39 protein-coding genes and 3 pseudogenes (1 of these 42 running past the window's edge) are annotated in these 57,671 nt (G+C 72.0%); 21 read left to right on the top strand and 21 right to left on the bottom strand.

Features of this window, described 5'->3' with window-relative positions:
- On the bottom strand, positions 1 to 1,422 hold the 5' portion of the coding sequence (gene katG / locus NMK44_RS35440; protein WP_254750973.1) for a catalase/peroxidase HPI. 792 nt of this gene lie to the left of the window's left edge; only the first 1,422 of its 2,214 coding nucleotides appear in the window; it begins with the start codon at positions 1,420 to 1,422; its stop codon lies off the left edge, out of view.
- 433 nt (positions 1,423 to 1,855) lie between these two features.
- Between katG and NMK44_RS35435 the strand changes: the two genes are divergently transcribed.
- A complete protein-coding gene (locus NMK44_RS35435; protein WP_254750971.1) occupies positions 1,856 to 2,266 on the top strand; it encodes a Fur family transcriptional regulator in 411 nt (136 codons plus the stop codon).
- A 164-nt stretch (positions 2,267 to 2,430) separates the two neighbouring features.
- A complete protein-coding gene (locus NMK44_RS35430; RefSeq protein WP_254750969.1) occupies positions 2,431 to 3,642 on the top strand; it encodes a glycosyltransferase in 1,212 nt (403 codons plus the stop codon).
- Here the strand turns inward: NMK44_RS35430 and NMK44_RS35425 are convergent.
- Positions 3,639 to 4,469: an ABC transporter permease gene (locus tag NMK44_RS35425; RefSeq protein WP_254750967.1), complete on the bottom strand. Its 831-nt coding sequence runs from the start codon at positions 4,467 to 4,469 to the stop codon at positions 3,639 to 3,641. The genes NMK44_RS35430 and NMK44_RS35425 overlap by 4 nt on opposite strands.
- Positions 4,466 to 5,440, bottom strand: coding sequence for an ABC transporter ATP-binding protein (locus tag NMK44_RS35420; RefSeq protein WP_254750965.1), 975 nt, complete (start codon positions 5,438 to 5,440; stop codon positions 4,466 to 4,468). Before NMK44_RS35420 ends, NMK44_RS35425 begins: the two co-directional genes overlap by 4 nt.
- Positions 5,441 to 5,738: 298 nt before the next feature.
- Here NMK44_RS35420 and NMK44_RS35415 point away from each other — a divergent pair, with 298 nt between their 5' ends.
- Complete coding sequence (locus NMK44_RS35415; protein WP_254750963.1) at positions 5,739 to 6,488, top strand: hypothetical protein; 750 nt, start codon at positions 5,739 to 5,741, stop codon at positions 6,486 to 6,488.
- Positions 6,489 to 6,696: 208 nt separating this feature from the next.
- Positions 6,697 to 8,142 carry a glyceraldehyde-3-phosphate dehydrogenase gene (locus tag NMK44_RS35410; protein ID WP_254750961.1) on the top strand — a complete coding sequence of 482 codons (1,446 nt, stop codon included), beginning with the start codon at positions 6,697 to 6,699 and terminating at the stop codon, positions 8,140 to 8,142.
- Between the two features lie 110 nt (positions 8,143 to 8,252).
- On the opposite strand, the gene NMK44_RS35405 is transcribed toward NMK44_RS35410, so the two are convergent.
- From NMK44_RS35405 to NMK44_RS35370, 8 genes are all read right to left on the bottom strand, one after another.
- Complete coding sequence (locus tag NMK44_RS35405) at positions 8,253 to 8,873, bottom strand: LysE family translocator (protein WP_254750959.1); 621 nt, start codon at positions 8,871 to 8,873, stop codon at positions 8,253 to 8,255.
- Positions 8,874 to 8,927: 54 nt separating this feature from the next.
- Positions 8,928 to 9,419, bottom strand: coding sequence for an ATP-binding protein (locus tag NMK44_RS35400; RefSeq protein ID WP_254750957.1), 492 nt, complete (start codon positions 9,417 to 9,419; stop codon positions 8,928 to 8,930).
- Positions 9,420 to 9,630: 211 nt separating this feature from the next.
- Complete coding sequence (locus tag NMK44_RS35395; protein WP_308358706.1) at positions 9,631 to 11,130, bottom strand: FGGY-family carbohydrate kinase; 1,500 nt, start codon at positions 11,128 to 11,130, stop codon at positions 9,631 to 9,633.
- Between the two features lie 6 nt (positions 11,131 to 11,136).
- The gene (locus NMK44_RS35390) at positions 11,137 to 12,216 is read right to left on the bottom strand and encodes an NAD(P)-dependent oxidoreductase (protein WP_254750955.1); all 1,080 of its coding nucleotides are present in this window, start codon (positions 12,214 to 12,216) and stop codon (positions 11,137 to 11,139) included.
- Between the two features lie 73 nt (positions 12,217 to 12,289).
- On the bottom strand, positions 12,290 to 13,135 hold the full coding sequence (locus tag NMK44_RS35385) for a carbohydrate ABC transporter permease (RefSeq protein ID WP_254750953.1): 846 nt from the start codon (positions 13,133 to 13,135) through the stop codon (positions 12,290 to 12,292).
- Positions 13,132 to 14,085 carry a carbohydrate ABC transporter permease gene (locus NMK44_RS35380; protein ID WP_254750951.1) on the bottom strand — a complete coding sequence of 318 codons (954 nt, stop codon included), beginning with the start codon at positions 14,083 to 14,085 and terminating at the stop codon, positions 13,132 to 13,134. Before NMK44_RS35380 ends, NMK44_RS35385 begins: the two co-directional genes overlap by 4 nt.
- 8 nt (positions 14,086 to 14,093) lie before the next feature.
- Positions 14,094 to 15,464: an ABC transporter substrate-binding protein gene (locus NMK44_RS35375; protein ID WP_254750949.1), complete on the bottom strand. Its 1,371-nt coding sequence runs from the start codon at positions 15,462 to 15,464 to the stop codon at positions 14,094 to 14,096.
- A 250-nt stretch (positions 15,465 to 15,714) separates the two neighbouring features.
- Complete coding sequence (locus NMK44_RS35370; RefSeq protein WP_254750947.1) at positions 15,715 to 16,518, bottom strand: DeoR/GlpR family DNA-binding transcription regulator; 804 nt, start codon at positions 16,516 to 16,518, stop codon at positions 15,715 to 15,717.
- Between the two features lie 290 nt (positions 16,519 to 16,808).
- Between NMK44_RS35370 and NMK44_RS35365 the strand changes: the two genes are divergently transcribed.
- On the top strand, positions 16,809 to 17,825 hold the full coding sequence (locus NMK44_RS35365) for a zinc-dependent alcohol dehydrogenase family protein (protein WP_254750945.1): 1,017 nt from the start codon (positions 16,809 to 16,811) through the stop codon (positions 17,823 to 17,825).
- A gap of 19 nt (positions 17,826 to 17,844) precedes the next feature.
- On the opposite strand, the gene NMK44_RS42515 is transcribed toward NMK44_RS35365, so the two are convergent.
- Both NMK44_RS42515 and NMK44_RS35355 read right to left on the bottom strand, forming a co-directional pair.
- Positions 17,845 to 19,794: a LamG-like jellyroll fold domain-containing protein gene (locus NMK44_RS42515; RefSeq protein WP_254750943.1), complete on the bottom strand. Its 1,950-nt coding sequence runs from the start codon at positions 19,792 to 19,794 to the stop codon at positions 17,845 to 17,847.
- A 195-nt stretch (positions 19,795 to 19,989) separates the two neighbouring features.
- Positions 19,990 to 21,012 carry a 1-aminocyclopropane-1-carboxylate deaminase/D-cysteine desulfhydrase gene (locus NMK44_RS35355; RefSeq protein ID WP_254750941.1) on the bottom strand — a complete coding sequence of 341 codons (1,023 nt, stop codon included), beginning with the start codon at positions 21,010 to 21,012 and terminating at the stop codon, positions 19,990 to 19,992.
- Between the two features lie 143 nt (positions 21,013 to 21,155).
- On the opposite strand from NMK44_RS35355, the gene NMK44_RS35350 reads away from it, so the two are divergent.
- Together NMK44_RS35350 and NMK44_RS35345 are read left to right on the top strand one after the other, a co-directional pair.
- Positions 21,156 to 21,785, top strand: coding sequence for a carbonic anhydrase (locus tag NMK44_RS35350; protein ID WP_254750939.1), 630 nt, complete (start codon positions 21,156 to 21,158; stop codon positions 21,783 to 21,785).
- Complete coding sequence (locus tag NMK44_RS35345) at positions 21,782 to 23,521, top strand: SulP family inorganic anion transporter (protein ID WP_254750937.1); 1,740 nt, start codon at positions 21,782 to 21,784, stop codon at positions 23,519 to 23,521. Before NMK44_RS35350 ends, NMK44_RS35345 begins: the two co-directional genes overlap by 4 nt.
- 26 nt (positions 23,522 to 23,547) lie before the next feature.
- Here NMK44_RS35345 and NMK44_RS35340 read toward each other — a convergent pair.
- The 5 genes and pseudogenes from NMK44_RS35340 to NMK44_RS35320 form a co-directional block, all read right to left on the bottom strand.
- Positions 23,548 to 24,397 (bottom strand): annotated as a pseudogene (locus NMK44_RS35340) (DUF7134 domain-containing protein).
- A gap of 17 nt (positions 24,398 to 24,414) precedes the next feature.
- Positions 24,415 to 24,567: a hypothetical protein gene (locus NMK44_RS35335; RefSeq protein WP_254750935.1), complete on the bottom strand. Its 153-nt coding sequence runs from the start codon at positions 24,565 to 24,567 to the stop codon at positions 24,415 to 24,417.
- Positions 24,568 to 24,617: 50 nt separating this feature from the next.
- Positions 24,618 to 25,106 (bottom strand): SRPBCC family protein, encoded by a 489-nt coding sequence (locus NMK44_RS35330; RefSeq protein ID WP_254750933.1) that lies wholly within the window; start codon positions 25,104 to 25,106, stop codon positions 24,618 to 24,620.
- Between the two features lie 99 nt (positions 25,107 to 25,205).
- Complete coding sequence (locus tag NMK44_RS35325) at positions 25,206 to 26,084, bottom strand: diacylglycerol/lipid kinase family protein (RefSeq protein WP_254750931.1); 879 nt, start codon at positions 26,082 to 26,084, stop codon at positions 25,206 to 25,208.
- Positions 26,085 to 26,086: 2 nt separating this feature from the next.
- Positions 26,087 to 27,685, bottom strand: coding sequence for an FAD-binding oxidoreductase (locus NMK44_RS35320; protein WP_254751005.1), 1,599 nt, complete (start codon positions 27,683 to 27,685; stop codon positions 26,087 to 26,089).
- A 138-nt stretch (positions 27,686 to 27,823) separates the two neighbouring features.
- Here NMK44_RS35320 and NMK44_RS35315 point away from each other — a divergent pair, with 138 nt between their 5' ends.
- The 4 genes from NMK44_RS35315 (at position 27,824) to NMK44_RS35300 (ending at position 33,869) form a co-directional block, all read left to right on the top strand.
- Positions 27,824 to 28,423 (top strand): TetR/AcrR family transcriptional regulator, encoded by a 600-nt coding sequence (locus tag NMK44_RS35315; RefSeq protein WP_254750929.1) that lies wholly within the window; start codon positions 27,824 to 27,826, stop codon positions 28,421 to 28,423.
- Positions 28,420 to 29,994: a glycerol-3-phosphate dehydrogenase/oxidase gene (locus tag NMK44_RS35310; protein ID WP_254750927.1), complete on the top strand. Its 1,575-nt coding sequence runs from the start codon at positions 28,420 to 28,422 to the stop codon at positions 29,992 to 29,994. Before NMK44_RS35315 ends, NMK44_RS35310 begins: the two co-directional genes overlap by 4 nt.
- Positions 29,995 to 30,425: 431 nt before the next feature.
- Complete coding sequence (locus NMK44_RS35305) at positions 30,426 to 32,327, top strand: glycoside hydrolase family 9 protein (RefSeq protein WP_374215389.1); 1,902 nt, start codon at positions 30,426 to 30,428, stop codon at positions 32,325 to 32,327.
- Positions 32,328 to 32,621: 294 nt separating this feature from the next.
- Entirely contained in the window at positions 32,622 to 33,869 is a 1,248-nt protein-coding gene (locus tag NMK44_RS35300; protein ID WP_254751003.1) for an NAD(P)/FAD-dependent oxidoreductase, read from the top strand.
- Positions 33,870 to 33,889: 20 nt separating this feature from the next.
- Here NMK44_RS35300 and NMK44_RS35295 read toward each other — a convergent pair whose 3' ends face one another.
- Positions 33,890 to 34,066 carry a hypothetical protein gene (locus NMK44_RS35295; protein WP_254750925.1) on the bottom strand — a complete coding sequence of 59 codons (177 nt, stop codon included), beginning with the start codon at positions 34,064 to 34,066 and terminating at the stop codon, positions 33,890 to 33,892.
- Between the two features lie 467 nt (positions 34,067 to 34,533).
- Here NMK44_RS35295 and NMK44_RS35290 point away from each other — a divergent pair, with 467 nt between their 5' ends.
- From NMK44_RS35290 to NMK44_RS35245, 10 genes and pseudogenes are all read left to right on the top strand, one after another.
- Positions 34,534 to 35,400 (top strand): alpha/beta fold hydrolase, encoded by an 867-nt coding sequence (locus NMK44_RS35290; protein WP_254750923.1) that lies wholly within the window; start codon positions 34,534 to 34,536, stop codon positions 35,398 to 35,400.
- A gap of 229 nt (positions 35,401 to 35,629) precedes the next feature.
- Positions 35,630 to 41,371: pseudogene (locus NMK44_RS35285) on the top strand (type I polyketide synthase); the annotation flags it as partial.
- Positions 41,372 to 41,374: 3 nt separating this feature from the next.
- Positions 41,375 to 45,361 (top strand): type I polyketide synthase, encoded by a 3,987-nt coding sequence (locus NMK44_RS35280; protein ID WP_254750919.1) that lies wholly within the window; start codon positions 41,375 to 41,377, stop codon positions 45,359 to 45,361.
- A gap of 11 nt (positions 45,362 to 45,372) precedes the next feature.
- Positions 45,373 to 46,395, top strand: a complete 1,023-nt coding sequence (locus NMK44_RS35275) for a 3-oxoacyl-ACP synthase III family protein (RefSeq protein ID WP_254750917.1) — start codon at positions 45,373 to 45,375, stop codon at positions 46,393 to 46,395.
- Entirely contained in the window at positions 46,392 to 47,825 is a 1,434-nt protein-coding gene (locus NMK44_RS35270; RefSeq protein WP_254750915.1) for an NAD(P)/FAD-dependent oxidoreductase, read from the top strand. Before NMK44_RS35275 ends, NMK44_RS35270 begins: the two co-directional genes overlap by 4 nt.
- Positions 47,822 to 48,883: an AfsA-related hotdog domain-containing protein gene (locus tag NMK44_RS35265; RefSeq protein ID WP_254750913.1), complete on the top strand. Its 1,062-nt coding sequence runs from the start codon at positions 47,822 to 47,824 to the stop codon at positions 48,881 to 48,883. The genes NMK44_RS35270 and NMK44_RS35265 overlap by 4 nt, the downstream gene beginning before the upstream one ends.
- Positions 48,884 to 48,885: 2 nt before the next feature.
- The gene (locus NMK44_RS35260) at positions 48,886 to 50,220 is read left to right on the top strand and encodes a protoporphyrinogen/coproporphyrinogen oxidase (protein WP_254750911.1); all 1,335 of its coding nucleotides are present in this window, start codon (positions 48,886 to 48,888) and stop codon (positions 50,218 to 50,220) included.
- A complete protein-coding gene (locus NMK44_RS35255) occupies positions 50,217 to 51,053 on the top strand; it encodes an SDR family NAD(P)-dependent oxidoreductase (RefSeq protein WP_254750909.1) in 837 nt (278 codons plus the stop codon). Before NMK44_RS35260 ends, NMK44_RS35255 begins: the two co-directional genes overlap by 4 nt.
- 7 nt (positions 51,054 to 51,060) lie before the next feature.
- Positions 51,061 to 52,068, top strand: a complete 1,008-nt coding sequence (locus NMK44_RS35250; protein ID WP_254750908.1) for an acyl-CoA desaturase — start codon at positions 51,061 to 51,063, stop codon at positions 52,066 to 52,068.
- A 6-nt stretch (positions 52,069 to 52,074) separates the two neighbouring features.
- Positions 52,075 to 53,901: an acyl-CoA dehydrogenase gene (locus NMK44_RS35245; RefSeq protein WP_254750906.1), complete on the top strand. Its 1,827-nt coding sequence runs from the start codon at positions 52,075 to 52,077 to the stop codon at positions 53,899 to 53,901.
- Between the two features lie 84 nt (positions 53,902 to 53,985).
- On the opposite strand, the gene NMK44_RS35240 is transcribed toward NMK44_RS35245, so the two are convergent.
- Both NMK44_RS35240 and NMK44_RS35235 read right to left on the bottom strand, forming a co-directional pair.
- Complete coding sequence (locus tag NMK44_RS35240; RefSeq protein ID WP_254750904.1) at positions 53,986 to 54,303, bottom strand: hypothetical protein; 318 nt, start codon at positions 54,301 to 54,303, stop codon at positions 53,986 to 53,988.
- A gap of 293 nt (positions 54,304 to 54,596) precedes the next feature.
- A pseudogene (locus NMK44_RS35235) lies at positions 54,597 to 57,671 on the bottom strand (DUF6531 domain-containing protein); the annotation flags it as partial.

Below are 57,671 nucleotides of genomic sequence, written 5' to 3'. Positions count from 1 at the left end.
GCCGACGAGCTGCGAGACGGTCAGACCGGAGGCGAGGACCTGCTCCTTGAGCGCGGCGGCGTCGGCGGCGTCGATGGCCTCACCGGTGCGCGCGGGCAGCGGGTCCTGCCAGAGCAGCTCCTCGGAGGGCACCTCGGCGCCGAGGTAGCGCACGACCGGGCCCATGTCGCGGTGGGTCAGCTTGTACCAGGCGCGGGCGAAGGCGTCCGCGAACTGCTCGGGGTTCTCGTAGAAGCGGCGCGAGATCTGCTCGTAGACCGGGTCGAAACGCAGCGACAGGTCGGTGGTGAGCATCATCGGGAGACGCTTCTTCGACGCGTCGTGCGCGTCGGGGATGATGGCCTCGGCGTTCTTCGCCACCCACTGGTTGGCACCGGCCGGGCTCTGGGTGAGCTCGTACTCGTACTCGAAGAGGTTCTTGAAGAACTCGTGGCCCCACCGGGTCGGGGTGCTGGTCCAGGTCACCTCGAGGCCACTGGTGATGGCGTCGCCGCCCTTACCGGTCCCGTAGGTGCTGCGCCAGCCCAGGCCCTGCTCCTCGATGCCCGCGGCCTCGGGGTCGTCGCCGACATGGTCGGCCGGACCGGCGCCGTGGGTCTTGCCGAAGGTGTGGCCACCGGCGATCAGCGCGACGGTCTCCTCGTCGTTCATCGCCATCCGGCGGAACGTCTCACGGATGTCCCGGGCCGCGGCGATCGGGTCCGGGTTGCCGTTGGGGCCCTCGGGGTTCACATAGATGAGGCCCATCTGGACCGCGCCGAGCGGGCTCTCCAGCTCACGGTCGCCGGAGTAGCGGGCATCGCCGAGCCACTCGGTCTCGGGGCCCCAGTAGACGTCCTCCTCCGACTCCCAGACGTCCTCACGGCCACCGGCGAAGCCGAAGGTCTCGAAGCCCATCGACTCCAGGGCGACGTTACCGGTGAGGATCATGAGGTCGGCCCAGGAGATGGCCTGGCCGTACTTCTTCTTGACCGGCCAGAGCAGACGGCGGGCCTTGTCCAGGTTGCCGTTGTCCGGCCAGCTGTTCAGCGGGGCGAAGCGCTGCTGACCGGCGCCCGCGCCACCGCGGCCGTCGCTGATGCGGTACGTGCCCGCGCTGTGCCAGGCCATGCGGATCATCAGCGGGCCGTAGTTGCCGAAGTCGGCCGGCCACCAGTCCTGCGAGGTGGTGAGCACCTCGGCGATGTCCCGCTTCACGGCGGCGAGGTCGAGGCCCTGGAACGCCTCGGCGTAGTCGAACTCCTCGCCGAGCGGGTTCGCCACGGCCGGGTTCTTGGCAAGGATCTTCAGGTTCAGCCGGTCGGGCCACCACTGGCGGTTTCCGCCGCCCTGTGTCGGGTGCGGTGCGCGTCCGTGGGCGACCGGGCAGCCTCCGCCTTCCGTCTTCGCGTCGACGACGACTGCGTCATGGTTCTCAGACATGGGAATCCTTCCGGACCAGGCGGATCACGGTGCTCATGAACTGCGGATGGTGGAACGGTCGGGGCGCTGCCCCGGCAGGTGACTCCGGCGTCCTCGGTCGGGAAGACGACCGGGAGGCTGGTGTCGTCGGACGCGGTGAGGCGGATGTCCTCGCGCATGACGGGGGAAGGAGGCAGGGGGCCACGTGCTCGGACCGCGCGACGCGGGAGGCCGTCACCCGAGGGCCTGCACCGCGGAGCTGTCCGGCGGTGGTCCCGTCACGTCTCTTTCTCCTGTCGTACTGGAGGCTTCCTGTCTCTTGGCTCTCGCCGGAACCGATCCTACGATGGACAGAATCTAAGTCAAGAAGTGCGCCAAACCCATATCCGATCGGATCCCGGATGCCCATTGGTAAACTTCGGGAGTCCCACCGAACCTGAATAGGTGAACCGATATGAGTGACCTGCTGGAGCGACTGCGAGGGCGCGGCTGGCGGATGACGTCCCAGCGGCGTGTCGTTGCGGAGGTCCTCGACGGCGATCATGTGCATCTCACCGCCGACGAGGTGCACGCCCGCGCGGCCCGGCGGCTGCCCGAGATCTCCCGGGCGACCGTCTACAACACCCTCGGAGAGATGGTCTCCCTCGGTGAGGTCATAGAGGTCTCCACCGACGGCCGCGCCAAGCGCTACGACCCCAACGCGCACCATCCGCACCAGCACCTGGTGTGCTCCGGCTGCGGCACCATCCGCGATGTGCATCCGACCGGCGACCTGTTGGCCGGTCTTCCCGCGGAGGAACGGTTCGGCTTCACGGTGTCCGCGGTCGAGGTCACCTACCAGGGACTCTGCCCCTCCTGCGCCTGAGCTCCTGCGCCTGAGCGGCAGACTGGCCGCAGGCAGGCGCCACGCCGGTCGATGATCCCCCGCATTTACACCGTATAGCAGACGGGGGGTCTTGCCGCAAGGCCCCCATACCGGGTGAAAATCGCTGCTCGCGCTCCGAGGGCCGGACGCGAGACGGGAGCGGCATGCGGGTTCTGCTGTCCACGATCGGGTCACGTGGCGAGGTCCAGCCGGTGGTGGCACTGGCCGTCCGGCTGATGGCGATGGGGCAGGAGGCCGTGGTGTGCGCGCCGCCCGACTTCCGGGAGTGGGCGGAGTCCCTGGGCGTCACCTATGTGTCCGTGGGCCCCGAGCTGCGGGGGACGGCGCGACGGAGCACCACCGCCGTTCCTTCGCCGGAACAGCGTCGGCAGATGATCGAGGGCACGGTCGCGGCGCAGTTCGACGCGGTCGGCGCGGCCGCTGATGGCTGTGACGTCATCGTGGCCGGGGGAGCGCTCGCCATCGCGGCGCACTCGGTGGCCGAGCGGCGCGGCACCGGTTACGTCTACGCGGCGTTCGCCCCGGTCACCCTGCCCTCGGTCCACCATGCGCCCCCAGTCTTCGGGATGCTCGGGCAGTGGCCCCCGGACGGGACGGTGGACCACCGCACCCTCTGGGCCGAGGACGCCGCACGCTGGAACACCCAGTGGGGCGCGGCCCTCACCGCGCGGCGCGCGGCCGTCGGACTGCCTCCGGTCGAGGAGGTGCGCGACCACCTGTTCACCCGGACCCCGTGGCTGGCCGCGGACCCGGTACTGGCTCCGTGGCCGGAGCCGTCCGGGCTGGATGTGATCCAGACCGGCGCCTGGACACTCCCGGACCACCGGCCGCTCCCCGCCGGACTGGAGAAGTTCCTGGACGCCGGGGAGCCACCCGTCTACTGCGGGTTCGGCAGCGTCCGCGCCCCCGAGGGCGTCACCGGGGCGGTGATCGACGCGGCTCGCGCGCTCGGCCGCCGGGTGGTCCTGTCGCGGGGCTGGGCCGGGCTGTCGCCCGTGGACGGCCACCCCGACTGCACGGTGATCGACGAGGTCAACCAGCAGGCCCTGTTCCGGCGGGTGGCGGCGGTGGTGCACCACGGTGGGGCCGGTACGACCACGGCCGCCGCGATGGCGGGCGCGCCACAGGTGGTCGTTCCGCAGATGTTCGACCAGTTCTTCTTCGCCGGGCGCGTCGAGGGGCTGGGCATCGGCAGTGCACATCCCTCCAGTGGTCCCACCGCCGACTCACTGCGCGCGGCGCTCCACCAGGCGCTCGCGCCCACGGTGGCGGACCGGGCGCGCGCCGTCGCGGGCGAGATGCGCACCGACGGGGCGCTGACCGCCGCCCAACGGCTGATCGAGGAACACGGCTAGGCATCGCGCCGGTTGGTCAGGACCATGGCGCAGGCCAGGGCGAGGACCGTGGCCACGGCGAAGTAGCCGAGTCCCGGTACCGGCGCCAGATCGGTCGAGGACGGGGTCACCTTGAGGATCTGCTGTCCGGCCTCGGTCGGCCACCACTTGCGGAGGGTCTCGCCGTCCTGGCCGAGCATCTGGAACACCGTGGGCAGGATGAACGTGATGCTGACCGCGGCCGTGATCCCGCCCGCGGAGGCGCGCAGCACCAGGCCCAGGGCCAGCGAGAACACCCCGAGCAGGGCCAGATAGCAGCCCCCGCCCACCAGCGCCCGCAGCACCGCCCCGTCCGACAGCGACGGGACCTCGACCCCCGGGTTCAGCGCCAGCGTTCCGGCGGCGAAGGTGGCGAAGACGATGGCGGTGCCCGCCACCAGGGAGACGGTGAAGACCACCAGGGCCTTGGCGGCCAGCAGCCGCATCCGGTCCGGTACCGCCGTGAACGTGCTGCGGATCGAGCCGGTGCCGTACTCGGACGTGGCGGTGAGCACCCCGAAGAGGCACACCGCCACCTGTCCGAGCGAGAGGCCGATGAGGATCTTGCCCAGCACGTTCGCCGTGTCGTCGGCCGGGAGCGCCTTGTCGCCACCGAGCACGCCGATACCGATGGTGATGCAGGCGGCGGCCGCCAGCGTCCACCACGTCGAACGGATCGACCGGGCCTTGATCCATTCGAAGGCGACCGCGTCGGCGAACCGCGGTGACGGTCCGCCGTCGCCACGGGGCGGGGCGGGGGAGTCCACGAGGGGCTCCGGCCTGGCGTACTGCGTCCGTACCGTGTTCATGCGGCACCTCCGATGTGCTCGGCCGTCCGGCGCTGTCCCACCCGGTACTCCACGGCGTCCGCGGTGAGTTCCATGAACGCCTCCTGGAGCGACACCCGCTGGGGTGCCAGTTCGTGCAGCCACAGGCCGTTCTGTCCGGCCAGCTCCCCGATCCGCCGGGCGTCGAGCCCCTTCACGATCAGTGGCGGGTCCTCCGCCCGGTCCTGCTCACCGGCGCGGTCGCGGTCCACGAGGGCGTCGACCGTGGCTCCGTCGCCGCGCAGCACGGGGACCAGACGCGCCGTGTGCGGTGACCGCACCACCACCCCGTTGTGCGAACTGCGCGCCAGGAAATCGGCCATCGAGCTGTCGGCCGCCAGCCGGCCGCGTCCGATGACGATGAGGTGGTCCGCGGTGTCCTGCATCTCGCTCATCAGATGGGAGGAGACCAGGACGGTACGGCCTTCGTCGGCCATCCCGCGCATGAACTCGCGCACCCACTGGATGCCTTCCGGGTCCAGGCCGTTGACCGGTTCGTCGAGGATGATGACCTCGGGATCCCCGAGCAGCGCGGCCGCGATGCCCAGCCGCTGGCCCATGCCGAGCGAGAAGCCACCGACGCGCCGCCGCGCGGTGGCGGTCAGGCCGACCTGTTCCAACACCTCGTCAACTCGCCGTTTGGGAAGGCGGTTGGAGGCGGCGAGCCCCCGGAGGTGCTCACGCGCGGTGCGTCCGCTGTGCACGGCCTTGGCCTCCAGCAGGGCACCGGCGGTGCACAGCGGCCGGGCGAGCTCCCGGTAGGGGCGGCCGCACACCGTCGCCGTACCGGAGGTCGGCTGGTCCAGGCCGACGATCATCCGCAACGTGGTGGATTTCCCCGCCCCGTTGGGCCCGAGGAAGCCGGTGACGAGTCCGGGCCGGACCGTGAAACTCAGGTCGTCCACGGCGACCTTGTCGCCGTAGCGCTTGGACAGTCCTCTTGCTTCGATCATGCGGGTTCCTTTCGCGGCGCCCTTCTGGGGACGAAAAACACGCTAAGTCGCCCTGTATCGGGGACGCGTCAGCCGGAAGCGCCGCTCTCCGTACACCGCGGGTATCAACGCCGCTGTCCACCGTGCGACCTGAGAGGTAGCGAGGGAGCGGTGTCCGTGGGCGACCGCGCCCCGGGGAGGTGGCGGAGAGGTGGCAGGGAGGGGGAGTAGGAATTACTCACCGGGCCCCGCGGGAGGGAGGGATAGCGTCACGGTAAAGCGCAAAGGTGAACTCTATCCTGTTTTGAGGAGATATGCCGTGGCCGCAGACCAAGAACCTTCCGCCGGGGCGGGCGAGGCGACCGAGGCGAACGGGGCGACCGGGGTGCCCTCCCGCCGTACCGCCCTGACCGGACTGGCCGTGACCGCGCTGGCCGCCTCCGCCGCCACCGCCGGTCCCGCCTGGGCGCACTCCGCACCCTTTGTCCACGGGCGGGGGCACGGCAGGCACGGCTGGATCGAGGAGTCGTTCTTCTGCGAAACCCCGAAGGACGTCATCGTGAACACCCACGGCGGACTCACCCCGGCGGCGCCGTTCCCGCCCGGTGTCGCCCGGTTCACCGACGCCCGGCTCAAGCGGACACTCGCCTTCGGCGGGCTGCTGCGTGACGCGGAGGGCACCGTCGTGGGGTACGGCACGGAGTTGGAGACCCTGCTGCCCGAAAGCACCCCCGAGTCGGGCATCATGCGCTCCCGCAGTGCCTGGCTGCTGCATCTCCCGGGCCGCGGGACGATCTTCTATGACGAGGTCGAGGACAAGACCGACGTCGCCGCCACCATCTTCCAGCCCGCCCTGGAGTCCGGGAAGCCCTGGGTCGGCGACCGGACCGTCGTGTCCACCGTCGGCCCGGGCAAGGACGGGCGCGGTGTCATCAGTGGCGGCACCGAGGAGTTCGAGGGCATCCGGGGCAGTGGTGTCGAACGCGCGCGGGTGCGTCGTTTCGACCCCGTCGCCCTGGTGATGGAGGCCACCTTCGAACTGCGCTTCCGCTACCGGCTGCCCCGCTAGGTCCCCGCCGTACGCGGGCTCCGGCCCCCGCGTACGGCCGCCCCGCCAAGGGATCCGCGCGATGATCGAGATCGGACATCATGGGGCAAAATGGTATCCGGGTGTGGTGATGAGTCCCGTCACAGAATGCGGCCCCAGGGGGGCGTTTGAAGGATCATCGTGCTGGCAGGGGTAGCATATGAGCACCGCCTAGCTCGAAAGATGCACTGTGACTGTCAACGAGGACTCGTTCACAAACTGGAAGAACCGCGAGGAGATCGCGGAGTCGATGATCCCGATCATCGGGAAGCTGCATCGGGAGCGGGACGTGACCGTCCTGCTTCACAGCCGCTCCCTGGTGAACAAGTCGGTGGTCAGCATCCTCAAGACCCACCGGTTCGCCCGGCAGATCGCGGGTGTTGAACTCTCGGTCACCGACACCCTTCCTTTCCTTCAGGCTCTGACCACACTCGATCTCGGCCCGTCCCAGATCGACCTCGGTCTGCTCGCCGAGAGCTACCGCGCCGATGACCGCGGTCTGTCGGTGGAGGAGTTCACCGCCGAGGCCGTATCGGGTGCCACCGGGGATAACAAGATCGAGCGCCGTGAGCCGCGCGATGTCGTCCTCTACGGTTTCGGCCGTATCGGCCGCCTCGTGGCCCGGCTGCTCATCGAGAAGGCCGGGTCCGGCAACGGTCTGCGGCTGCGTGCCATCGTCGTCCGCCGGGGCGGTGACCAGGACATCGTCAAGCGCGCCTCGCTGCTGCGCCGTGACTCCATCCACGGCCAGTTCCAGGGCACGATCACCGTTGACGAGGCGAACAGCACGATCGTCGCCAACGGCAACGAGATCAAGGTGATCTACGCGAGCGACCCGTCCGAGGTCGACTACACGGCGTACGGAATCAAGGACGCCATCCTCATCGACAACACGGGCAAGTGGCGGGACCGCGAGGGCCTGTCGAAGCACCTGCGCCCCGGGGTCGAGAAGGTCGTGCTGACCGCGCCGGGCAAGGGCGACGTCCCCAACATCGTGCACGGGGTCAACCACGACACGATCAAGCCGGATGAGCAGATCCTGTCCTGCGCGTCCTGCACCACCAACGCGATCGTCCCGCCGCTGAAGGCGATGGCGGACGAGTACGGTGTGCTCCGCGGCCACGTGGAGACCGTCCACTCGTTCACCAACGACCAGAACCTGCTGGACAACTACCACAAGGCCGACCGTCGCGGCCGGTCCGCGCCGCTCAACATGGTCATCACCGAGACCGGTGCCGCCTCGGCCGTGGCCAAGGCGCTGCCGGACCTCAAGGCGCCGATCACCGGCAGCTCCATCCGGGTCCCGGTGCCGGACGTGTCCATCGCCATCCTCAGCCTGCGGCTCGGTCGCGAGACCACCCGCGAGGAGGTCGTCGACTACCTCCGCGATGTGTCGCTCACCTCGCCGCTGAAGCGCCAGATCGACTTCACCAGCGCGCCCGACGCGGTCTCCAACGACTTCATCGGCTCGCGCCACGCCTCGATCGTCGACGCCGGCGCCACCAAGGTCGACGGTGACAACGCGATCCTCTACCTCTGGTACGACAACGAGTTCGGCTACTCGTGCCAGGTCATCCGCGTGGTCCAGCACGTCTCCGGGGTGGAGTACCCGACGTACCCGGCTCCGGTGGGCTGACCCCACCCGGGCTCCCACAGCGCGAACGGCGGGGGAGCGGCCGACCCGATAGGGGTCCGGTCGCTCCCCCGCCGCTGTGCGCCCCCCGCCGTCCGCCGCTCCGGCGCCCGTCAGGGTGCCTCGGTGGCGATCCGCGCGCCGAACCCGATGAGCACCACACCGGTCACCCGGTCCAGCAGCCGGCGGACGCGCGGCCGCTGGAACACCCCGCGGGCCCGGGACACCAGACAGGCGTAACCGCCCAGCCAGCTCAGGGTCAGCGCCGCGTGCAACGCGACCAGCAGGGCCATCCCGGTCGCCGCGGGCAGTCCGTCGGGGGCGAGCGTGGGCAGCAGCCCGGTGTAGAACACGGCGATCTTCGGGTTGAGGATGTTCGTGGTCAGCCCGGTCGTGAACGCGCGCTTGGAGCCACCGCCCACCGGCCGGCCGGGCTCCGGCCGCGCCGCGCGCCGGCTCTGCCACAGCGCCTGAGCACCGAGGCAGGCCAGGTACACCGCGCCCAGGATCTTCACGACGAGGTACGCCTCGGCCGAGGCCGCGAGGACCGCGGCGAGTCCGGCGACGGTGCCTACGCCCCACACCAGCAGCCCGGTCGTGATCCCGGCGGCGGTGCGCAGGGCCTCCGCCCTCCCGGCGGCGATCGCGCGTTTGGTGACCACGGCCATGTCCGGCCCCGGTACCACGGTCAACAGGGCGAGCACTCCGGCCGCCGTCGCTGTCTGCGTCCACATGAGGGCCAGTGTGAGGGCGATCGATCACCCCACCGGTGTGAAAGTGATCACTGCTCATGCCGCCATGAGCCGCGCCGGGGCCACCGGCAGGGTGGCGCGGACCCAGTGGCCGTTGTCGTGCCGACGGGTCTCCACCCGGCTGGCCAGGGTCTCCACCAGGGCGATGCCACGGCCGTGTTCATCGGGGTCGGAGACGGGGACGAGATGCGGGCGCCTGGGGCGCGGCAGCAGACCGTGGTCGGACACCACGAGCCGGAGGGCGTCCGGGGTCAGGGTCAGCCGGACGGTCATCCGGCTGCGTCCGTGCCGGGCCGCGTTGGCGGCCAGCTCCCCGACGACGAGCACGGCCGCATCGCATGCGTCGGACGGCACCTTCCAGTGGATGAGGACGTTCTCGGCGAAGTGGCGGGCACAGCCGACCAGCGCCGGTTCGGCGGGCAGGGTGAGCAGGGCGTCGCGTCCGGAGACCGGGGTGGGCGCCAGCGGCGGGGGCTCCGCCGGACGGGGACCGGCCGGCGAGGCGAGCAGGGTGGCGGTGACACACATGGTGCGGATCGCTTCCGGGCGAAGGGTGGCGGCGTGGTGCTGCCTTTGGCTCCGGTCTACGCCTGACCCAGCAGTATTACAAGAGATTCCGGCAAGAAATCTCATGAATTAAGCTAAAAGATCTCTGTTTATGTGATACATCAGCGACGCACCCCCGTGTCGGGCCTCTGTGCCGGGCCTCTTGCCGGGCCCCTGCGCCGGTTCCCCGTGGTCAGTCCGTGGCAAGCCGTGACCAGGTCGGTCCGAGCGCCTCCAGCGCCTCCAGATACACCTGGTACGCCTCCTCCAGCACGGCCACCCGTCCCTCCTCCGGTTCATGGCGTCGGCCGACCGCCACCCGGGCGCGGGGATCGCCCGGGCCGTCCAGCAGCCCGACCGCCGTGGCGGCGAGCAGGGCGGCACCACGCGCCGCGCTCTCCGCCACATCCGTGACCTCGACCGGCCGGGCCAGCGCGTCGGCGAACATCTGGCTCCAGAGCTCACTGCGCGCGGCGCCACCGGTGAGCCGTACGGGTCCGCTGACGGGCAGCGTCGAGCACAGGGCGTCGACGTGCCAGCGATGGTTGAGCACCACGCCCTCCAGCAGTGCCCGCAGCACATGGCCCCGGGTGTGCCAGCCGCGCATCCCGAGGAAGGTGCCCGAGGTGGGCCGACCGTGCGGGGAGCCGTAGAGGAAGGGGTGGAAGACCATCTCCGACGGTCCCCCGAGATGGGCCGCCACCTCCCGCGCGATCACGTCGTGCACGGTCTCCCCGGCTTCCGCGGTGACACCCATGACCTGGAGAAACCATTCGAGGTTGGCCACCGACGACGGGGAGGTGGACATGATCATCCAGTGTTCCGGCCGCACGGAACCCCGGACCTGCCAGCGCGGATCCAGCACCACCCGATCGCTGAGCACCTGATTGACGCTGAACGTCCCGGCCACCACGCACAGTTCACCCGGATCCAGCCGCCCCACCCCGAGCGCGGCCGCGTCCACATCATGCGCACCGGTGACCACCGGGGTTCCGGCGGTGAGTCCGGTGGCCGCGGCAGCCTCGGGGGTGACCGCCCCGGCCAGGGCGTCGGACGCCAGTACCGGCGGCAGTTTCCCGGCCAGCTCACCGACGCCGTACAGCTCCAGGAGCTCCGCCGAGTAGGCCCGGGTGCGGACATCGGTGAACGAGGCGCTGGCGTCCGTGGGATCCGTCGCGGGGGTGCCGGTCAGCCGCAGCCTCAGCCAGTCCTTGCAGAACAGCAGCCACCGGCTGCGCCGCAGGGTGTCGGGGTCGTGGCGGGCGAGCCAGGGCAGCAGCGCGGCCGGGGAACCCGGGAAGGGCACCTGACCGGAGAGGTCCAGGGCCCGCGTCCACAGCGGGGTGTCCCGCCACTGGTCCAGCAGCGGTTCGGCGCGGGTGTCCAGGGCCAGGATCGCCGTGCGCACCGGCCGCAGCCGCTCGTCCACGGGGTAGACCCCGTCGCCGTGCCCGGCCAGCCCCACCGCGGCCACGGATCGGGCCGCCCCCTCACCCGCCGCGGCGAGGCACTCCCGGATCGCCCGCCGCGCCGCGTGCCACACCTCGTCCATGTCGCGCTCGACCCGGTGCGGCCGGGGGCTGCTCAGCGGTACCGTCGCGCGGCCGCGCGCCACCTCCCGTCCGGCGGGGTCGAACAGCAGCGCCTTGGTCACGGTCTGCCCGGCGTCGATGCCCAGCAACAGTTCACGCACGGGGTCCTACATCCATTCCAGTTCACGGGCATTGACCGCGCCCCGGCAGCGCCCGGTCGCCGCCAGCTCGGCGACGGCCCCGGCCACCAGCCGGGCCGAACGTTCATTGGTGGTGACGGTGTCGCCGCCGTAGTGGGTGGTGAGCGTGACATTGTCCAGCGTCCGCCACGGGCTGTCGGCCGGCAGGGGTTCCTCGTCGTGCACATCGAGCCCGGCCCCGGCGATCCGGCCGGAGGCCAGCACCGCGTACAGCGCGCCGGTGTCCACCAGACGGCTGCGCGCGGTGTTGAAGAAGTACGCCGTGGGCTTCATCAGCGCGAACTGCTCCGGGCCGATGAACCGCTCGGTCTCCGGGGTCAGCCGGGCCAGCACATGGACCGCGTCGGACTCCCGGAACACCGTGTCCAGATCGGCCGCCCGCTCCGCGCCGTGGTGCTCCAGCACCGCGTCCGGCACATACGGATCGTGGACCAGCAGCCGGACGGCGAAACCGCGCAGCCGGTCCGCCAGTTCCCGTCCCACATGGCCCATGCCCACCATGCCGACGGTGCCGCCACCGACCTCGTCACCGGGCCCGCCGAAGTCCTTGCGCCACCCTCCGGCCTTGACCGAGGCGTCCGCGCGCGCGATGTCGCGCGCCTCGGAGAGCATCAGCCCCAGGGCGAGTTCGGCCACGGCCGAGGCGTTGCGCCCGTGGACCGGTACGACGGCGACGCCCCGCTCGGTGGCGGCGGCCACGTCCACGTTCTCCAGGCCGGTCCGGGCGACACACACCGCGCGCAGCTCCGGGGCCGCCCGCAGCACCAGCGCGGACACCGGGGCGAAGTGCACGGCGAGCACCTCGGTATCCCCGACAGCCCCGACGATCTCACGGGGGACCGGTACCGCGTCCGGCCCCCGCAGCTCCATCTCCTGCTGCGCGGCGTGCTGCTCGGCCTTGGTGCCGGACCAGGTGATATCGCGGACCGGGCCGATACCGTGGCCCGGACCGGTGTCCGGACCGGTGCCCTGGGAGGACACCTCGGCCAGGGCCTCGATATAGCGGGCGGCCGGGATGAAGTGGTCGCCGACGACGAGCACACGCACCGCTGCTCCTCTCTGATCTGCTCCGTGTTGTGGCAGGTGTCCGGGTGGTCACCGGTTATCCGGGGGGCACCGGCTATTTCACCGCGCCCATGGACAGGCCGCGGGCGAGCTGGCGCTGCGCCAGCCACCCCATCAGCAGCACCGGCAGACAGGCCAGGGTGGCGGCCGCGGCCAGCCGGGCCCAGTAGAGCCCTTCGCTGGTGATGAAACCCACGAGGAAGACGGGCATCGTGGCGGACCGTACCGAGGTCAGGTTCAACGCCAGGAAGAATTCGTTCCAGGAGAAGATCACGCAGATCAGGGCGGTGGCGGCGAGACCGGGGGCCACCATGGGCAGCAGCACCCACATCACCTCCTGACGCGTCGTCGCCCCGTCCACCCGTGCCGCCTCCAGCACCTCACGCGGGATCTCCAGGAAGAACGAGCGCAGCATCCACACCGCCACCGGCAGGTTCATCGCCGTGTACAGCACGATCAGTGTCCCGATGCTGTCGAGCGCGCCCAGCCCGCGCGCGGCCAGGTACACCGGGATGATCGCGGCCACCACCGGCAGCATCTTGGTGGAGAGGAAGAAGAACAGCACATCGCGCCACCGGCGCACGGGCCGGATGGACAGCGCGTACGCGGCCGGTGTCGCGAGCAGCAGCACAACGGCGGTGGAAGCCCCGGCGGCCAGCGCGGAATTGCCCAGGTACGGGCCGACACCCTCGGCGAACACCGCCCGGAACTGCTCGAGCGTCGGGGAGAACACCACGGTGGGGGAGGTGGTGTAGGCGTCCGCCTCGGTCTTGAACGCGGTGAGCGCCATCCACAGCACCGGGAAGAAGAACACCGCGGTCACCACCCAGGTGACGGTGGTCCACAGCCATGGACCGAACCGGCGTCGCAGTGGCGGGCGGAAGGCGGCGGGGCTTCTCATCGGTCACCCGCCCGGACGCCGGTGAAGGCCGTGAACAGCAGCCGCAGTGCGAGCGCCGCGGCCACCAGTGTCCCGGCGACGGTGACCACCCCCAGCGCCGAGGACTGGCCGACGTCGAAGCCCAGGAACGCCCGCTGGTAGATGTAGTAGGGCAGATTCGTGGTCCGGGTGCCGGGGCCGCCCTGCGTCATCATGTAGATCACGTCGAAGGTGTTGACCAGGTGGATGACACCGAGCAGCACACCCAGTTCGATATAGCGGCGCAGATACGGCAGGGTGATCCAGCGGAAGGTGGCCCATGGTCCGGCGCCGTCCACCCGGGCCGCCTCCAGGGTGTCCGCGGGCTGGCTCCGCAGCCCGGCGAGGACGATGAGCATCATGAACGGCGTCCACTGCCACACCAGAACGGTGACCACCGACGCCACGGGGAACCGGCTGGTGAAGTCGGTGCCCTGGACGCCGGCCCAGGACGCCGCGACATTGACGAGGCCGAAGACCGGGTCGAACATGGCGGTCTTCCACAGCAGTCCCGCGACCGCGGGCATCACCAGGAACGGTGAGATCAGCAGCGTCCGGGCCACGCCCCGGCCGGGGAACCGCCGGTCGAGCAGCAGCGCCAGCGCCGTTCCCAGCGCCATGGCGATGGCGACCGCCAGGACCGTCAGCTCGATCTCGGTGAGCAGCGCCGCGCGGAACACGGTGTCGGTGAACACGTTCGCGTAGTTGGCCAGCCCCACCCAGCGCTCCGCACCGGGCCGGAGCAGATTCCGGGACTGGAAGGAGAAGAGCACGGTGAAGACGAAGGGCAGTTGGGTGAGGACGACCAGCCAGAGCAGGGCGGGGGCGAGCGGCCAGCGGCGCCGCCACCCGGCCCGCCGTGGCGGACGCCGCGCCGGAAGCGGCCCGGCGGTCGCCGTCGGGCCCGCGGGCGGAAGCGCGCCGACTGCCACGGCCGCCCCTAGTGTTCCGGTCGCCGCTGGTCGCGGCCGACGGTCCGGGCGTAGCGCTGGGACTGTGCCAGGGCGGTGTGCACCGACTCCTGTCCGCTGATGGCCGCGTTGATCTGCTGGCTCACCCGGGTGCCCAGGTCCTGGAACTCGGGGATGTCGAGGAACTGCACACCGGTGTAGGGCACCGGTTCCACCGTGGGGCGCTGCTGGTCGGCGTGGCGGATGCCCTGCAACGTGGGGCCCGCGAACGACCGCGCGATCCGCCGGTACCGGGGGAGGGCGTAGGTGGAGTATCTGCTGCCCGGGGGCAGCCGGGACCAGCCCAGCCGGCGTCCCACCAGTTCGATGTACCGGCGGGAGGTGGCCCACGACATGAACCGCCACGCGGCGTCCTGATGACGGCCGGCCCGGGGGATACCGAGCGACCAGGAGTACAGCCAGCCCGACCACGCCTTCCGCGCCACCGGCGCCGCGACATATCCGGTGCGGCCCACCACCTTGCTGCCGGCCGGGTCCTCCAGCACACCGGCCGCCGAGGTGGCGTCGTACCACATGGCCGCCTTGCCCTGGGCGTAGTGGGTGGCACATTCGGTGAAGCCCGCGCCCGCCGCCCCCGGCTCGCCGTACCGGCGCACCAGGGAGACGTAGAACCGCACGGCCCGCTCCACTTCGGGGGTGGTGAGCTGGGGGTTCCACCGCAGGTCGTACCACCGGCCGCCGAAGGTGTTGATCACGGTGTTCAGCGGGGCGAGCACCTGGCCCCAGCCCGGCGCGCCGCGCAGACAGATCCCCGCCACTCCGTGCCCGGGGTCGTCGAGCGCCTTGGCGAAGGACGCCACCTGCCGCCAGGTAGGCCGCCGGGGCATGGTCAGCCGCCGGGCCGCGAAGAGGTCCTTGCGGTACATCAGGAACGACGACTCTCCGTAGAAGGGGACCGAGTACAGATGGCCGCGGTAGGACAGCGCGGCGCGGACCGGGGCGATGAAGTCCGACGGTGCGTAGCCGGGGGTGTGTTCGGCCCGCTCCTGGAGGTCGGTCAGCCAGCCGTTCCGCGCCCAGAGGGGGGTCTCATAGTTGCTGATCATGACGACGTCGAACTCCCGGCCACCGGTGGCCACCGACTCGGTGATCTTCTGCCGTGCCTGGTTCTCCGGCAGGGTCACAAAGCGCACCCGGATGTCGGGGTGGGCCCGTTCGAAGTACGGGGTCAGCGCCTCCATGTCCTTCATCTGCGGATTGGCCACCACGGCCACCGAGACGGTGGTCCCGTCACCGGCCCCCACCCCGCCGAATCCGCCACAGCCCGCCGCGGGCAGCGACAGGGCGCAGAGGGCGGCCGCGCCACCGGTCGTCCGCCGCCCCAGCGGTGGTCGCGCCATACCGGATCCCTCTCCGCCGTCGGCGTGCCTGCCGGACCAGCACGGCGTCGTCCACGGTCGGCATGAGCATGATCGCGGGCCTGTCCACCGCGATGCTCTCAGCTTCCCCGCAGATGGGCGCGGCAACGGCCGCCGGGGTGGAGATCACCCTGCTGGGCGGCCGCTGCCGGAGTGAGCCCGTGGACGTGGTCCGGGGCCACCGGGTCCGGGCGGGGACCGTGGCGGTGGTGGGGGAGCGGGAGCGGACGGGTCAGGCGGACTCCTCGGGAGGGATGCGCTCCACCCGCACCCCCAGCCCGCGGATGGCCGCGATCTCCTCGTCCGCGGTGGCGGTGTCGGTGAGCACCCCGTCGTAGACGGCGGCCGTGCCGTAGGCGTAGGTGGCGGTCCGGCCGAACTTGGAGTGGTCGGCCAGCAGCAGCGAGCGGTTGGCGGAGGCCAGCATGGCCTCCTTGATCTCGGCGTACTCGCGCAGCGGGTGGAAGAGACGGCCTTCCAGGATCGCGGTGGCGGAGGTCAGCGCGAGATCGGCGCGGATCCGGGACAGGGCGCCGACCACGTCGGGGCCCGTACAGCAGTTGAACTCGCTGTTGTAGCGCCCGCCCAGCAGCGTGATGTCCACCTCGGGCGCGCCGCCCAGCCGCTGGGCGAGACCCACCGAGTTGGTGACCACGGTGAGTTGGCCGACCGAGGCCAGTACGTCGGCCAACGGGTAGAGGGTGGTGGAGTCGTCCAGCAGCAGGGTGGTCCCCGGGGTGATCCGGTCGGCCACCGCCGCGCACAGCGCGTTCTTCGCGGCCAGCCGGGCGGACTCCCGGAAGCGGGTGGCGGTCTCCATGGTGAGGGCGGGGAAGGCGACGGCGCGGCCGCGTTCCTTGCGCAGCAGATGGCGGGCGGCGAGGTCGTCCAGGTCGCGGTGCATCGTCATCAGGCTGACGTCGAACCGCGAGGCCAGGTCGTCGATGCGGATCTCGCCGCGTTCGACCACATGGCGCAGGACGGCCTGCCGCCGTTCCTCGACGGCGGCCTGCGACAGCCGTGCCCTGGCCGGCATACGGCCTCCTTCCCCTCCGCGCCCGGCGCGGTCCGGCCCGTCCCCGGGCACACCAGCGGCTCGATCCCCGCACGGTCGATCCAGACCGTACCGGTGCGGTGGCCGGTGCCTCCACCTCCCGCGGCAGGCGGCCGGTGCGGTGTTCACCGTCGGCGCACCCGCCCGTGAGCAGATTCTTAGGGGAAGACCCGCACTTTGTTAACACATCTTGCGTGACAATTATGGCTCACCTAGCGTTTCCGTGGTCGCGGAGAACACCTCTGCGAGGTCCACCGTCAGGAGCGCACATCATGCGAGCAGTGGTCTTCGACCGGCCCCACCACTTCCGCGTCCTGGATGTGGACGATCCGCGGCCGGGTCCGGAGGAGGTCCGGCTGCGCAGTGTGGCCACCGGGGTCTGCGGCACCGACCGCCATCTGCTGGCGGGCGGGTTCATGGCCCGCTTCCCGCTGATCCCCGGCCACGAGATCGTGGCCGAAGTGGAGTCGCTCGGTGAGCGCGTCGAAGGGCTGACGATCGGTGAGCTGGTGGCCGTCGACAACACGGTGCTGTGCGGACACTGCGCGCCCTGCCGCCGCGACCAGCCGCTGTACTGCGAGAACTTCTCCTCGCTCGGGGTCACCGGACCCGGTGGCTTCGCCGATCTGCTGGTGGCCCGGGCCGAGAAGTGCTTCCCCCTCGACGGTCTGGACCCGATGACCGCCGTGCTCACCGAACCCCTGGCATGTGCGCTGCACGGGGCCGATGTGCTGGCGCTGCGCCCGGGATCCGATGTACTTCTGTTCGGCGCGGGCCCCACCGGACTGCTGCTCGCCCAGCTCCTCGTCCACGGTGGCGCGGCACGGGTGACCGTCGCCGCGCCCGGACCGCACAAACTCGAGGTCGCCCGGCTGCTCGGAGCCGATGAAACGGTCCGGATCGACCGCACGGACCCCAGGAGGGCGCTACGGCGGCTGCGCTCGCTGGCGCCGTCCGGGTTCGACGCGGTCATCGAGGCCACCGGCGTCCCCGCGGTCCTGGCGATCTGCCCCGAGGTGACCCGCAGCGGCGGAACCGTGCTGGTCTACGGGATGGCGGGCGCGGACGACACCGTTCCGTTCTCGCCCTACGAGATCTTCTCCCGGGAGCTGACCATCAAGGGCTCCTTCGCGCAGACCCACTGCTTCGATCGCGCCCTCCTGGCCCTGCGCACCGGCCGTATCCGCACCGAGGACGTGATCACCGACCGCTTCCCGCTGGAGCGGTTCGGCGACGCGCTGTCCGCGGTCGCCGGGTCGACCAGCATCAAGGCCGTGGTCATGGGCTGACGGCCCCGGGCGACGACGGTCAGGAGCGCCGGGCCAGCGTCGCGATCTCGGACGACGAGAGGACGCGCGGGAACACGGCGACCGCGTCGATACCGCCGCGGAAGCGATCGGCCACATCGCCCTCCCACTTGCCCCGTCCCACCGCGAACGCGCCCGTGGCCGACCACACGGGGGTGTGCTCGGTGGTGTCCTGCAACTGTCCGTCGACATACAGCCGCATCTCCTTCGCGGGCGCGTCATAGACCCCCACGATGTGCTGCCATGTGCCGAGCCGCGGACCGGTGGCCGAGACCGCCTCGTCCTCGTCCGCCTCGGAGGAGTCGGCGTCGCAGATCGCCAGCCGCCAGCGGTCGATGGAGGCGTCGTACTGGAGGAAGAAACCGCTGATCTCCTGTCCGTCCTGGCTGATCGCCGTGGAGAACTCCGCCGTGGAGCGGAGGTTGAGCCAGGCGGAGACGGTGTAGCTCCGTGTGGTGTCCAGCGTCCCCCGTGCCCCTTCCGCGTACCGGTCCCCGTTCAGCGCCAGCGATCCGCCGTGACTCCCGCTCCGCGCGCCGCTTCCCGTCAGGGTGCCGTCATTGCCGCGGCCGGAGCCGTCACGCACGGTGGTGCCGGATCCCTCGGCGAAGTCCCACGCGACCGCGGCGCCGCTCACCGGGGGCTTCGGCGGTGTACGGGAGTGCGAGGGCTTCGGTGCGGAGGGACTCGGGGTGCGCGGCTTCTTCGTTTTCTTCTTCTTCGGTGGCGGGGAGGGCCGCGGAGAGGCCGATCCGGCCGGGGAGCCGGCCGTCACCGAGAAGGTCGGACGGTCCTGTGCCGGGGTGGTGTCACGGCCGTCCGCCCCGCTGTCGTGCGTGGCGGAGAGCGCCGCGGCGGCGATGACCCCCAGACAGATGGCGCCCGAGGTGAGTGCCACCTGCGCGGTGCGGCGGCTGCGGCTGCCACCGAGGGTGTGCCCGGTGGTGGGTGCGGCGGCTCCGGCCGCCGCCTCCGGTGCCGTCCCCTCCGTGGCCGGGGCCGCGGAGGGGGTCTCCGGGGCGTCCCGCGCACCCTCGTCGGCGCCACCGGACACCGCCCGGCCCGCCGCCGGACGCTCCGCGACATAGCGCGCCCCTCCCCAGGCCAGCACACCTTCCGCGAGCAGGGTGTCGCAGTGGTGCTCCATCCGGGACAGGTCGTCGAACGCCCGTCGGCAGTAGGCGCAGTCGGCGAGATGGCCGTCCACGTCCCCGGCGGGGGAGATGCGCCGGGTCTCCGCGGCGACCTCGACCAGCCGGGTGAACGGGCGGCACGCGGCGTCGCCCTCGTCCGCGTACGTCCGCAGGTAGGCGTCCCGGAACTTGGCGCGGGCGTTCGCGGACCAGCCGCGCACGGTGTCGGTCCGCGCGCCCAGCAGACGGCCGATGGCCGCGGGGTCCTCACGCTCGACCACATCGTGCCAGAGCACGGTGCGGAGGTGGGCCGGCAGCCCGCGGAAGGCGGTGCGCAGAAGGCCGGGGCGGGGACGGACGGTCCGGCGTCCGTTTCCGTACCGCCCCGACTCCGGCCCGGCGCTTCCGCTCCGCGCGTATGCGGCCGGCTGATCCGGGCCGCTCTCCAGCCACTCCCGGAAGTCCGGGCTCAGTTCATTGCGGCGGCCGGAGTCCAGCCATCGCCGTCTGGCCACCTCGACCACCGCGCCCAGCAGCTTCGGCCGCCACGCCTCGTCCGGTGCGGCGGGATCCGCGTCGAGCACGGCCGTGAGGATCGCCTCCGAGGCCAGGGTGGCGGCGCCGGGCGGGGCGGACACACAGAGCGAGGCGTAGCCGGTCACCGCCGGCAGATGGCGCGTGCTCAGCTCCGCCACCACCCGTCCGACCGACTCGGGTTCCCGTGACGCCCGGTTGACCAGGGCGGTGTCACCCAGGCCGGAGAGGGGTTCCCCGCCGTCGGCCGGTGCTGCGCCGGTGTCTTGCCATCGTTGGGACACGTCGTCATTCCTGCGATCTGTGGGGATGTGTGGGGCCACCCACGTCGGATCGGACCCGGCGCTGCCGTGGCCGCCCCTCCTCTCACCGAAGTGCCACGTCCGGCGTGGCCGCCGCGTGAGCACTAATGATGCACTCCGGTGGAATTCAATAACAACACAGCGGCGTTGACTCCTGGTCGCCCCGGGCAAACACCCTCATCGGGGCCGGGGCCCGTGGGTGTTGAGGAAGAGCGCGGGGCCCGGTGCCAGCCGGCCGTCGGCCGCGAGCGAGGTCAGCGCGGCCATCGCCTTCGCCGTGTACACCGGTTCCAGCAGCAGCGACGCGGTGTCGGCGGCGAGCCGCCGGGCGCGCAGGGCCTCCGGGGTGGGGTGGCCGTAGCCGGGTCCGAGCCAGTGGCGCACCAGGGTCAGTTGCTCCGGGCCGATGGATGTCGGGGGCAGGCCGGCGCCGCGCGACCGGAGGAGGTGTGCGGTTCCGCGCGCCAGACCGGTCACGGCGGGCATGTCCAGCCGGAGCGTGTCATTGACGACCACCCCCACGACCCGGGTGCGGAGTCCGGCGAGGCGCAGACCGAGGGCGAGCCCGGCGGCCGTTCCTCCGCTGCCGACGGCGGTGACGAGGTGGGAGGGTTCGGGGAGGGCCCCGGCCGCGATCTGGTCCGCGAGTTCGAGCGCCACCTCGACGGGGCCGAGGGTGCCGACGGGGGTGGAGCCACCCGCCGGAAGGTAGTGCGGGAGCCGTCCCGCGGTGGTGTGCCGCAGGAACAGCCAGGGTGCCGTGGCCATGGTGCGGAGCTTGGTACGGGTGAAGTGCAGGGTGGCCCCGGACCGGCGCAACCGCTCGAGCTGGGCCCGTACGTGGTCGTCGACCGGCTGGTCGATGAGGGCCAGGGCGGTGGCCATCCCCTGCTCCCGGGCGTACAGCGCGGCGGCCAGGCCCCAGTTGGTGCCGATACCGCCGACGGTCAGGAGGGTCCGCGCCCCACGGCGCCGTGCGTCGGGCAGCAGCCACTCGAGTTTGCGCACCTTGTTGCCGCCCCATCCGCCGTCGCCGTAGCCGCTCTCGTCCTTGCACCACAGCGCGGTGCCGGGGGCCGGATCGGGCAACCGCCGTACGGGGGTGGGGGCGTGGCCGAGCGGAAGAAAAGGCAGTGTGGACTCCAGTGCGGGAAATCGGTCATGGAGCCGGGGGTGGTGGGCCGGGGCGGGGTGCACCATTTCCGGTCCTTTCTGTGAGACATCGCTCAATCAGCCATTTCTTGCATTGCCCTGGTCTTCTCTTAACCTCCGCCTATTGGTTACCCCCTTATCGTGCCGGATACGTGGTCGATCTCGGCCTGACTCCGTATCAGGGAGGTACCGTGCAGGCATTGCTGGACCGTGCGCGTTCGCTGAGGCAGCGGGTGGATTTCGAGAGCGCTGAATACCGGAAGCTGGCGGAGGGACAATCCCCGGAGGCGCTGTTCATCACCTGCTCCGACTCGCGGGTGATACCCGCTTTCATCATGCAGGCGCGTCCGGGGGAGATATTCGAGTTGCGTAACGCAGGCAATATCGTCCCCCCGCCCGCGGGGCGGGGGGCGTCGGGCGAGGCCGCCACCCTCGAGTACGCGCTGCGGGTGCTGGACGTTCAGGACGTCATCGTCTGCGGCCATTCGCACTGCGGGGCCATGGGTGCGCTGCGGGCCGGAACAGATCTCTCGGATCTGCCCGGTGTGGGGGCATGGCTCGAACTCGCCCGCCCCGGACTCGCGCCCCTGCTGTCGCCGGATGCCGCGAACGGCCACGGGGGCGGCGCGGAGGGGCCGTTGCTGCGCGAGGTGGTGCAGCGCAACGTGGTCCACCAGTTGTCCGTACTGCGCCAGTACCCGGTGGTGCGCGAGCGGGTGGAGGCGGGGAGGCTGCGCCTGCACGGCTGGTACTACGAGGTGGACACCGGCCGGCTGGGTGAACTGGGCGCCGACGGGCTGTTCTCGGAGCATCTGTCATGAGTGGCGCACACGCCCGCCCCCGGCGGAAACCGGGCCGGGATCCCGGCGGACCACCGCCGGGCGACACCGGCACCGACACCACCGCCCCGCCGGCCGGGGCTGCCGGCCGGCGGGGCGCGCCAGGCGGGGGCGGCTGGGACCGGGAGAGCCTGGCCACCGACTTCGCCGCGTCACTCGTGGTCTTCCTGGTGGCCCTGCCCCTGTGCATCGGCGTGGCGGTGGCGTCCGGTGTCACGGCCGAACTGGGCATCGTCTCCGGTGTCATCGGCGGACTGGTCGTCGGGATGGCCCGGGGCAGTACGCTCCAGGTCAGCGGACCGGCGGCGGGCCTGGCCGCGCTGGTGGCCGAGACGGTGGCGGAGCACGGGGTGGCCATGCTCGGGATCATCGTCCTGGGCGCCGGGATCCTGCAGATCATCCTCGGTCTGATCCGGATGGGCAGGCTCTTCCAGGCCATCTCCATGGCCGTGGTGCAGGGCATGCTCGCCGGTATCGGACTGCCGCTGATGTTCAGCCAGTCCTACCCCCTGGCCGACAACAAGGCTCCCGGTACTCCCGTCGAGAACGTGGCGGGGCTGCCCGGCCTGGTCTCCGACACCGTGCAGAACCCGCAGGCCCTCATCGCCGCGGGCCTCGGCATCGCCACCGTGGTGCTCAGCTTCCTGTGGAAGAAGGTGCCGGGGCCGGCCGCGAAGGTCCCGGCCGCCCTGGTGGCGGTAGGTGTCGGGATCGTCGTGGCGAGCCTGCCCGGGGTGGCGGTGAAAACGCTCCAGGTCGGTGATCTGCTGGGCTCCGTACATCTGCCGGGGGCCGAGGAGTTCGCCGGGCTGACGGACGTCGGGATCATCACCTCGATCCTCACCTTCACCGTCATCGCCTCCGCCGAGTCGCTGTTCACCGCCGCGGCCGTCGACCGGATGCACAGCGGTCCGCGCACCCGCTACAACACCGAGCTCATCGCCCAGGGCGCCGGGAACACGGTGGCCGGTGTGCTCGGTGCCCTCCCCGTCACGGCGGTGGTGGCCCGCAGTTCGGCCAATGTCCAGGCGGGTGCCAGGACCCGGCTCTCCCGCACCCTGCACGGGCTGTGGCTGCTGGCCTTCGCGCTGCTGCTGCCGCAGGTCCTGGCTCTGATCCCGATCTCCGTGCTGGCCGGAGTCCTGGTCCACAGCGGCTGGAAGCTGTTCGCCCCCGCGGAGTTCCCGAAGATGTGGCGGCAGGACCGCGGCGAGTTCGGCGTGATGGCGCTCACCACGACGGTCATCTTCGCCACCGCGCTCCTCGAAGGTGTTCTGGCGGGCCTCGCCGCCGGAATGATCCTCGCCGCCCTGCGCATGTCCCAGGCCGTCGTCGCACACCGCACCGAAGGGGACACCACCACCGTCACCCTCAGCGGCAACGCCACCTTCCTCCGGCTCCCCCGTCTCATCGAGGTCCTCGAGGCCGCGGGGGAGACCGACACCCCGCACCTCCGGATCGACCTCACGGGGACGACCCACCTCGACCACGCCTGCCACCAGCAGATCACCGAGTTCGCGGACGAGCGGCGGGCGAACGGCACCCGGGTCGATCTTCTGATGCCGGGCGGTACGGACTCCACCCCGGCCGCACCGGCCCCCACTCCGGCCACCGGCGCACAGTGGTTCTCTCGCGACCCCCGCCCCACCGAGGGGCACGACGACTGGCAGGCATGGGAGAACGACCTCAGGTCGGAGCCGGGGTACACACCCCGCTGACCCCCGGCACCGCCCGACCGCACGCCTCACCGCCGTCCCCGCCCCGACCCCCGCCGGGGCGGGGCCGGCGGAGGGCGCTTCCCGGCTACGGCTTGCCGAAGGCCGCGATCGCGGAGTACGCGGCCGAAGTCCCGGCCGTCCGGGCCGGCCCCGGCCACCGCGGTACCGCCGTGTGCCGCCGCCCGTTCACGGACACCGACCAGACCGTGGCCGCCACCCGGGCCGGGCCGTGGCCCGCGTCCGTCGTCCGTCACCGTGACGTGCAACGCGTTGTCACCGTAGGTGAGATGGACGGACACGGTGCGGGCGGCGGCGTGTCTGACCGGATGTCATGCATCTCCCGTGCGATCCGGGCGCGTTCGCGGGCGGTGGCCCGCTCGGTCTCGATCCGGTTCGCCCGCTGCCGGGCATCGGTGAGCCGCCCGAAGACATAGGCGGCGGCGAACACGAAAACGCAGAAGGACAGTTCACGCGCCGACCGGGTGTTGAGCCATTCCGACACCGGCACGGCCACCAGCAGAAGTCCCCCGGTGGCCAGCCGTTTCGGGGGTGGTGACACCGCGGCGACGGTGTAGACGACCACGAGCCCGGGATACGGCAGCGGCTGCCCGGGGCCGTCCAGCGCCAGTTGGTACAGCGCGCTCGCCGCCACGACCGCCAGCAGGACGGCGACGGGCGCGCGCCGGCGCCAGACCAGGGGGATCACGATGAGGGTGGTCAGCCCGTAGGCGGACCAGGTCGCGGGCTCCAGTTCGGGCCCGCGGGACACGACGAAGGGCATCGTCATCGCCGCCTGCACCAGGAGCGCGATGCCGAGGTCCACCGTCAGGGGGTTGGCCGCCCCAGTGCGCGACCGGCCTCCCACCACCGTCGCAGGCGTCCGTGCGGATCCCTCACGGTGTGCCGTCCCCGCGCCAGGCGGTGCGGCGGGGAAAGCCGGGCAGTTCGGCGGTGCGCGGCACGTCCACGGCGAGCCGTACGGCGCTGTCGAGGTCGTCCGCGGTGACGGGGGAGGGGCGGGCGCTGGGCTCCGCTGATCCGGGCATGGCGGGACCGTACCCCGGGCGCGGGAGTCCGGCCCACACACGTTCCGCGCTCAGGCCACCCGGTGCTCCTGCTCCAGGGTCTCCTTGAGCCGCTCCAGCGTCTGCCGGATGCTGCGCCGGTTGAACCCGGCGCGGTCGCGCACCCCGGTGACCAGCGGGCTGATCCCGCTACGCATCAGCCATCCCCGCTGGTCGATCCAGGTCTCGGTGACCTGGGTGGCCCGGCCCTCGTCGAGCGGTTCGAAGCGGTAGCTCCAGACCGCGATGCGCAGTCCCACCGCCCGTACGACGAAGGTGAACCGCTCCCCGGGATCGGCCACGGTCACGGTGCACCGGGTCGACCACGGGCGCCAGCCGGCGCGGTTGGTGCCGGTGAACCGCGTCCCCGCACGCATCTCCGCGGCCGCGCCGCCCCTGACCCTGCCGCCGGTGCACTCGGGGCTCCAGCGGCCCATCTCCGACACCCGCGTGACCGTGTCGTACACCGTCCGCGGCGGTACGGCGATCCGCGTCGTCCCGGACACCATGTCGTCCGTCATCGGCCTCTCCTCATCGGCTCCTCCTCCGTCGCCGCCGGCCGGCGCCGACGGCTCCCGCGCGATCCCTCCCGGGCCGCGGCCCCGGCACACGCCGCGGTCTCAGCACAGAAGGTTCAGCGCCTCCGGCAACACCCGTGCCGTCACCGGCAGTTCGGCCTCCACCTCGCCGTCGGCGCCGTAGGGCAGATCCCGGTCCGCCTCGATGCGCACCTCGCGCCCGTGCAGGATCTCCACCTCCTTGCGCCGTACGTGCTGCCCGGTCTTGAGCTCGTTCATCATGCTGAAGAACAGCATCCGCGACGCGTGGTGGATGACCACCACATCGAGCACACCGTCGCGGACCGAGGCGCCGGGCGCGATCTGTCGGCCGAAGCCGTAGTAGCCGGAGTTGGCCGCCACCACGGTGTACCCGGTGCGCTCGAGTGTCGTGCCGTCGATGGTGATGCGGTAGTGCACGGGCCGCCAGGTGGTGACGGCCCGCAGCCCGCCCGCGTAGTACGAGGCGGCGCCGCCCAGTGCACGGTAGGCGTCGGCGTGGCGGTTGGCGAGGGCGTCCACCCCCGCGTACACACTGCCCAGGACCGCCATCCGCTGGTGGACGGCGGACTCGACCTCGATGGCGTCGGTCTTCACGGGCTCGGCGGTCAGCAGCAGTTCGGCGAGGTCCGCCACCTTCTCGGGCAGTCCGAGCGCACGGGCGAAGTCATTGCCCCGGCCCGCGGGCACGATACCCGCGACGGCGTCGGTCCCGGCCAGGGCGCCGACGACCCGCCCCGCCAGTCCGTCGCCGCCCACACCGAGGACCACCCGGCCCTGCTCGGCCGCGCGCACGGCGAGGTCGCGCGCATGGCCGAGACTGCGGCTGTACTCGACTTCGAGCTCCGCACCCCCCTCACGGAGGGCGCGGGCCAGCGGGACCAGGGACTCGCTGCCCGAGCTCCCCGAGGTGGGTTTGACGACGGCGGTGAAGTTGCGCATGGCTACGCTCCGGGGGACGTCAGGGGCGGCAGGAGAATACCCGGGTTGAGGATGCCGGACGGGTCGAGCCGGTTCTTGACGGCGTGCAGGACCTCCACGCCCAGCGGGCCGATCTCCTGTGCGTACCAGTCCCGGTGGTCGGTGCCCACCCCGTGGTGATGGCTGATCGTACCGCCGGAGGCGATGATCGCGTCATTGGCCGCCCGCTTGGCGCCCGCCCACGTCTCCTCGGGCTTGTCGCCCTGGGCGCTGAGCACGGTGAAGTACAGCGACGCGCCCGCCGGGTAGACGTGGGAGATGTGGCACAGCACCACCGGCGGGGTACCCGCCCCGGACAGGGCCGTGGTGAGCGCGGTGCGCACGTTCTCATAGAGCGCGGGGATCCGGGACCAGTACGCGGCGGTCTCCAGCGTCTCCGCGAACGCGCCCGCGTCGAGCAGCGCGTCCCGCAGGTACGGGGCGGAGTAGCGGCCGTGGTTCCACTTCTCGCCCGGCTCCTCACCGAGGAAGGTGCCCTCGTGGGCGCGCAGCACGGCCCGGGCGCGTTCCCTGCGGACCGCCACCTCCTCGGCGTCGCCCTCGTATCCGGCGATGGCCAGGCACCCCGACTCCGAAGCCCCCTTCCCGATGGCCTCCGGGTCGGCCAGGCCCACCAGGGTCTCGGTCTCGTCGGACAGCCGCAGCACGGTGGGCAGCGGACCGTCCTGGGCCAGTGCACGCAGTGCCGCCCGGCCCGCCTCGAAGGAGCCGAAGCGCCAGCCCTCGTAGACGCGGGTGGTGGGGCGCGGCCGGATCCGCACGGTCACCGAGGTGATCACACCGAAGGCGCCCTCGGACCCCAGCACCAGCTGGCGCAGATCCGGTCCGGCGGCCGAGCGCGGGGCGCTGCGGCCGGTCTCCCAGGTGCCCTCGGGTGTGGCCACGCGCAGCGCGGTCACCATGTCGTCGAAGCGGCCGTAGCCTGCCGACGCCTGACCGCTGGAGCGGGCGGCGGCGAATCCGCCGATCGTCGCCCACTCGAAGGACTGCGGGAAGTGGCCCAGGGTGTAGCCGTGTTCGGCGAGCAGCGCCTCGGCCTCGGGGCCGCGCAGACCGGGTTCGAGCACCGCGGTGCGGGAGACGGTGTCCACCTCGGTCAGCCGGTTCATCCGGCGCAGGTCGAGGGTGACGAAGCAGCCGTGGCCGCTGGGGGCGAGCCCGCCGACGACACTGGTGCCGCCGCCGAAGGGGACGACCGCGATCCGGCGCTCGGCGCACAGCCGCAGAACGGCCACGACCTCGTCGTGGCTGCCGGGGCGCAGCACCGCGTCGGGGGCGTCCTCGACCGCGCCGGACCGGATGTGCAGCAGGTCGGGCGTGGACTTGCCGCGGGTGCGGCGGACCCGGCTCTCGCCGTCGGTGCGGACGTGTTCCGCGCCGACGATCCCGGCGAACGCCTCGCGGGCGTCATCGGGCAGCCGGGAGGCGCGGGGCAGGGCGTCCTCCAGGGCGACGGAGCGGCCGTCGGAGGGCCGTACGCCGAGGAGTTCGCCGAGCAGGCCGACGACGGACTCGGGCAGTGGCGCGGCCCGCTCCGGATCGCCCCAGCCATTCCACAGCATGTCTGTCGACTCCACCTGATTCCTCGCTTCTCCGTGCGGCTCAGCCGTGCTTCGCGGTGCGGTCCGGACGCGGATCACCCGCATCCGGGGCGGGCCCGGCCTTCGCCCGGCGCCGTATCCGCCGTTACACTGTGACAGATGACGTCCAAACGCAACACCTCTCGGGATGACGACGCCGTGCTCGACGCCGCACGGGACTGTGTGCTGGCCGTCGGCGTCCGGCGGACGACCCTGACCGACGTCGCGCGCCGCGCCGGCGTCTCCCGGATGACGCTCTACCGCCGCTGGCCCGATGTAGGGGGGCTGGTCGGTGACCTCATGACCCGGGAGTGGCTGGCCGTCACCCTGGGCGCCATGCCGCATCCGGGCCCGCTCGGGACGGCGCAGGCCCCGCTCGTCGATGCCCTGGTGAGCGGGTTGCGGGCGCTGCGCGGCCATCCGCTGTTCCGCAAGATCCTCGACGTCGACCCCGAGCTGATGCTCCCGTACCTCTTCGACCGCCGCGGCGCCAGCCAGAACCGGGTGCTGGAGTTCATCGAGGAGGCGCTGCGGCGCGGCCACGCGGACGGCACGGTCCGCCAGGACCACCCGGTGCGCCAGGCCCGCGCCCTGGTGCTGGTCCTCCAGTCGTTCGCGCTGTCCCTGCAGACCATGACCGACGACACCGATCCCGAGCTGGACGACACCGCCTTCTACGCGGAAGTCCGCCACATCCTGGAAAGGATCCTCGCCCCATGAGCGCTGCCGCGGGTTCCCGCCCCGACTACTCCCTCAACCGAGCGCGCCGTTCCCGGGAACTGGAGGAACTGGCCGCGGGCGGCCCCGGCGCCCATGTCGATGTACTGGTCGTCGGACTCGGCGTCACCGGCGCCGGAGCCGCCCTCGACGCCGCTTCCCGGGGCCTGTCGGTCGCCGCGGTGGACGCCCACGACCTGGCCTTCGGCACCTCCCGATGGAGCTCCAAGCTGGTCCACGGCGGACTGCGCTATCTGGCCACCGGCGATGTCGGCGTGGCCCACGAGAGCGCGGTCGAGCGCGGCACGCTGATGGAGCGCACCGCCCCGCACCTGGTGCGCGCCCAGTCCTTCGTGATGCCGCTGACCGCCCTCACCTCACACCGCAACGCGGCCCTGGTCCGGGCCGGACTGCGGGCCGGTGACGTACTGCGGCTGTCCGCCCGCACCGGCCGCGCCACCCTGCCCGCGCCCCGGCGGCTGTCGGCCGTGGAGACCCTGGCCGCCGCCCCCGGGCTGCGGCGGCAGAGCCTGCGCGGCGGACTGCTGTCCTGGGACGGCCAGCTCGCCGACGACGCCCGGCTGGTGACCGCCATCGCGCGCACCGCCGCCGGACACGGCGCCCGGGTGCTCACCCGCACCCGTGCCCTGTCCCTCACCGGCGGCGAGGCCCTGCTGCGCGACGAACTCACCGGGCAGGAGTTCCGTATCCGGGCCCGCACCGTCATCAACGCCACCGGTGTCTGGGCCGCCGAGCTGACCGAGGGCATCCGGCTGCGTCCGTCCCGCGGCACCCATCTGGTGCTCCGGGCCGAGAGTCTGGGGGGTCTGCGCACCGGGCTGCACATCCCCGTCCCCGGTGAGACCAACCGTTTCGTCCTGGTGATGCCCCAGGACGACGGCCGTGTCTACGTGGGCCTGACCGACGAGCCCGTGGACGGCCCGCTGCCGGACGTCCCCGAGGCACCGGAGTCCGACATCGGCTTCCTGCTGGACATCCTGGGCTCCGTCCTCGACGTGCCCGTCCGCCGCGAGGACGTGGTCGGCGCCTTCGCGGGACTGCGCCCCCTGCTGGAGACCGAGCACACCGCGCGCACCGCCGACATCTCCCGCCGCCACGCGGTCCTCACCTCGTCCGAGGGCGTGGTGACCGTCGTCGGCGGCAAGCTCACCACCTACCGCCGGATGGCGCAGGACGCCGTGGACGCCGCGCTCACCGCGGGCCGCCTCGACGCGCCCGCTCCCTGCCGCACCTCGCGGATCCCCCTGGTGGGCGCCGCGCCCCGGCCCGCGCTCGCCACCCTGGCCGCGCCCCGCCGGCTGCTCGACCGCTACGGCACCGAGGCCACCGCCGTCCAGGCCCTGGCCGACACCGACCCCCGGCTGGCCGAACCGGTCGCCGACGGCGTACGGACCACCCGCGCCGAGCTCCTGTGGGCGGTACGCCACGAGGGCGCGCTCGACGAGTCCGATCTGCTGGACCGCCGCACCCGCGTCGGCCTGGTCCCCGAGGACCGGGCGGCGGCGACGGCCGCGGCCCGGGAGGCGCTGGCGACGCTGGCCGACCGGGTGTGACGGACGGGGAGAACAGGGTGTGACGGACGGGAGAAGGGAGCGCGGCCCGGTCCGGGGACGTCCGCCCGGCCCCGGTGACGCGGTGGGCAGCCGCCTGACCAGGGCCGCGAGCCCCGCTCGGCCCGCGCCTACCTCAATTGAATGAGTCCGGCTCATTCGATTGAGGTGGCCAAATGTCGGCTAGCCGTACGAAGCCGCAGGCCAGGTCGGTTCCCTAGGGTCAGACGCATGGAAAGAGCCGTCGAAGGGTCCTGGCCGCGCGTTCCACGCGCCCACTCCTGAGACCGCGCGACGCGTCCACGGTGTCACTCACGGTGACACCGCTTCCCGGACGCCCGCGGCTCCCACGGACCCCGACGGCGAGCAGCGGCGGATCGGCCGCCGCCGTGCCGCTGCGCTGCCCCTGTCCCCGCTTCGGAAGTGCTGACGCCTTGATTCACTCTGCTCCCCGGACACGTCCTGCCCTCGACCGGACCGGCCGCCGCCGGCGCACGCTGGGCGCGGCGGTCGCCGCGGGGCTGGCCCTGGGCGCACTGGCCGCACCCGCGGCCGTGGCCGCGGACCACACCGGTCCGCGGGGCGCCGGGGCGGACCGCCCCACGCTCGACACCGGCTCCCCGGTCCGCGTGAACCAGGTCGGCTACCCGACGCACGGCGCCAAGAAGGGCACCGTCGTCACGTCCGCCACCAAGCCCCTGACCTGGACCCTGCGCGACGCCGACGGGGTGAAGCGGGCCAGTGGCCGCACCACCCCGGCGGGGATCGACCGCAGCTCCGGCCAGAATGTGCAGACCTTCGACTTCAGCGAGGTCAGCACCCCGGGCAAGGGGTACACCGTCACCATCGGCGGCAAGAAGAGCGAGCCGTTCGCCATCGGCGACAACCTCTACGGCTCGCTGCGCTCCGACGCGCTGGCGTACTTCTACCACAACCGCAGTGGCATCAAGATCGACAAGAAGTTCGTCGGCGACGCGTACGCTCGCCCCGCGGGCCACGACAAGAAGGCCGCGCGCGGCGGCGACACCCGGGCGCGCTGCTCGCTGAAGGGCGTGTGCGACTACCGGCGCGATGTCTCCGGTGGCTGGTACGACGCCGGTGACCACGGCAAGTACGTCGTCAACGGCGGTATCTCGGTGGCCCAGCTGATGTCCTCCTACGAGCGCACCCTCACCGCTCCGGGCGCCGACGCCGCGCCGCTGGGCGACGGACGGCTCCGGGTGCCCGAGCGCGGCAACGGCACCCCCGACGTCCTCGACGAGGCCCGCTGGGAGATGGACTTCCTGATGCGGATGCAGGTGCCCGAGGGCCGGCCGTTCGCCGGGATGGCGTTCCACAAGATGCACGACAAGCAGTGGACCGGAATACCCACCCGGCCGGACCGGGACGAGCAGCCGCGGGTGCTGCGCCCGCCGTCCACCGCCGCCACGCTCAACCTCGCGGCCACCGCCGCGCAGGCCGCCCGGCTCTTCCAGCCCTACGACGCGGAGTACGCGAAGCGGTGCCTGGAAGTGGCGCGGAGCGCATGGGCCGCGGCCAAGGCGCACCCGGACAAGTTCGCCAGTGACCGGGACTCCGTCGGCGGCGGCGCGTACGGCGACCGCGACGTCCGGGACGAGTTCTACTGGGCGGCGTCCGAGCTGTTCCTCACCACCGGCGAGAACACCTACCGCAAGGCGTTCCTCGGCTCCCCGCTGCACGGCGACGCCGACGCGCTCTTCCCGCGCGTCAGCGGTGTGTCCTGGGCGTCGGTGGCCGGACTCGGCGCGCTGGACCTGGCCACCGTGCCCGGCAACCTCACCGGTGAGCAGCGCGCGGCGGTCCGCTCGACGGTCACCGAGGCCGCCGACCGCTACGCCTCGTTCTCCGAGAAGTCGGCCTACGGCGTGCCCTACGCGCCCAAGGGCAACCGGTACGAGTGGGGCTCCAACAGCCAGGTGCTGAACAACATGGTCGTCCTCGCCACCGCGCACGACCTGACCGGCAAGGACCGCTACCGGGACGCGGTGCTGCGCGGCATGGACTACCTGCTGGGCGGCAACCCGCTCAACCAGTCCTACGTCACCGGCTACGGCGAACGGGACTCGCGCAACCAGCACCACCGCTTCTGGGCACATCAGCTCGACCGCAAGCTGCCGCGCCCGGCCCGTGGTTCGCTGGCCGGAGGCCCCAACTCCGGCCTGGAGGACCCGCTTTCCAAGAAGAAGCTGAAGGGCTGCGCCCCGGCGATGTGCTACACGGACGACATCATGGCGTTCTCCACCAACGAGATCACCATCAACTGGAACGCACCACTGGCCTGGATCTCGGCATACGTCGACGACCAGGAGCGGTGACGGAGGCACCACGTCTTTCAGGGGTACGCGATGCGGCCGGCGGGAAACGCCGGCCGCATCGTCGTGTCCCGCGCCTCCCGTACCCCTCGCGCCTCCCGTGCTTCCCGGGCCCTCGGCGGGGCGGCCGGCCGAGCGGGCCTGTCACCCGATGGGGCTACGGCCGTGGAGGCGCCTGGTATCAGGGGCCGCTTCATGGTCGGCTTGACCACGTGGCGGCTGCCCGTCCCATGGCTCGGCGGGTCGGTGGCACGCCGCACCCAGCCCCTGCCAGGGACCCGCTCAGGAAGGCGGATGATGACCGGTCAGCACCGTCCGGCCGCCGACACCATCGTCGTCGGCGCCGGGCTCGCGGGCCTCGCCTGCGCGCTCGACCTCAGCCGCGCGGGCCGGCGGGTCGAACTCCTGGAGGCGTCCGACGGCGTGGGCGGCCGGATGCGTACGGACCGCCGCGACGGATTCCTCCTGGACCGTGGCTTCCAGGTCTTCAACACCGCATACCCCCAGGTCAAACAGCGGGTGGAGCTACGGGCCCTGCGGCTGCGGCCGTTCACCCCGGGCGTCGTCGCCCACACCCCCCGGGGTGTGGTGCGGCTCGCCGATCCGACGCGGTGTCCGCGGGCGGTGAGCGGTCTGCTGCCCGGGCGCGCCCTGTCGGCGCGTGACCTCACCGCGCTGGCCGCCCTGACCACGCGCGATCTGCTGGTACCGGCCGCGTTGCTCAAGCGGCGCCCGGACCGGTCCACCGCCGAGGCACTGACCCGGGCCGGGCTGTCGTCCCGCGCCGTGGAGGAGGTGCTGCGGCCCTTCCTGTCCGGGGTGTTCCTGGAGGACGAACTCGAGACCTCCGCCCGCTTCTTCCACCTCGTCTGGCGCAGCATGGCGCGCGGCACCCTCTGCCTCCCCGCGGAGGGCATCGGGGCGGTGCCGCGGCAGCTCGCCGACGGCCTGCCCGAGGGCACGCTCCGGCTGGACACCCCGGTGGCGGCGCTCACCGACACCGGTGTGCTCTTGGAGGACGGAGGTGAACGCCCGGCCGCCACGGTCGTGGTGGCCACCGACGCCGCCACCGCCGTCCGTCTGCTGCCCGGCCTCCCGCTCCCCGGTCACCGGGGAGTCACCACGTACTACCACGCCACCGGCACACCTCCGCTGCCCGAACCGACCCTGGTCACCGACAGCGACTCCGCCATCCTCAATACCTGTGTGCTCTCCGAGGTCATCCCCACCTGCGCACCGCGCGGCACCTCCCTCGTCCAGACCTCCGTGCTGCCCTCGGACCGGCCGGATGGCGAGGCAGCCGTACGCGAGCGGCTCGGAGCGCTCTACGGTGTCGACGCCGCCGACTGGGACCTGATCGCCACCTACAGCGTCGAAGCGGCCCTCCCCGCCATGCGCGCGCCGTGGCCGCTGAGCCGTACGACCCGCTTCGCCGAGGGCCGCTACGTCTGCGGCGACCACCGCGCCACCGGCTCCGTGCAGGGCGCCCTCGCCTCCGGCGGCCGCGCGGCGCGGGAGGTGCTGGCCGATTCCGCCGGGCGGTGAGCTCTTCGGGGGGTGAGCCTTCACGTGGTGAGCTCCCAGAAGGTGTACTTCCGGTCCTCGGAAAAGGCCGGTTCCCCAATGCTCGGACGGGCGGAGGAGAGCGACGGGTAAAGGCGCGCGGCGTGCCCTCGGGGGACCAGGTGCAGGGTGAACTCCTGCATAGTGGCGAGCAATTCCCCGTAGGGCGCGGTCGGCATGCGGACCTTGATAGCATGCGCCACCGACGCGCCAGGCGGGGCCAGGAAAGCGGAATGTGGGATTCAGGGCGCGTTGGTGCTGCTCGCGGGATAACGCCAGGTCAACCGTGCTGCCGGGCCGGTCCTGGAGGGTGTGGAGGGCTGGGAGCGGAGGTGAATCGGCGCCCGTTCCCGGTTGAATGAATTCAACGTTGAATACCTGACGCCGGTGCGTCATTATGTCATTCTGAAGTTTTCCGGGAGTGGCGCCCCGAGGTCAGCGGTCCAGGAAATAGTCAGAGATCGGCAACTTCCTGCCAAAGCCCTGCGGATAGCTGGCAGTAAGAGGACACGGATGCTTTCCTGGATTCTGTCTTACGGCCGCTAGCGTGGTTGTCGACAGAGCGACATCCGAGCGCCAGTTCAGATCCACCCCACCGTGAGACGGCACCCCGCCTTCGTTCGCTGACCGTTGGGAGATTTCGTATATGGCTGAGGTGGAACTCTCGGCAGGGACCATCGAGTACGAGGACACCGGTGGCGACGGGCCGGTGGTCGTCCTCCTGCACGGCGTGGCCATGGACGGTTCGCTGTGGCGGAACGTGGTCGCGGATCTGCGCACCGACTTCCGGTGTGTGGTGCCCACGCTGCCGCTGGGCGGGCACCGGCGTCCGATGCGCGCCGATGCGGATCTGTCCATCCTGGGAGTGGCGCGACTGGTCGCCGAGTTCCTGGAGAAGACCGACCTGCGTGATGTCACCCTGGTGATGAACGACTGGGGCGGGGCGCAGGCCCTCGTCGCCGACGGCCGTGACCAGCGGATCGGACGGCTCGTCATCACCTCCTGTGAGGCGTTCGAGAACTTCCCGCCGGGCCTGCCCGGCAGCAATCTGTACATGTCGGCCAAGATGCCCGGCGGTATCAACCTCGCGTTCCGGCTGCTGAAGCTCACACCGATGCGGCGGATGCCGATGACCTGGGGGAGGATGAGCAAGCGGCCGGTGCCGCACGAGGTCATGAACCAGTGGTTCGAGCCACTGTGGACCTCCAAGGAGATCCGCCGGGATCTGAAGAAGTACGTCCTCGGTGTGCCCGCGAAGAGCGAGCTGAACAACTGGGCCGAGAAGCTGCGGGACTTCGACCGTCCCGCACTCGTCGCCTGGGCCGCGGAGGACAAGGTCATGCCGCCCGAGCACGGCCGCAGACTGGCCGAGCTGCTGCCCAAGGGGCAGCACGTGGAGATCACCGACAGCTACACCCTCATCCCCGAGGACCAGCCGGGACAACTCGCCGCCGCCGTGCGGACGTTCCTGCTGGAGGGGTCCGCGACGGAGGGCTCCGCGGCGGCGGAGTAGCACAGGCCGGACGGGGGTGTCGCGGCAGGCGTGCTCCGGCCCGGGTGGCGAGTGGAACGTGTAGGAGGAGCACATGGCTGAGGGCGCGGACGCGCAGACGAGATCCACGGGGGACACCCGCCCGGGCACACGGACCGGAGGCGGGGCGCCGGGACCCGGGGCCGGACCGGCCCCCGGGTCCTGGGCCGGACGGCTGGCCGCACTGGCCGCCGACGACCGCTACCCGGCCGTGGTGGAACTCGTACGCGAACAGACCGCAGCGCTGCTCGGCACCGACCCCGCCACCATCGACCCGGAGCGCGCCTACCGCGACTACGGCTACAACTCCCTGGCGGCCGTGGAGCTGACCAACCAGCTCCGCAAAGCCACCGGTATGGAGCTGCCGCTCACCCTCCTGTTCGACCACCCCAACCCCTCCGCGGTGGCACAGAACCTGCTGGAGCGGGCCGGGTTCGAGAGGCCCGCACCAGCGACGGCTCCCGTGGCGACGCCCGCCGGATCCCCGGCCGACGGCCATGACGACCCGATCGCCATCGTGGGAATGGCCTGCCGCTATCCGGGCGGTGTGGCCTCGCCCGCGCAGCTGTGGGACATGGTGGCCGAGGGCCGCGACGTGGTCGCGGACTTCCCCCGGGACCGCGGCTGGGACCTGGAGGGTCTCTACGATCCGGATCCCGACCGGCCGGGCACCTGTTACACCCGTGCGGGCGGGTTCCTCGACGGGGCCGCCGACTTCGACGCCGACTTCTTCGGGATCGCCCGCCGTGAGGCGCTGGCGATGGACCCGCAGCAGCGGTTACTGCTGCAGACGGTGTGGGAGGCGCTGGAGGACGGCGGGATCGACCCCGGCACCCTCCGCGGCTCCGCCACCGGTGTGTTCATGGGCACCAGCGGACAGGACTACGACCAGATCGCCCGCGCGGGCTCGCCCGGACTCGAGGGGTACTGGGGCATCGGCTCCGCCGCGAGCGTGCTGTCGGGACGGGTGAGTTACGTCTACGGCTTCGAGGGCCCCGCGCTGTCCGTGGACACCGCCTGCTCCTCGTCGCTGGTGGCCGTCCACCTGGCCGCCCAGGGGCTGCGCCGCGGAGAGTGCGCGCTCGCCGTCGCGGGCGGTGTCACGGTGATGTCCACCCCGAAGGTGTTCACGGAGTTCAGCCGTCAGCGGGCGCTGTCCTCCGACGGCCGCTGCAAGTCCTTCGCGCAGGCCGCGGACGGCACCGGCTGGTCCGAGGGGATCGGGGGGCTGCTGCTGGAGCGGCTCTCCGACGCCCGCCGCCTCGGCCACCGGGTGCTGGGGCTCGTCCGGGGCACGGCCGTCAACCAGGACGGTGCCAGCAACGGACTCACCGCACCCAACGGGCCCTCGCAGGAACGGGTCATCGCCGCCGCCCTGAAGGACGCGGGCCTCGCCCCGGCGGATGTCGACGCGGTCGAGGGACACGGCACCGGCACCACCCTCGGCGACCCCATCGAGATCACCGCTCTGGCCTCGGCCTACGGCCGGGACCGGGCGGCGGACCGGCCGCTCAGGCTCGGTTCGCTGAAGTCCAACATGGGCCATGCCCAGGCCGCCGCCGGGGTGGGCGGGCTGATCAAGATGGTGCAGGCGCTGCGCCACGGTGTGCTGCCGCGCACCCTGCACATCGACCGGCCCACCGACAAGGCCGACTGGGCCGCGGGTCCGGTGTCGCTGCTGACCGAACCCGCCCCGTGGCCGCGCGCCGAGCACATACGCAGGGCGGGCATCTCCGCCTTCGGCGTGGGTGGCACCAACGCCCATGTGATCGTCGAGGAGGCGCCCGCCGAGGAACACGGCGACCAGCCGGCTGGGCCGACGACTCCGGTGCCCTGGGTGCTGTCGGCCACGTCCCCCGACGCACTGCGCGAGCAGGCCCGGCGACTGCACACCCGGCTCGCGGACCCCGAGCACACCGCCACGCCCCCCGGGCGGGTCGGTCACACCCTCGCCCTCCACCGCGCGCGGTTCGACCACCGTGCGGTGGTCGTCGGCGAGCGGCGCGATGAGCTGCTCACCGCGCTGGACGCATTCGCCCGCGACGCGCACGACGACGACACCGCCACCGCGTACTCCGCCCGGGCCACCGCGCGCACCGGCAGGACCGCGTTCGTCTTCCCCGGCCAGGGCTCCCAGTGGCTCGGCATGGGCCGCGAACTGGCCGCCGCCTACCCGGTGTTCGCCGATGAGCTGCGCGCCTGCGCCGACGCCCTCGCCCCGCACCTGGACTGGTCCCTGGACGATGTGCTCGCCGGCGCGCCGGACGCCCCGCCGCTGGACCGGGTCGATGTGGTGCAACCGGCCCTGTTCGCCGTGATGGTGTCCCTGGCCGCGCTCTGGCGCCACCACGGGGTCCGGCCCGACGCGGTGGTCGGCCACTCCCAGGGCGAGATCGCCGCCGCGTACGTGGCGGGCGGACTGACCCTCGCGGACGCCGCCCGGGTGGTGGCGCTGCGCAGCAAGGCCATCGCCGCCATCGCGGGCGGCGGGGGGATGGCGTCGGTGACCGCCACCCCCGCCCGGCTCACCCCCCTGCTGGAGCGGTGGGCGGGCCGGATCTCGGTGGCCGCCGTGAACGGACCCGCGTCCCTGCTGGTCTCCGGCCCCGCCGACGACCTCACCGAACTCCTCGAGGCCTGCGCGGCCGAGGACATCTGGGCCCGCCGGGTCAACGTCGACTACGCCTCGCACTCCGCCGGGGTCGACGCCCTGCGGGAGGAACTGGCCGGCGCGCTGGCCCCGGTCCGGCCGCACGACGGCCAGGTGCGCTTCCAGTCCACCGTGCGGGGCGGGGCGCTGGCCACCTCCCAGCTCACCGCCGACTACTGGTTCCGCAATCTGCGGCAGACCGTGCGCTTCGAGGAGGCGGTGACGGATCTGGTGGCGGGCGGTTTCACCACGTTCGTCGAGATGAGCCCGCACCCGGTGCTCACCGTCGCCGTCGAGCAGACCACCGAGGCGTCCCCGGCGGGCCGCGCGGCGGTCGTCGGCTCGCTGCGGCGCGACGACGGCGGTCCGCGCCGCTTCCTCGCCTCGCTCGGCGAAGCACACGCCCATGGTGTGCCGGTGGCGTGGGAGACGGTGTTCGGCGAGAGCGGCGAGACCGGCGCAACCGGCGGCCTGGTGGACCTGCCCGGTTACCCGTTCCGGGCCGAGCGGTTCTGGGCGACACCCCGGCAGACCGGGGGCGGCGATGTGTCCGGCGCCGGCCAGCGCGCCGTCGGCCATCCGCTGCTCGCCGCGGCCGTGCCCATGGCCGCGGGGACGGGATGGCTCTGCACGGGGCGGGTGTCCCGCCGTACGCATCCGTGGCTGACCGACCACACGGTCTACGACATGGTCCTGCTGCCCGGCACCGCGTTCGTGGACATCGCCCTGCGGGCCGGTGAACTGACCGGCGCTCCGGTGGTGGAGGACCTGGCCATCGAGGCACCGCTCGCGGTCCCCGGCGACACCGCGGTGGACCTCCAGGCCGTGGTGGGCGCACCCGACGACGAGGGCAGGCGGCCGCTCACGCTGTACTCGCGGACCGCCGGCACCGAGGGCGAACACGGCTGGACCCGGCACGCCACCGGCACACTGGCGGTGGACGAGGAGGGCGCGGCCACCGGGACGGCCCTCGAGGTGTGGCCGCCCGCCGGGGCGGAGCGCCTGGACACCGACGACCTCTACGACCGGCTCGCGGACCGCGGCTTCGGCTACGGGCCGGCCTTCCAGGGACTGTCCGCGGCATGGCGGCTCGGCGACACGGTGTACGCGGAGGTGGCCGCCCTCGCCGAGGAGGAGCGGGCCGACGGCGAACGCCACGGTCTCCACCCGGCGTTGCTGGACGCCTCCTTCCACGCCCGGCTCACCGGCCTGGGCCGGACCGGTGCCACGGACGGGGAGCGGGACGGTGCCTGGCTGCCCTTCGCCTGGTCCGGGGTACGGATCAGCGCTCCCGGCGCCACCGGCCCGCTGCGCGTCACCCTCACCCCGCTGGGCGAGGGCACGGTCGGGATGACGGCGGTGGACGGCGCCGGCGCACCGGTGGTGTCCGTCGCGTCCGTGCTGGCCCGGCCGGTCTCCACCGGGCAGTTGGCGGCGGTCCGCGCGGCCACCGCGGACGAGGCGCTGTTCCGCCTCGACTGGGCGGCGGTGGACACACCGGACCGGCCCGTCGCGCCACGTCGCTGGGCGGCCCTCGGCCCCGTACCGTTCGCGCTCCCCGGGACGGACCCGGCGCACCACGCGGACCTGGGCGCGCTCGCCGCCTCGGTGGCGGCGGGGGCGGACGTTCCCGATGTCGTGGTCGTGCCCGCCGAGGCCCCCGGCACCCTCACCGCCGCCGGTGTCCGCGCGGTCGCCCAGACCACCCGGCGACTCCTCCAGGAATGGCTTGCCGACGAGCGGTTCAGCGGTACGGAACTGGTGTTCCTCACCCGAGCGGCGATACGCACGCCGGCGGATGCCGACGCCACGGCACCGGACGGTCCCGACCCGGGCCTCGCGCCCCTGTGGGGGCTGGTGCGCACCGCGCAGTCCGAACACCCCGGCCGCTTCCGGCTCGTGGACCTCGACGCGGACCCCGCGTCCGTCCGCGCGCTGCCCACCGCCCTCGCCACCGGTGAACCACAGTTGGCCGTCCGGTCCGGAGCTGCCGTCCTGGCGCCCCGGCTGGTACGGGCCACCGCCCCGGGCGGCGTCACCGGCGGACCGATGGCGTTCGACCGGGACGGCACGGTCCTGATCACCGGCGGGACCGGTGGACTCGGCTCGCATGTGGCCCGCCGTCTGGCCACCGCGCACGGGGCGCGCCATCTGCTGCTGGTCAGCCGACGCGGCCGCGACGCCGGGGGCGTGGCGGAGCTGGAGCGTGAACTCGAACAGGCAGGCGCGGAGGTGACGGTGGCCGCGTGCGACGTCGCCGACCGGGATGCGCTCGCGGCACTCCTGGACACGATCCCCGCCGGCCGGCCGCTCACCGCCGTGGTCCACTCCGCGGGAGCCCTCGAGGACGGACTGCTGGAATCGCTGACGCCCGGGGGACTGGACCGGGTGCTGCGGCCCAAGGTGGACGCCGCGCTCCATCTGCACGAGCTGACCGCCGGGCTCGGCCTGGCCTCCTTCGTGCTGTTCTCCTCCGTGGCGGGCACCGTCGGGGGACCGGGCCAGGGCAACTACGCCGCCGGGAACATGTTCCTGGACACCCTCGCCCAGTGGCGCCGTGCCCAGGGGCTGCCCGCGCTCTCCCTGGCCTGGGGGCTGTGGGAGGAGGAGAGCGGGATGACCCGCCACCTCGGCGGATCCGGTGTCGCCGCGCTCGGCCGCTCCGGACTGGCACCGCTGTCCACCGAGGAAGGGCTCCGGCTGTTCGACACCGTGCACGGCACGTCCGATGCACTGCTCGTCCCGGCCCGGCTGGACACCGCCGCCCTGCGCGCCCAGGCACGGGAGGACGGCCTGCCCGCCGTACTGCGCTCCCTGGTACCCGCTCCGGTGCGGCGGCGGTCCACCACCGCGGACGGTGATCTGCTCGCGCGGCTGGCCGCCGCGTCCGCGGAGACACGGGATGAACTCGTCCTGGAGGTGGTCGCCGTACACGTGGCCGCGGTGCTCGGACAGGACGGTCCGGACACGGTGGATCCCGAGCGCGCCTTCAAGGAACTGGGACTGGACTCGCTCGGCGCGGTCCGGCTGCGCAACCGGCTGCAACAGGCCACCGGGCTCACTCTGCCCTCCACGCTCGTCTTCGGCCATCCGTCGCCCGCCGCGCTCGCCGCCCATCTGCTGACCCTCCTCGGGAAGCGGCTCCCCGGCGGCGAGGCACCGCCCCCCGCCTGTGCGGAGGTGTCCGGCGAGGGGCCGGGCACGGCCGATCGGAGCGTGGTGACCGGCGCCCGGGAACACGTGGAGACGGCCAGCGCGGAGGAGCTCTTCGCCTTCATCGACAACGACCTGGAGGTGGGCTGAGCCATGTCCGACACCCTGTCCGGCGCCACCGCCGATTCCGCGTCCGACACCACGTCCGGGTCACCCTCCGACGCGGACAAGTCCCTCCGCTACCTCCGCCGGGTCACCGCCCAACTGGCGGAGACCCAAGCCCGGTTGAAGCGGCTCCAGGAGCCGATCGCCATCGTCGGGGCGGCCTGCCGCTATCCCGGCGGCATCGGGTCCGCCGCACAGCTATGGGAAACGGTGGCGGAGGGCCGGGACGTCATCACGGACTTCCCCCGGGACCGTGGCTGGGACCTGGAGGGTCTCTACGATCCGGATCCCGACCGGCCGGGCACCTGTTACACCCGTGCGGGCGGGTTCCTCGACGGGGCCGCCGACTTCGACGAGGAGTTCTTCGGCATCGGCCGCCGTGAGGCGCTGGCGATGGACCCGCAGCAGCGGCTGCTGCTGCAGACGGTGTGGGAGGCCCTGGAGGACGGCGGGATCGACCCCGGCACCCTGCGCGGCTCCGCCACCGGTGTGTTCGTCGGGACGACCGGCCAGGACTACGCGTGGCTCGCCCGCGCGGGCTCTCCCGAACTCGAGGGGTACTGGGGCATCGGTTCGGCGGGCAGTGTGCTGTCCGGCCGGGTCAGCTATGTCTACGGCTTCGAGGGCCCCGCGATGACCGTGGACACCGCCTGTTCGTCCTCGCTGGTCGGAGTGCACCTCGCCGTACAGGCGCTGCGCCGTGACGAATGCACCCTCGCGCTGGCGGGTGGGGTCACGGTGATGTCCACCCCCGCCACCTTCACCGAGTTCAGCCGTCAGCGCGGACTGTCGCCCGACGGCCGCTGCAAGTCCTACGCCCAGGCCGCGGACGGCACCGGCTGGTCCGAAGGGGCCGGTCTGGTCCTGCTGGAGCGGCTATCCGACGCCCGTCGCCTCGGCCACCGGGTGCTGGGGCTCGTCCGGGGCACGGCCGTCAACCAGGACGGTGCCAGCAACGGCCTCACCGCACCCAACGGCACGTCACAGGAACGTGTCATCGCCGCCGCCCTCAAGGACGCCGGACTCACCCCCGATGACATCGACGCGGTCGAGGGACACGGCACCGGCACCACGCTCGGCGACCCCATCGAGATCGACGCCCTGACGTCCGTCTACGGCCGGGACCGCGCGGCCGCCCGCCCGTTGCGGCTGGGCGCGCTGAAGTCCAATCTCGGCCACACCCAGGCCGCCGCCGGAGTGGGCGGGCTGATCAAGATGGTGCAGGCGCTGCGCCACGGTGTGCTGCCGCGCACCCTGCACATCGACCGCCCCACCGACAAGGCCGACTGGCACTCGGTGTCCCTGCTGACCGAACCGGTGGACTGGCCACGGGGTGAACGGGTGCGCCGGGCGGGTGTCTCCGCCTTCGGTATCAGCGGCAGCAACGCCCATGTGATCGTGGAGGAGGCCCCCGCCGAGGAACCCGCTCAGCCCGCCGCCGAGTTCGCGGGACCGGTGCCCTGGGTGCTCTCCGCGACCTCCACCGCCGCACTGCGCGACCAGGCCCGGCGGCTGCACACCCACCTCTCGGAACCCGGGCACACCGGCACACCACCCGCCGAGGTGGCCGCCGCGCTCGCGGTGACCCGGGCCCGTTTCGACCACCGCGCCGTGGTGGTCGGCACCGGGCGCACCGAACTGCTCGCCGGGCTGGACGCCTACGCCCGGGGCGAGCTCGCCGCCAACACGGTGCACGGCACCGCCGCCCGCAAGTCCAGGACCGCCTTCCTCTTCTCCGGCCAGGGCTCCCAGTGGCCGGGCATGGGCGAGGAGCTGTACACCACCTATCCGGTGTTCGCCGACGCGCTCGACGCCGCCCGCGCCGAACTGGACCGCCATCTGCCACGGCCGCTGCGCACCGTGATGAGTGCGCCCGACGGCAGTCCGGACGCCGGACTGCTGCACCGGACGCGGTACACCCAGCCCGCCCTGTTCGCCCTGGAGACGGCGCTGTTCCGGCTCCTCGAATCATGGGGGCCGCGACCGGACTTCCTGATGGGCCACTCCATCGGCGAGCTGGCCGCGGTGCACGCCGCGGGCGCCCTCTCCCTGGCCGACGCCGCCACGCTGGTGGCCGCCCGGGGCCGGTTGATGGAACAGCTCCCCTCCGGTGGCGCCATGGTGGCCGTGGAGGCCACCGAGGACGAGACCGGCGCCGCCCTGGAGGGTTATGAGGGGCGCCTCGCGCTCGCCGCGGTCAACGGGCCGCGCGCGGTGGTGGTGTCCGGAGCCGAGGACGCGGTGCTGGAGTGGGCCGCGCGGTGGAAGGAACGCGGCCGCCGCACTCGCCGACTGCGGGTGAGCCATGCCTTCCACTCACCCCTGATGCGCCCCATGCTGTCCGAACTCAAGTCCATTGCGGCGGAGTTGACGTTCTCCGCGCCGCGGATCCCGGTGATCTCCAACGTCACCGGTGCGCCGCTGTCCCCCGTGGAGATGGCCGCACCGGGGTACTGGGCGCGCCATGCCGAGGAGCCGGTGCGCTTCCAGGACGGTATCCGCCACCTGGAGGGCGCGGGAGTGACCGCGTATCTCGAGGTGGGCCCGGACGCCGTACTCACCTCCATGGCGCGGGGCTGTCTGACCGACGGCGGGACCGCGACCATGGTGCCCGCCCTGTACGCCGGTAAGCCCGAGGGCCGAGCCCTGGTCAGCGCCGTCGGCGAACTGCACGCCCACGGCGTGGACGGCGCGGACCCGGCGGCGCGGTTCGAGGCGGTGGCCGCCCGCCGGGCGGCGGGCGCCCTGGCGCTGCCCAGCTATCCGTTCCGGCGCAACCGCCACTGGATCGACGCCCCGGCTCAGACGACGGCGGGTACCGAGCCCGTCCCCGTGGCGGCCGAACCGCCTGCCGTCCCCGACCCGCCGGCCGACGGCCCGCAGGATGTGCTCGCCATGGTCCGCACCCAGGCGGCCCTGGTCCTCGGCTACGACGACGGCGCCACGGTGGACGAGCACCGCACCCTGCTAGAGCTGGGCATCGACTCCATGGGCGCGGTCCGGCTGCAGCAGCGGCTGACCGCCGCCACCGGTCTCGACCTGCCGCCGACCCTCCTGATCGACCATCCGACCCCGGCGGCCATCGCCGGACATCTGCGCACCCTGCTCGGTATCGACGAGGCCGGTCACCCCGCGGCCGGGGGACCGGCGGCGACCGATGCCGCCTCCCCGGGCGACGGTGCGTTCAGCGCACTGCTGCGCGTCGCGCACGCCCGGGGCGAACTGGAATCCTCCGTCCCGATGCTGGCGTCCGCCGCCGCCTCCCGCCCCGGCTTCACCACCGCCACCGAACTGGACGCCCCGCCGCGGGCGGTGCTGATCTCCGACGGACCCGCCGAACCCGCCGTCATCTGCGTGCCGTCCTTCCTCGCCGGGTCCGGCCCCCACCAGTTCGCCCGTTTCGCGGCCGGGTTCGAGCACCGTCGCCATGTCTCGGCCCTCACCCTGCCCGGCTTCGGTGACTCGCCCCTGCTGCCCGCCACCTGGGAGGCGGCGGTCGAGGCGCTGGCGGACAGCGCGGTACGGACCGCCGCGGGCGCCCCGGCGCTGTTCGTCGGCCACTCCATCGGCGGTGTCATCGCCCATGCCGTGGCGGCCCGGCTGGAACGCGACGGCCATCCGGTGCGGGGTGTCGTACTGATCGACACCTATGAGCCGGAACCCACCGAGCGGGCCCAGGTGTTCGCGTGGGCGATGGGCAGCGTCCTGGACCGCGGCCACGCCTACGTCGACGTCAGCGAGACGGGCGTACTGGCCATGGGCGGCTATCTGCGGCTGCTGGAGGACTGGGCGGTGGATCCGCTCATCGCGCCCGCCCTGCTGCTGACCGCCAAGGTGCCCCCGCCCGTTCCGGAAGCCGGTACGTGGACCCTGTGGCGCGCGGCGGACACGGTCACCCCGCTCCCCGGTGACCACTTCTCGGTCCTCGAGGAACACGCCGGACACACCGCGCGGACCGTCGAGGAATGGCTGTGAAAGGACACTCCATGCACCCTCCCTTGGGCATCGTCGACTTCGGGAGCCATCTGCCCGGGAACATCGTGGGGCCCGAGTTCTTCGTGGACCCGGACGCCGCCGCGGATCCCCTCGCCGACCTGCCGCTCTTCCGTGTCCCGGCCACCCGCCACCACGTCGACCGCGAGGACCGTGCCGCCGAGATGATCGCGAAGGCGGCCCGGCCCGTCTTCGAACGGCTGGGCCGGGATCCCGCGGACCAGGTCGATGTGCTGATCACCAATGTGCTGCTGCCCGACGAGCCGTTCATGGGCATCGGGGCGGAGGCCGCGCACCGCATCGGCTGCGACCCCGAGTGGATCGTCGACCTGCACAACGGCGGCTGTGCCTCGTTCATGTACATGCTGCGCCTGGCCGAGAAGATCATGGCCGACGGTTCGGCGCGCACCGCGCTCATCGCCAATGTGCAGAACGCGGCGGGCCAGGTCTTCGCCCAGTCCGACGTCCGCACCCTCTCCCACGCCCCCATGCCGGGCGACGGCTGCGGAGTGGCCTACCTGGAGGCCGGTGCGGGGTCCCCGCTGCTCGGTGTGCGCACCCGCAGCACCCCCGGCTACGCCCATGACCTGGGGATGGTCACCCCGGACAAGCGGAAGTACTGGGAGCCGGGCAGCGGCCAGATGGACATCCACTTCGACGAGACCAAGACCACCGAGATCCTGGAGCGCGGCAACACCCTGGTGCCCGAGCTGGTCAAGGAGTTGTGCACGGACCTCGGTGTGCCCACCTCGGAGATCGATGTGCTCGTCACCAACCAACCCAACCGCATCTTCCTGAAGAACTGGCGCGAGGCGCTGGACATCGACGCCGAGCGCCACTTCGACACCTTCGACCGCTGTGGCAACCTCTACGGCGCCGCCGTGCCCGTCACCCTCGAACAAGCCGCCCGGGAGGGGCAGTTGAAGGACGGCGATCTCGTGGTGATGTCGGGGTTCGCCCACGCCGGTGACTTCGCCTCCGCGGCGGCGATCCGCTGGAACGGAGGTGCCCTGTGACCCTGCCGACCGAACACTTCGACGTCGTCATCGTCGGAGCGCGGGTCGCCGGCTCCTCGCTCGGCGCGCTGCTGGCCCGCCGGGGACTGCGGGTCGCCGTTCTCGACCAGGCCGCATCGCTGGGCTTCACCCTCTCCTCCAACATCCTCCAGGCCGATTCACTGGCCTTCCTCGACCGGCTCGGGCTGACCGGGCGGCTGCGCGAGGCGGGCGTCACCCCCATGGCACGTGTCGACATGCGGCTGGAGGACTTCCGGGTACACGCCCGCTTCCCCCAGCGCCCCGGTGACGTGGGCGGCGCGGCCTGCATCCGGCGTCAGGTCCTGGACCCCCTGGTACGGGACGCGGCCGCCGAGGCCGGGGCGACCGTACGCCTCGACACCAAGGTGACGGAACTGGTCCGGGAACACGGCCGGGTGGCCGGCGTCCGGGTGGTGTGCGACGGCACCGAAACCGTGCTGCGCGCCCGGCTCGTCGTCGGCGCCGACGGCCGCAACTCCACCGTCGCCGCCCTCGCCGGAGCCCGGCCGTACCACCTCACCACCAATGAACGCCGCTACCACTGGACCTACTTCGAGGGCGCCGACCTCGGCGAGACGCCCACCTTCGTCTTCCACCGCTGGGGCGACCGCCATATGCTCGGCGGCCCGGCCGACGGCGGGCTGTACATCGTCGGTGTGTCCCCGCAGACCCACGAGACGGAGCAGTTCCGCACCGACCTCGAAGGGTCCGTCGACGCCCACATCGCCGCCTGCGAACCGATCGCCACCGCCCTCGCCGACGCAAGACGCGCCACCAGGATCTATGGCATCCAGCGTTTCCAGGGGTACTTCCGGGAGGCGTCCGGGCCCGGCTGGGTACTCATCGGCGACGCCGGACACTTCAAGGACCCGGCCGGTGGCCGCGGTATCGGCGACGCCTTCCACCAGGCCGAACGGCTCGCCCCCGCCGTCGAGGCCACGCTGACCGGACCGGCGGGCACTCTGGACCGCGCCACCGGGGAGTTCGGCCGCTGGCGCGACCGCACCTACGCCGAGTACTACGGCCTCGCCGCCGACCTGGGCGTGGCCGGACCCATCGCGGCCGCCGTGCCCGAGGTCGTCCGCCGACTGCACGCACGCGGCCGGATCGGCGATGTCCTGGACCTGCTGAGCCACCGTGCCTCGCTGCTCGATGTCCTCACCCCCGCCCGGGTCCTGGGCGCCACCGGCCGACTGCTGGTGCGCGGTGCCCGGGGCGCGGGAAGCGGATCGGCGCCGGGCGGCGGACGCGGGGCGCTGCTCCGTCAGGCCGGAGCGCTCGCCGCCGGTGAAGTGCGCCGCCGCAAGGCCATGTGGCGCCCGGTCTACGGTCCGGCACCCGCCCCGCGCCGGGACCACCGCACCACGCAACACCCCACGGGCCGTACCGAACAGGAGCTGAACCGATGACCACGTCCACCGACACCGGCGCCGCGGCCGCGCCACCGCGACCGGACTTCCCGAGCCCGCTGCTGCCGCCGGGCGTGGAGCTGACCTTCGACCGGACCGTGCCCCGGGACATCGCACACCGCCGCCAGATCGGCGAGGTGTTCGTCGCCGACTCCGCACAGGCCGGCGAGGACGACTTCTGCCTGTCCTTCCAGGTGCCGAGGGCACACAGCCTGTGGTCCGACCAGTGGGACGCCTACCACGACCCGTTCGCCTCCGCCGAGGCCGCGCGGCAGGCCATCTTCGTCCTGCTGCACCGCCATGTCGGCGTGGCGGTCGGACTGCCCTTCAGCCTCCAGCGGATCAGCTTCCGGATCGAGGACGTGGAGGCGTACCGCAACGACCACGCCTGGCCCCTCCAGGGATATCTGCGCTACCGCGTGGCCGGGCGCCGCAACCGCGGCTCGGACGTGGTCGGTATGACCCTCGAGGGCGCGATGGAGATCGGCGGGCGCCCGGCGATGACCCTCAGCGCCGAACTCGCCTTCATGTCACAGCAGGACTACGACGTCTTCCGGGCCTTCCAGCGGGCACAGAAGCCGGTGGCCACCGCCACCACCTCGCCGCGCCGCCCGCTCGACCCGGCCCTCGTGGGCCGGAGCAACCCGCGCAACGTGGTCATCGGCGCCCCCGGCGAGCACACCACCGGACCGGAGGGCCCGCTGCTCGCCGCCGACCGCCGCCACCCCGCCTTCTTCGACCACGAATACGACCACGTCCCCGGCCCGCTGATCGCCGAGGGCCTGCGCCAGGCGGCACTGGTGGCCGCCTGCCGCGCCGGGGCCGTGCCCTCGCCGCATGCCGTCGCCGTCGGCTGCGAGGCCGCGTTCCTCGACTTCGGCGAGTTCGAGGCCGACCTCACGTACACCGCCACCGTCGGGGACCCCGCCGCCGACGGCCGGGTGCCGGTCGAGGTCGGTCTGCACCAGTTCGGCAAGGCCATCGTCACCGGCCGTATCGACCTGCTGCCCGACACCCGCACCACCGCACACGCACACCCTCACGCACACGGAGTCTGAACATGGTGAATGAGCGAGCAGGAAACCGCGGCCGCGTGGCGGTCGTCGGGTCGGGCATATCCGGCCTGGCCGCGGCCCTCCGCCTGGAACGGAACGGGTACGACGTCGAACTCCTCGAAGCCGACGACACCCTGGGCGGCCGGTTCGGCGTGGGCCGTCTCGGCGACCGCCAGATCATGGCGGGCGGCAAGAACATCGGCCGCCGCTACACCGCCTTCCGCGCCTTCACGGCCGAACTCGGCGCCGACTCCTACGAGTCCTTCGGCTACAACGCCTCCCGCATCAAGAACGGCGAGGTGCTCACCCTCGACAGCGAGCGCCGCAGCCAGACACTGAAGAACATTCGCAAGATGGGCTCCAACCGCGACTTCGCCCGGATGGCGGCGATGGCGGCCCGGATCCGCATGGACGACACCAACCGCTTCCTGGGCTCCCACTACTTCACCCGGCTCTCGCGCGCCCACGACCACGCACCGCTCAGCGCCTATTTCGGCCCCCAGATGACCGACATGCTGGTGCGCCCGATGGTGATCCGGAACAACGGCGCGGAACCCGACGAGGTCTACCCGGGCACCTTCGGCACCAACCTGGCCATGCTGATGGACCACTACGACCAGCTCGGGGGCGGTATCCAGCCCGCTCTGGACGCCATCTCCAAGCGGGTCTCGGTCCGGCTCGGCGCCCGGGTGGAAGGACTGGTGGTGCGCGCCGGACGGGTGACCGGACTGCGGGTGTCCGACCACGGCGCGCCCGCCGAGGAGAGCTCCTACGACGGAGTGGTCCTCGCCACCCCGGCATACGCCACGGCCGAGATCGTGCGCTCCGAACGGCCCTCCCTCAGCCGCCGGCTGAAGGACGTGCGCTACTTCCCGTCCACGGTGGTGATCGTCGAGTACGACCAGCCCATGTTCACCCGTGAGGTACGGGCGCTGGCCATGGACGACGGGCCGTGCAGCAACGCCGGTTCGTACGGCATGGAGGAACGCCACATCGTCCGGTACACCTACAGCGGACGACAGGGACGGCTGATCGACCCCAGCCCCGAGCGCATCGACGAACTGACCAGCCAGACCGAGGAGAAGCTGCGCACCTATCTGGGCGCCCCGCGCGCCCGGCGGGTGAACACCACGGTCAAGCACTGGAATGCGGCCTACACCGGCTACCTCCCCTTCCACGCCGACTTCCTCCGCGAGGTCCGCGAGTCCGTGGCCACGCTGCCCGGACTGGAACTGGCCGGCGACTACATCCAGGGCGTGTGCATCGAGGCGTGCTGCCGCTCGGGCAACGCCGCGGGCTCCCGGCTGGCCGCCCACCTCAGCGGGGCGGGTGCCCGATGAGCCGTGCCGGGCTTGCGGTGGTCACCGGCGCCTCCTCCGGGATCGGCGCCGACCTCGCCCGGGGGCTCGCCGCCCGCGGCCACGACCTGTGGCTGGTCGCCCGGGGCACCGACGCCATGGAAACCCTCGCCGCCGAACTGCGCGACGCCCACAAGACGGAGGTGCGGGTACGCCCCTGCGACCTCGCCGACCCCGTCCAGCGAGGGGAGCTGGCCGGGGAACTGGCGGCCACCGAGGTGGCGGTGTTCTGCGCCAACGCGGGCTTTCCCACCTGCGGTGCGCTCGCCGACAACGACCCGGCCCAGGAAGCCGCCGAGATCCAGGTCAACGTGGTGGCACTGCACCAGCTGACACTGGCCGTCCTGCCCGGCATGCTGGCCCGCCGCCGTGGACGCGTCCTGGTCACCGGTTCCACGGCGGGCCGCCAGCCCGTGCCCACCGCCGCCACCTACTCCGCCACCAAGGCGTTCGCCAACACCTTCGCCGAATCGCTGCACGCCGAACTCCGCGGCACCGGGGTGAGCTGCACCCTGCTCGCCCCCGGCCCGGTACGCACCGGCTTCTACGACGTCGGCGGCATCCCGCGGCTGACCGACCAGAAGATCCTGGCCTGGCTCTCCCCGCGCCGGGTCGCCGACGCCGGGCTGGACGGCCTGGCCCGCGGGCGCCGCGTCGTCGTACCCGGCCCGGTCGCCAAGGCCCAGAACATCGCGGGCCGCCACACCCCCCGCGCGCTGCTCTTCCCCTTACTGCGCACCGCGATCCTGCCCCGTCTGCGCAAGGCGCGGGGCGGGAGGGCGGGCACTCCGTCACCCCAGCTCTCCCGGAAGTGAGGACACCATGGACGGTAGGGAACACCGCTGGTTCATGCTCATCGCGTCGGTCGTACCGCTCGTGGCCGTTCTGGGCGCGATGGTACTGCTGTGGAACCGGATCTTCTCCTGGTCCGATCTCGTGGTCACGCTGGTGATGTACGTGATCTCCGGCTTCGGTATCTCCGCCGGTTACCACCGGATGCTGACCCACCGCTCGTTCGAGACCTATAAGCCCATCCGCTACAGCCTGGCCACGGCCGGAGTCCTGGCCGGTCAGGGACCGCCGATCATCTGGGCGGCGCACCACCGTAAGCACCACCGGGTGGCCGACAAGCCGGGCGACCCGCACAGCCCGCACCTGGACTTCGAACCCGGGTTCAAGGGCATGGTGAAGGGCCTGTGGCACTCCCACCTGGGCTGGCTCTTCGACACCGGGCTCACCTCCGACCCGATGCGCTACTGCCCCGATCTGGTCCGTGAGAAGCCGCTGCGCTGGCTGAGCGAGAACCTGCTGCTGGTCACCGCCGCCGGAGTGGTGGCACCCGGTCTGCTGGCGTTCGCCATCACCGGCGGCGACGTCAAGGCGCTGTTCACCGGAATGCTGTGGGGCGGTCTGGTCCGTATCTTCCTCATCAACCATGTGACCTACGCGGTGAACTCCATCGGCCACTACTTCGGCCGCCGCCGCTTCGAGACCACCGACCACTCGCGCAACGTGGCCTGGCTGGCCATCCCCTCCTTCGGCGAGGCGTGGCACAACAACCACCACGCCTTCCCCCGCTCGGCCCGCCACGGGATGAAGTGGTACGAGGTCGACCCCAGCGCGATCCTCATCTGGAGCCTGGAGAAGACCCGTCTGGCCTGGAAGGTCATCCGGATCGACGCCGAGCGGATGGAGATGCGCGAGGCCGGTGTCAGCCGGGTCTCCGGTGTCTCCTCGGACAAGAAGGAACTGCTGGAGAGCCAGCAGAAGATCGCGCCGATGGCCGAGCGCAACCGGGACAGCCAGGAATCCCTGGTCGACGTCGAATAGGTGAAGATGAGCCACTACCAACCCCATCTACGGGACCTGGAGTTCAATCTCTTCGAGGTGTTCGGCCGGAGCGAGGCGTACGGACGGGGCGCGTTCGCCGAACTGGACCCCGCCACGGCGCGCACCGTCCTCGCCGAAGTGGCCCGGATGGCCACCGACGACCTGGCCGACAGCCTCGTCGACTCCGACCGCAACCCGCCCCGGTACGACCCGGGCCGCCGGTCGGTGACCTTGCCGGACACCTTCAAGAAGGCGTACCGCACCTGGACCGACGCCGGTTTCCACCGGCTGGACCTGCCGCCGGAACTGGGCGGGGCCGGTGCGCCGCCGTCCCTGTACTGGGCGGTCTCCGAACTCGTCCTGGGCGCCAACCCCGCCATCCACCTCTACTCGCTGGGCATCGGCGTCAAGGTCCTGCACCAGCTCGGCACCCCCGAGCAGCGTCGGCTGGCCAAGGCCATGGCGGACCGCGGATGGGGCTCCACCATGGTCCTCACCGAGCCGGAGGCGGGCAGCGATGTGGGCGCGGGCCGCACCAGGGCCATCCGCCAGGAGGACGGCTCCTGGCACCTCGAGGGCGTCAAACGCTTCATCACCTCCGGTGAACACGACCTGGCCGAGAACATCGTGCACCTGGTGCTGGCCCGCCCCGAGGGCGCGGGTCCCGGCACCAAGGGGCTGTCGCTGTTCATCGTGCCCAAGTACCAGGTGACCGACTGGACCACCGGTGAGCTCGGCGCCCGTAACGGCGTCTACGCCACCGCCCTGGAACACAAGATGGGGCTCAAGGCGTCCACCACCTGTGAGCTGACCTTCGGTGCGGAGCACCCCGCGGTCGGCCATCTGTTGGGGGAGGCGCACGACGGCATCCGGCAGATGTTCCACATCATCGAAGCCGCCCGGATGACCGTGGGCACCAAATCCATCGCCACCCTCTCCAGCGGCTATCTCACCGCGCTGGCCTACGCGCGGCAGCGCGTCCAGGGTGCCGATCTCACGAGGTCCACCGACAAGACCGCGCCGCGCGTCACCATCGTCCACCACCCCGATGTGAAGCGCTCCCTGCTGCTGCAGAAGGCCCATGCCGAGGGGATGCGCGCGCTGGTGCTGTTCACCGCCACCGTGCAGGACCGGATGGTGGCCGCCGAGGCCGCGGGGAACACCGACGAGGAGGCCAAGGCCCTCAACGACCTGCTGCTGCCGATCGTCAAGGGATACGGCTCGGAGAAGTCCTTCGAGCAGCTGACCCAGTCCCTCCAGACCCTGGGCGGCTCCGGATACCTCCAGGACTTCCCCGTCGAGCAGTATCTGCGCGACTCGAAGATCGACTCGCTCTACGAGGGCACCACCGCCATCCAGGGCCTGGACTTCTTCTTCCGCAAGGTCACCCGCGACCAGGGCAAGGCGCTCACCACGCTCTTCGCCGGGATACGGGAGTTCCTCGACACCGCGGCCGGCGGTGACTCCCTGGCGGCCGAACGCGCCCTGCTGGCCACCGCGTTCGACGATGTCCGAGCGATGGTCGCGACCATGACCGACCAGCTCATGGCCTCCCTCGAGGAGCCGACCTCCCTCTATCGGGTGGGCCGCAACACCACCCGGCTGCTGTTCGCCACCGGCGACCTCCTGCTGGGCTGGCTGCTGCTGCGCCAGGCGGCGGTGGCCCTGGAGAAACAGTCCACGGCGACGGCCAGGGACACCGCCTTCTACCGGGGCAAGGTCGCCTGCGCGGCCTTCTTCGCCCAGGAGGTGCTGCCGCTGCTGACGGCGCAGCGGGCCATCGCCGCGTCGGCGGGGGCGGAGTTCATGGAGGTGCCGGAGGACGCCATGTGACCCGTGTCCCGACGCGGATGGCGGTGCCGCGGGCAGAACGGCCGGGGTGTGAACCCCTGCCGTCGGCCCGCGGCCACGGCGTGTCTAGGAGCCGTCGGTGTCCCGTACCGCTCGCAGGGCGCTTTCCATCGCATGACGCAGATGTGTCCGCGCGTCCCCGGCGTCGGCCTTGGCCAGCAGCGCCGAAAGGAAATCCGGGTCCGCATAGCCGCTGCCCGGGGAATCCTTCGTGGCCCACAGCTGCGACCAGATGGAGATCATCATTTCGTTGCAGGCCCGGGCCTGCGCGAGCTGATGCGGTCCGCCCTCACCGGTGAAGACATCGCGGGCCGAGATCCCCAGCCGGTGGCCCATGGCGACCAGGAACGTCTCCCTCGACTCCGAAGCCAGAACCGCCAGCACACGGTCTCGAGCACTCATTGGTCCATGTCCCAGAAATCCTCGTCCGTCATCGGCCGGCCTCCACCATAGGATTCGCGGGGCAGCGAGTCCACGTCGTACCCACGTGACCGCAGCACGGCGACCCTGGTGTTTCCGTTCATGATAGTGCCGTCGGGCTTGACGATCAGTGGCTCATGCGCCCCCGGCCTCAGGGAGAAGACGATGTCTTCCGTGTCCATCTTGTGCCAGAAGTCCAGCGAGCTCTTGTCGAGCGAGCTGTCCGGGTGCAGCGACTTCAGCGGTTGATCCTCCCCACAGCTCTGGAGACCGAGCGGGTCCTGCCAGGTGTGGGGGTTGGCGACATAGCCGTGGGGGTTGGGGGCCGGAGCGAGGCCGAGCGGGTCGGGAGTGGCGTAGCGGGCGGTTTCCGGGTCGTAGTACCGGTGGTGGTTGTAGTGGAGGCCGGTTTCGGGGTCGGCGTACTGGCCGGGGAAGCGGAGCGGACAGTCGGTCCCGCCCGGTGGGGCGGAGAGCGCGGTACCCCAGAGGGTGGTGCGGGCCTGCCAGGCGAGGGTGCCGTCGGGTGCCACCAGTTCGGTGGGGGTGCCGATCAGGTCGGTGATGATGGCGTGGAACCGGACGTCGTACTCGGACTGCGGTACGTCGGCGAGAGCGATGATCGCGTCGGCGTTCTCGGGCCGGGCGGCGGGTGTCCGGTGGACCGACTGGGACACGGGGCGGTGGGTTCCCGGAGTGTAGTCCCACGTCATCAGCGTGCCGTCCGGGCTGAGCTGCTCGACCAGGCGCGTCCCGTCCCAGCTGAAGAGAACCGGATCGCGGTCGGGTCCGGTCTTGCTGATGCGGCGGCCGAGGGGGTCGTAGGCGTAGGTCCACTCGTCACCGTCGGGTGTGGTGGCTCGAGTGAGGCGGTCCTCGGTGTTCCAGGTGTAGGTCCAGGTGCGGGTCTGGCCGTTGAGGAGTCTGCGGGTACGGCGGGTCAGGCGGCCTGCGGCGTCGTATGCGTAGGTGGTGCGGCCGGCGCGATGGAGGAGGGTGCCGGTGTGGGCGCGGTCGCCGGTGGTGGGGTGGCCCGGTGCGGTGGCGTGGGTCTGGTTGCCCGCCGGGTCGTAGGCGTACTTCTCGGTCCAGCCGTGTGCCTGGACGCCGGTGGCCCGGCCCATGCTGTCGAGGGCGAAGTGGCGGGTGCCGGTGGTGAGTTCGCGGATCTCGGTGACGTAGCCGTCGGGGCGGTAGGTGTAGGCGCGGTGCTGGAGCAGGTCGTCCTGGGGCGAGGCGGTGACGCTCTGCGTGGTGAGGCGGCCGGAGGTGTCCCAGGTCTGGTCGAGGGTGATGGCTCCGCCTGCGCGCCGTGTTTCCCGGCCGGTGGCATCGTGGGAGAAGGCGAGTGTCTGCTCGGCGGTGGTCAGTGTCGCGGGCAGCCCCGTCGGGCCGTAGGTCCATGTGGAGCTCAGCCCCGAAGGGGCGGTGCGATGGGTGCGATTCCCCGCCGCGTCATAGCCGTAGATGGTGGTGCGGCCGTTGACGGTCTCGGCGACGACCCGGCCGAGTGGGTCGCGCTCCAGCGCCAGATGCACCTCCGCGCCGACCGCGTCGAGCAGTGAGCCGCCGGCGGCGTAGCGGTAGGCGGTCTCTTCGCCGGTGGTCTCGTCGAGCCGGCTGACCACTCGTCCGGCGGAGTCGAGGGTGTAGCGGAGGGTGTGGCCGAGGGCGTTGGTCCGGGCGGTGAGCCGGCCCGCGGCGTCGAGGGTGTAACTGCGGGTGGCGCCGTTGAAGTCGGTCTCGGATATCAGCCGACCCGCCGGGTCATAGGCATAACGCCACTCCCGCCCCTGGGGGTTGGTGACGGTGGTCAGCCGCAGTTCGGTGTCATAGGCGAAGGCGTAGTGCGCGCCGTCCGGGTCGGTACGACCGACCGGCCGGTCGAAGTGCGTGTGGGTGTAGCTGGTGATGTGCCCCGCCTGGTCGGTGTGGCGGGCGAGGTTGCCTTCGGTGTCCCACTGCCACGTTTCGCGGGCGCCGTCGGGGGTTTCGCGCCAGGCGGGTTTGCCTTCGATGGTCCAGCCGTGGCGGGTGGTCTGTCCGAGTCGGTCGGTGACGGCGGTGATCCGGCCGTGTGGGCCCCGGCGTGCTTCGGTGGTGTGGCCCAGGGCGTCGGTGATCGAGGTCAGATGGCCGAGGGTGTTGTAGGTGTAGTGGGTGGTGGCGCCGGTGGGGTCGGTGGTGGAGGTGCGGTCCCCGCGGTCGTTGTAGGTATGGCGCCACACGGCGCCGCCCGGCTCGCGGATCTCGGTGGGATGCCCCTGGCCGTCGTAGACCGCTTCCGCCGTGGTGCCGTCGGGGCGTTCGATGGCGATCAGGCGGTCCTGGTCGTCATAGCGGTAGCGGGTGGTGTGCCCCAGGGGGTCGGTGACGGCGACGGGGTGGCGGTTGTGGGCGTCCCATTCGGTGCGGGTGGTGTTCCCCAGCGGATCGGTCTCGGCGATCACCTTGTAGGCGTCGTTGCGCAGGTAGGTGGTGGTGTTGCCCAGGGAGTCGGTGTAGCGGGTGGTACGGCCCTCATCGTCGTAGTGCAGACGGCCTGAGAGGATCCCCTCGGGGCCGATCCCGCGCAGCACCCGGCCACGGTGGTCATAGACATGGGCGTAGGTGGTGCCGTTGCGGTCCGTCCACGACGTCATCCGATGCCGCTCGTCATACCGGTAACGCAACGGCCGCCCCGTGGAATTGACGATCTCCGACAGGTTCCCGGTGGCGTCGTAGCCGAAGGAGACCAGCGTGGTGCTGCGCTGGTGCTCCTCACCGTGGAGCAGCCGCAGCGCGGTGATGCGCGCCAGCTCTGGATCGGTGTCGACCGCGATCCGGTAGCCACCGGAATGGCTGACCTCGGTCGGCGCACCGTGTGTGTTGTAGCTGATGGTGATGCGGTCGCCCTCGCCGCTGCGGTCGGTGACCGCGGTCAGCACCAGCTCCCGCCCGCCCCCCGGAAGCGGCGCGAAATGCAGCATCCGATGATGCTCCGGGGTGGTGATGGTGAAGGTGCCGTCCGGTTTGCCGTCCCAGCGCAGCGGCCAGCGGGGCCCGGCGGCGGGAAAGGTGGGAACACCGGGCTCGGGCACCGGATAGGCCAGGATCATCCCGTCCTCGGCGATGAAGACCAGACCCGCGTCATCGATCTCCAGCCGCTGATCCAGCGTGCCCGCCCAGGTCCGCCCGAACCAGCCCCCACACGGATGCCCCGACACATAGTGCCGCTCCAGCACCAGGGGCAGCGCCCCGGGAAGGCTGACATCGGTGGCCGACATGACCATCTCACCGGTGGCCACATCGATCGGCTCACCCGTGGTGCACTTACTCTCCCCAGGAGTACA

This window comes from Streptomyces cucumeris, from assembly GCF_024295805.1.
Classification (GTDB): Bacteria; Actinomycetota; Actinomycetes; order Streptomycetales; family Streptomycetaceae; genus Streptomyces; species Streptomyces cucumeris.
This window is presented reverse-complemented; position numbering and strand designations above follow the sequence as displayed.

Coding starts and splice junctions, on each gene's coding strand:
- NMK44_RS35435 (WP_254750971.1), top strand. CDS start 1,856: ATGAGTGACCTGCTGGAGCGACTGCGAGGGCGCGGCTGGCGGATGACG.
- NMK44_RS35430 (WP_254750969.1), top strand. CDS start 2,431: ATGCGGGTTCTGCTGTCCACGATCGGGTCACGTGGCGAGGTCCAGCCG.
- NMK44_RS35425 (WP_254750967.1), bottom strand. CDS start 4,469: ATGAACACGGTACGGACGCAGTACGCCAGGCCGGAGCCCCTCGTGGAC.
- NMK44_RS35420 (WP_254750965.1), bottom strand. CDS start 5,440: ATGATCGAAGCAAGAGGACTGTCCAAGCGCTACGGCGACAAGGTCGCC.
- NMK44_RS35405 (WP_254750959.1), bottom strand. CDS start 8,873: ATGTGGACGCAGACAGCGACGGCGGCCGGAGTGCTCGCCCTGTTGACC.
- NMK44_RS35400 (WP_254750957.1), bottom strand. CDS start 9,419: ATGTGTGTCACCGCCACCCTGCTCGCCTCGCCGGCCGGTCCCCGTCCG.
- NMK44_RS35385 (WP_254750953.1), bottom strand. CDS start 13,135: ATGAGAAGCCCCGCCGCCTTCCGCCCGCCACTGCGACGCCGGTTCGGT.
- NMK44_RS35375 (WP_254750949.1), bottom strand. CDS start 15,464: ATGGCGCGACCACCGCTGGGGCGGCGGACGACCGGTGGCGCGGCCGCC.
- NMK44_RS35370 (WP_254750947.1), bottom strand. CDS start 16,518: ATGCCGGCCAGGGCACGGCTGTCGCAGGCCGCCGTCGAGGAACGGCGG.
- NMK44_RS35365 (WP_254750945.1), top strand. CDS start 16,809: ATGCGAGCAGTGGTCTTCGACCGGCCCCACCACTTCCGCGTCCTGGAT.
- NMK44_RS35355 (WP_254750941.1), bottom strand. CDS start 21,012: ATGGTGCACCCCGCCCCGGCCCACCACCCCCGGCTCCATGACCGATTT.
- NMK44_RS35345 (WP_254750937.1), top strand. CDS start 21,782: ATGAGTGGCGCACACGCCCGCCCCCGGCGGAAACCGGGCCGGGATCCC.
- NMK44_RS35335 (WP_254750935.1), bottom strand. CDS start 24,567: ATGCCCGGATCAGCGGAGCCCAGCGCCCGCCCCTCCCCCGTCACCGCG.
- NMK44_RS35330 (WP_254750933.1), bottom strand. CDS start 25,106: ATGACGGACGACATGGTGTCCGGGACGACGCGGATCGCCGTACCGCCG.
- NMK44_RS35325 (WP_254750931.1), bottom strand. CDS start 26,084: ATGCGCAACTTCACCGCCGTCGTCAAACCCACCTCGGGGAGCTCGGGC.
- NMK44_RS35320 (WP_254751005.1), bottom strand. CDS start 27,685: ATGCTGTGGAATGGCTGGGGCGATCCGGAGCGGGCCGCGCCACTGCCC.
- NMK44_RS35315 (WP_254750929.1), top strand. CDS start 27,824: ATGACGTCCAAACGCAACACCTCTCGGGATGACGACGCCGTGCTCGAC.
- NMK44_RS35310 (WP_254750927.1), top strand. CDS start 28,420: ATGAGCGCTGCCGCGGGTTCCCGCCCCGACTACTCCCTCAACCGAGCG.
- NMK44_RS35300 (WP_254751003.1), top strand. CDS start 32,622: ATGACCGGTCAGCACCGTCCGGCCGCCGACACCATCGTCGTCGGCGCC.
- NMK44_RS35295 (WP_254750925.1), bottom strand. CDS start 34,066: ATGCCGACCGCGCCCTACGGGGAATTGCTCGCCACTATGCAGGAGTTC.
- NMK44_RS35290 (WP_254750923.1), top strand. CDS start 34,534: ATGGCTGAGGTGGAACTCTCGGCAGGGACCATCGAGTACGAGGACACC.
- NMK44_RS35280 (WP_254750919.1), top strand. CDS start 41,375: ATGTCCGACACCCTGTCCGGCGCCACCGCCGATTCCGCGTCCGACACC.
- NMK44_RS35275 (WP_254750917.1), top strand. CDS start 45,373: ATGCACCCTCCCTTGGGCATCGTCGACTTCGGGAGCCATCTGCCCGGG.
- NMK44_RS35265 (WP_254750913.1), top strand. CDS start 47,822: ATGACCACGTCCACCGACACCGGCGCCGCGGCCGCGCCACCGCGACCG.
- NMK44_RS35260 (WP_254750911.1), top strand. CDS start 48,886: ATGGTGAATGAGCGAGCAGGAAACCGCGGCCGCGTGGCGGTCGTCGGG.
- NMK44_RS35255 (WP_254750909.1), top strand. CDS start 50,217: ATGAGCCGTGCCGGGCTTGCGGTGGTCACCGGCGCCTCCTCCGGGATC.
- NMK44_RS35250 (WP_254750908.1), top strand. CDS start 51,061: ATGGACGGTAGGGAACACCGCTGGTTCATGCTCATCGCGTCGGTCGTA.
- NMK44_RS35245 (WP_254750906.1), top strand. CDS start 52,075: ATGAGCCACTACCAACCCCATCTACGGGACCTGGAGTTCAATCTCTTC.